Annotated in this window: 58 protein-coding genes, 1 other RNA gene and 1 pseudogene (1 of these 60 only partly in view); 34 read left to right on the forward strand and 26 right to left on the reverse strand. The window is 62.2% G+C overall.

Going from position 1 to position 55,578, the window contains the following annotated elements:
• Together VR74_RS11775 and VR74_RS11780 are read right to left on the reverse strand one after the other, a co-directional pair.
• Positions 1–265 (reverse strand): annotated as a pseudogene (locus VR74_RS11775) (hypothetical protein); the annotation flags it as partial.
• Between the two features lie 26 nt (positions 266–291).
• Positions 292–1,263 carry an oxidoreductase gene (locus VR74_RS11780; RefSeq protein ID WP_045697040.1) on the reverse strand — a complete coding sequence of 324 codons (972 nt, stop codon included), beginning with the start codon at positions 1,261–1,263 and terminating at the stop codon, positions 292–294.
• A 165-nt stretch (positions 1,264–1,428) separates the two neighbouring features.
• Between VR74_RS11780 and VR74_RS11785 the strand changes: the two genes are divergently transcribed.
• Entirely contained in the window at positions 1,429–2,025 is a 597-nt protein-coding gene (locus VR74_RS11785; RefSeq protein ID WP_045697042.1) for a tetratricopeptide repeat protein, read from the forward strand.
• 4 nt (positions 2,026–2,029) lie between these two features.
• Here VR74_RS11785 and VR74_RS20975 read toward each other — a convergent pair whose 3' ends face one another.
• Positions 2,030–2,572 carry a polymer-forming cytoskeletal protein gene (locus VR74_RS20975; protein WP_299950316.1) on the reverse strand — a complete coding sequence of 181 codons (543 nt, stop codon included), beginning with the start codon at positions 2,570–2,572 and terminating at the stop codon, positions 2,030–2,032.
• A 156-nt stretch (positions 2,573–2,728) separates the two neighbouring features.
• Here VR74_RS20975 and VR74_RS11795 point away from each other — a divergent pair, with 156 nt between their 5' ends.
• Complete coding sequence (locus VR74_RS11795; protein ID WP_299950318.1) at positions 2,729–3,385, forward strand: GH25 family lysozyme; 657 nt, start codon at positions 2,729–2,731, stop codon at positions 3,383–3,385.
• An 8-nt stretch (positions 3,386–3,393) separates the two neighbouring features.
• Here the strand turns inward: VR74_RS11795 and VR74_RS11800 are convergent, their stop codons facing one another.
• From VR74_RS11800 to miaA, 7 genes are all read right to left on the reverse strand, one after another.
• Complete coding sequence (locus tag VR74_RS11800; RefSeq protein WP_045697044.1) at positions 3,394–3,960, reverse strand: GNAT family N-acetyltransferase; 567 nt, start codon at positions 3,958–3,960, stop codon at positions 3,394–3,396.
• A 13-nt stretch (positions 3,961–3,973) separates the two neighbouring features.
• On the reverse strand, positions 3,974–4,993 hold the full coding sequence (gene ilvC / locus VR74_RS11805; protein ID WP_045697046.1) for a ketol-acid reductoisomerase: 1,020 nt from the start codon (positions 4,991–4,993) through the stop codon (positions 3,974–3,976).
• Positions 4,994–5,039: 46 nt separating this feature from the next.
• Positions 5,040–5,693, reverse strand: coding sequence for a hypothetical protein (locus VR74_RS11810; protein ID WP_045697048.1), 654 nt, complete (start codon positions 5,691–5,693; stop codon positions 5,040–5,042).
• Entirely contained in the window at positions 5,690–6,259 is a 570-nt protein-coding gene (gene ilvN, locus VR74_RS11815) for an acetolactate synthase small subunit (RefSeq protein WP_045697050.1), read from the reverse strand. The genes VR74_RS11810 and ilvN overlap by 4 nt, the downstream gene beginning before the upstream one ends.
• A complete protein-coding gene (locus tag VR74_RS11820) occupies positions 6,256–6,954 on the reverse strand; it encodes a hypothetical protein (RefSeq protein ID WP_299950320.1) in 699 nt (232 codons plus the stop codon). The genes ilvN and VR74_RS11820 overlap by 4 nt, the downstream gene beginning before the upstream one ends.
• Before the next feature lie 37 nt (positions 6,955–6,991).
• The gene (locus tag VR74_RS11825) at positions 6,992–8,788 is read right to left on the reverse strand and encodes an acetolactate synthase 3 large subunit (RefSeq protein WP_299950322.1); all 1,797 of its coding nucleotides are present in this window, start codon (positions 8,786–8,788) and stop codon (positions 6,992–6,994) included.
• Between the two features lie 172 nt (positions 8,789–8,960).
• The gene (gene miaA / locus VR74_RS11830; RefSeq protein WP_045697054.1) at positions 8,961–9,911 is read right to left on the reverse strand and encodes a tRNA (adenosine(37)-N6)-dimethylallyltransferase MiaA; all 951 of its coding nucleotides are present in this window, start codon (positions 9,909–9,911) and stop codon (positions 8,961–8,963) included.
• A gap of 55 nt (positions 9,912–9,966) precedes the next feature.
• Between miaA and serB the strand changes: the two genes are divergently transcribed.
• A complete protein-coding gene (serB, locus tag VR74_RS11835) occupies positions 9,967–10,890 on the forward strand; it encodes a phosphoserine phosphatase SerB (protein ID WP_299950325.1) in 924 nt (307 codons plus the stop codon).
• Between the two features lie 211 nt (positions 10,891–11,101).
• A complete protein-coding gene (locus VR74_RS11840) occupies positions 11,102–12,274 on the forward strand; it encodes a histidinol-phosphate transaminase (RefSeq protein ID WP_045697056.1) in 1,173 nt (390 codons plus the stop codon).
• A 29-nt stretch (positions 12,275–12,303) separates the two neighbouring features.
• Here the strand turns inward: VR74_RS11840 and VR74_RS11845 are convergent, their stop codons facing one another.
• From VR74_RS11845 to hflK, 4 genes are all read right to left on the reverse strand, one after another.
• Entirely contained in the window at positions 12,304–13,752 is a 1,449-nt protein-coding gene (locus tag VR74_RS11845; protein WP_045697058.1) for a Do family serine endopeptidase, read from the reverse strand.
• A 78-nt stretch (positions 13,753–13,830) separates the two neighbouring features.
• Positions 13,831–14,031 (reverse strand): DUF2065 domain-containing protein, encoded by a 201-nt coding sequence (locus tag VR74_RS11850; RefSeq protein WP_045697060.1) that lies wholly within the window; start codon positions 14,029–14,031, stop codon positions 13,831–13,833.
• A 12-nt stretch (positions 14,032–14,043) separates the two neighbouring features.
• On the reverse strand, positions 14,044–14,940 hold the full coding sequence (locus tag VR74_RS11855) for a protease modulator HflC (RefSeq protein WP_045697062.1): 897 nt from the start codon (positions 14,938–14,940) through the stop codon (positions 14,044–14,046).
• On the reverse strand, positions 14,940–16,061 hold the full coding sequence (gene hflK / locus VR74_RS11860) for an FtsH protease activity modulator HflK (protein ID WP_045697064.1): 1,122 nt from the start codon (positions 16,059–16,061) through the stop codon (positions 14,940–14,942). The genes VR74_RS11855 and hflK overlap by 1 nt, the downstream gene beginning before the upstream one ends.
• A gap of 143 nt (positions 16,062–16,204) precedes the next feature.
• Here hflK and VR74_RS11865 point away from each other — a divergent pair, with 143 nt between their 5' ends.
• On the forward strand, positions 16,205–17,311 hold the full coding sequence (locus VR74_RS11865; protein ID WP_299950327.1) for a P-loop NTPase: 1,107 nt from the start codon (positions 16,205–16,207) through the stop codon (positions 17,309–17,311).
• A 9-nt stretch (positions 17,312–17,320) separates the two neighbouring features.
• On the opposite strand, the gene VR74_RS11870 is transcribed toward VR74_RS11865, so the two are convergent.
• Together VR74_RS11870 and VR74_RS11875 are read right to left on the reverse strand one after the other, a co-directional pair.
• Positions 17,321–18,229: an SMP-30/gluconolactonase/LRE family protein gene (locus VR74_RS11870; RefSeq protein ID WP_045697065.1), complete on the reverse strand. Its 909-nt coding sequence runs from the start codon at positions 18,227–18,229 to the stop codon at positions 17,321–17,323.
• Between the two features lie 109 nt (positions 18,230–18,338).
• Positions 18,339–18,881, reverse strand: coding sequence for a dihydrofolate reductase (locus VR74_RS11875; RefSeq protein WP_045697067.1), 543 nt, complete (start codon positions 18,879–18,881; stop codon positions 18,339–18,341).
• 145 nt (positions 18,882–19,026) lie between these two features.
• On the opposite strand from VR74_RS11875, the gene VR74_RS11880 reads away from it, so the two are divergent.
• On the forward strand, positions 19,027–19,692 hold the full coding sequence (locus tag VR74_RS11880; protein WP_299950329.1) for a hypothetical protein: 666 nt from the start codon (positions 19,027–19,029) through the stop codon (positions 19,690–19,692).
• A 4-nt stretch (positions 19,693–19,696) separates the two neighbouring features.
• On the opposite strand, the gene VR74_RS11885 is transcribed toward VR74_RS11880, so the two are convergent.
• Complete coding sequence (locus VR74_RS11885) at positions 19,697–20,383, reverse strand: aquaporin (RefSeq protein WP_045697068.1); 687 nt, start codon at positions 20,381–20,383, stop codon at positions 19,697–19,699.
• A 135-nt stretch (positions 20,384–20,518) separates the two neighbouring features.
• Positions 20,519–21,313, reverse strand: a complete 795-nt coding sequence (locus VR74_RS11890; RefSeq protein WP_045697070.1) for a thymidylate synthase — start codon at positions 21,311–21,313, stop codon at positions 20,519–20,521.
• 158 nt (positions 21,314–21,471) lie between these two features.
• Here VR74_RS11890 and VR74_RS11895 point away from each other — a divergent pair, with 158 nt between their 5' ends.
• From VR74_RS11895 to VR74_RS11905, 3 genes are all read left to right on the forward strand, one after another.
• Positions 21,472–22,842, forward strand: coding sequence for a pilus assembly protein (locus VR74_RS11895; RefSeq protein WP_045697071.1), 1,371 nt, complete (start codon positions 21,472–21,474; stop codon positions 22,840–22,842).
• Between the two features lie 161 nt (positions 22,843–23,003).
• Positions 23,004–24,545, forward strand: coding sequence for a TadE/TadG family type IV pilus assembly protein (locus VR74_RS11900; RefSeq protein ID WP_045697073.1), 1,542 nt, complete (start codon positions 23,004–23,006; stop codon positions 24,543–24,545).
• A gap of 40 nt (positions 24,546–24,585) precedes the next feature.
• Positions 24,586–26,097, forward strand: coding sequence for a pilus assembly protein (locus VR74_RS11905; RefSeq protein ID WP_045697075.1), 1,512 nt, complete (start codon positions 24,586–24,588; stop codon positions 26,095–26,097).
• On the opposite strand, the gene VR74_RS11910 is transcribed toward VR74_RS11905, so the two are convergent.
• The gene (locus VR74_RS11910; protein ID WP_045697240.1) at positions 26,087–27,043 is read right to left on the reverse strand and encodes a bifunctional helix-turn-helix transcriptional regulator/GNAT family N-acetyltransferase; all 957 of its coding nucleotides are present in this window, start codon (positions 27,041–27,043) and stop codon (positions 26,087–26,089) included. The genes VR74_RS11905 and VR74_RS11910 overlap by 11 nt on opposite strands.
• An 87-nt stretch (positions 27,044–27,130) precedes the next feature.
• Here VR74_RS11910 and ssrA point away from each other — a divergent pair.
• Together ssrA and VR74_RS11915 are read left to right on the forward strand one after the other, a co-directional pair.
• Positions 27,131–27,490, forward strand: a transfer-messenger RNA (tmRNA) gene (ssrA, locus tag VR74_RS20980).
• Positions 27,491–27,673: 183 nt separating this feature from the next.
• A complete protein-coding gene (locus tag VR74_RS11915) occupies positions 27,674–28,432 on the forward strand; it encodes a PepSY-associated TM helix domain-containing protein (protein ID WP_045697077.1) in 759 nt (252 codons plus the stop codon).
• Between the two features lie 14 nt (positions 28,433–28,446).
• Here the strand turns inward: VR74_RS11915 and VR74_RS11920 are convergent, their stop codons facing one another.
• On the reverse strand, positions 28,447–29,874 hold the full coding sequence (locus VR74_RS11920; RefSeq protein WP_045697078.1) for an amidohydrolase: 1,428 nt from the start codon (positions 29,872–29,874) through the stop codon (positions 28,447–28,449).
• Between the two features lie 76 nt (positions 29,875–29,950).
• Complete coding sequence (locus tag VR74_RS11925; RefSeq protein ID WP_045697080.1) at positions 29,951–31,189, reverse strand: aspartate aminotransferase family protein; 1,239 nt, start codon at positions 31,187–31,189, stop codon at positions 29,951–29,953.
• A gap of 150 nt (positions 31,190–31,339) precedes the next feature.
• On the opposite strand from VR74_RS11925, the gene VR74_RS20985 reads away from it, so the two are divergent.
• From VR74_RS20985 to VR74_RS11940, 4 genes are all read left to right on the forward strand, one after another.
• Positions 31,340–31,513 (forward strand): hypothetical protein, encoded by a 174-nt coding sequence (locus tag VR74_RS20985; protein WP_299950331.1) that lies wholly within the window; start codon positions 31,340–31,342, stop codon positions 31,511–31,513.
• A gap of 211 nt (positions 31,514–31,724) precedes the next feature.
• Positions 31,725–32,192 carry a ClpXP protease specificity-enhancing factor SspB gene (locus VR74_RS11930; protein WP_045697081.1) on the forward strand — a complete coding sequence of 156 codons (468 nt, stop codon included), beginning with the start codon at positions 31,725–31,727 and terminating at the stop codon, positions 32,190–32,192.
• 13 nt (positions 32,193–32,205) lie between these two features.
• On the forward strand, positions 32,206–32,667 hold the full coding sequence (locus VR74_RS11935; protein WP_299950333.1) for a PaaI family thioesterase: 462 nt from the start codon (positions 32,206–32,208) through the stop codon (positions 32,665–32,667).
• Between the two features lie 84 nt (positions 32,668–32,751).
• Positions 32,752–33,981, forward strand: coding sequence for a cytochrome P450 (locus tag VR74_RS11940; protein WP_045697083.1), 1,230 nt, complete (start codon positions 32,752–32,754; stop codon positions 33,979–33,981).
• Positions 33,982–33,988: 7 nt separating this feature from the next.
• Here VR74_RS11940 and VR74_RS11945 read toward each other — a convergent pair whose 3' ends face one another.
• Genes VR74_RS11945 through VR74_RS11955 form a run of 3 tightly spaced genes read right to left on the reverse strand, consistent with a single transcriptional unit; the run spans position 33,989 to position 35,241 of the window.
• The gene (locus tag VR74_RS11945; protein WP_045697243.1) at positions 33,989–34,345 is read right to left on the reverse strand and encodes a RusA family crossover junction endodeoxyribonuclease; all 357 of its coding nucleotides are present in this window, start codon (positions 34,343–34,345) and stop codon (positions 33,989–33,991) included.
• Positions 34,345–34,656, reverse strand: a complete 312-nt coding sequence (locus VR74_RS11950) for a ribosomal protein L7/L12 (protein WP_045697085.1) — start codon at positions 34,654–34,656, stop codon at positions 34,345–34,347. Before VR74_RS11950 ends, VR74_RS11945 begins: the two co-directional genes overlap by 1 nt.
• Positions 34,657–34,701: 45 nt before the next feature.
• On the reverse strand, positions 34,702–35,241 hold the full coding sequence (locus VR74_RS11955) for a hypothetical protein (protein ID WP_045697087.1): 540 nt from the start codon (positions 35,239–35,241) through the stop codon (positions 34,702–34,704).
• Positions 35,242–35,495: 254 nt separating this feature from the next.
• On the opposite strand from VR74_RS11955, the gene VR74_RS11960 reads away from it, so the two are divergent.
• The 10 genes from VR74_RS11960 (at position 35,496) to VR74_RS20990 (ending at position 42,240) form a co-directional block, all read left to right on the forward strand.
• Positions 35,496–36,407, forward strand: coding sequence for a tetratricopeptide repeat protein (locus tag VR74_RS11960; RefSeq protein WP_045697088.1), 912 nt, complete (start codon positions 35,496–35,498; stop codon positions 36,405–36,407).
• An 83-nt stretch (positions 36,408–36,490) separates the two neighbouring features.
• Positions 36,491–37,876 (forward strand): class II fumarate hydratase, encoded by a 1,386-nt coding sequence (gene fumC / locus VR74_RS11965; protein WP_045697089.1) that lies wholly within the window; start codon positions 36,491–36,493, stop codon positions 37,874–37,876.
• A gap of 35 nt (positions 37,877–37,911) precedes the next feature.
• Positions 37,912–38,382, forward strand: coding sequence for a helix-turn-helix domain-containing protein (locus VR74_RS11970; protein WP_045697090.1), 471 nt, complete (start codon positions 37,912–37,914; stop codon positions 38,380–38,382).
• Complete coding sequence (locus tag VR74_RS11975; protein WP_045697091.1) at positions 38,379–38,681, forward strand: CcdB family protein; 303 nt, start codon at positions 38,379–38,381, stop codon at positions 38,679–38,681. The genes VR74_RS11970 and VR74_RS11975 overlap by 4 nt, the downstream gene beginning before the upstream one ends.
• 118 nt (positions 38,682–38,799) lie before the next feature.
• Positions 38,800–39,603 carry an SDR family oxidoreductase gene (locus tag VR74_RS11980; protein WP_045697244.1) on the forward strand — a complete coding sequence of 268 codons (804 nt, stop codon included), beginning with the start codon at positions 38,800–38,802 and terminating at the stop codon, positions 39,601–39,603.
• Between the two features lie 87 nt (positions 39,604–39,690).
• Entirely contained in the window at positions 39,691–40,854 is a 1,164-nt protein-coding gene (locus VR74_RS11985) for a hypothetical protein (RefSeq protein WP_045697093.1), read from the forward strand.
• Between the two features lie 97 nt (positions 40,855–40,951).
• A complete protein-coding gene (locus tag VR74_RS11990; protein WP_045697095.1) occupies positions 40,952–41,248 on the forward strand; it encodes a hypothetical protein in 297 nt (98 codons plus the stop codon).
• Positions 41,245–41,835 carry a GNAT family protein gene (locus VR74_RS11995; protein ID WP_045697097.1) on the forward strand — a complete coding sequence of 197 codons (591 nt, stop codon included), beginning with the start codon at positions 41,245–41,247 and terminating at the stop codon, positions 41,833–41,835. Before VR74_RS11990 ends, VR74_RS11995 begins: the two co-directional genes overlap by 4 nt.
• Before the next feature lie 14 nt (positions 41,836–41,849).
• Entirely contained in the window at positions 41,850–42,044 is a 195-nt protein-coding gene (locus tag VR74_RS12000) for a DUF4169 family protein (RefSeq protein ID WP_045697099.1), read from the forward strand.
• 73 nt (positions 42,045–42,117) lie between these two features.
• Positions 42,118–42,240 carry a hypothetical protein gene (locus VR74_RS20990; protein WP_299950339.1) on the forward strand — a complete coding sequence of 41 codons (123 nt, stop codon included), beginning with the start codon at positions 42,118–42,120 and terminating at the stop codon, positions 42,238–42,240.
• Positions 42,241–42,244: 4 nt separating this feature from the next.
• On the opposite strand, the gene VR74_RS12005 is transcribed toward VR74_RS20990, so the two are convergent.
• A complete protein-coding gene (locus tag VR74_RS12005; protein WP_045697101.1) occupies positions 42,245–43,249 on the reverse strand; it encodes a hypothetical protein in 1,005 nt (334 codons plus the stop codon).
• 154 nt (positions 43,250–43,403) lie between these two features.
• On the opposite strand from VR74_RS12005, the gene VR74_RS12010 reads away from it, so the two are divergent.
• Together VR74_RS12010 and VR74_RS12015 are read left to right on the forward strand one after the other, a co-directional pair.
• Positions 43,404–44,510: an NADH:flavin oxidoreductase gene (locus VR74_RS12010; RefSeq protein WP_045697102.1), complete on the forward strand. Its 1,107-nt coding sequence runs from the start codon at positions 43,404–43,406 to the stop codon at positions 44,508–44,510.
• A 133-nt stretch (positions 44,511–44,643) separates the two neighbouring features.
• Complete coding sequence (locus tag VR74_RS12015; protein ID WP_045697104.1) at positions 44,644–45,189, forward strand: DUF3833 domain-containing protein; 546 nt, start codon at positions 44,644–44,646, stop codon at positions 45,187–45,189.
• Here the strand turns inward: VR74_RS12015 and VR74_RS12020 are convergent.
• On the reverse strand, positions 45,186–45,737 hold the full coding sequence (locus VR74_RS12020; protein WP_045697105.1) for a DUF5655 domain-containing protein: 552 nt from the start codon (positions 45,735–45,737) through the stop codon (positions 45,186–45,188). The genes VR74_RS12015 and VR74_RS12020 overlap by 4 nt on opposite strands.
• A 65-nt stretch (positions 45,738–45,802) precedes the next feature.
• On the opposite strand from VR74_RS12020, the gene VR74_RS12025 reads away from it, so the two are divergent.
• From VR74_RS12025 to VR74_RS12055, 7 genes are all read left to right on the forward strand, one after another.
• Complete coding sequence (locus tag VR74_RS12025) at positions 45,803–48,133, forward strand: UvrD-helicase domain-containing protein (protein ID WP_045697106.1); 2,331 nt, start codon at positions 45,803–45,805, stop codon at positions 48,131–48,133.
• A 509-nt stretch (positions 48,134–48,642) separates the two neighbouring features.
• Entirely contained in the window at positions 48,643–49,683 is a 1,041-nt protein-coding gene (locus tag VR74_RS12030) for a rod shape-determining protein (protein WP_045697107.1), read from the forward strand.
• 37 nt (positions 49,684–49,720) lie between these two features.
• A complete protein-coding gene (gene mreC / locus VR74_RS12035; RefSeq protein WP_299950341.1) occupies positions 49,721–50,608 on the forward strand; it encodes a rod shape-determining protein MreC in 888 nt (295 codons plus the stop codon).
• On the forward strand, positions 50,608–51,159 hold the full coding sequence (locus VR74_RS12040) for a hypothetical protein (RefSeq protein WP_045697108.1): 552 nt from the start codon (positions 50,608–50,610) through the stop codon (positions 51,157–51,159). The genes mreC and VR74_RS12040 overlap by 1 nt, the downstream gene beginning before the upstream one ends.
• Complete coding sequence (mrdA, locus tag VR74_RS12045) at positions 51,156–53,087, forward strand: penicillin-binding protein 2 (protein ID WP_045697109.1); 1,932 nt, start codon at positions 51,156–51,158, stop codon at positions 53,085–53,087. The genes VR74_RS12040 and mrdA overlap by 4 nt, the downstream gene beginning before the upstream one ends.
• Positions 53,084–54,289 carry a rod shape-determining protein RodA gene (gene rodA, locus VR74_RS12050; RefSeq protein ID WP_299950343.1) on the forward strand — a complete coding sequence of 402 codons (1,206 nt, stop codon included), beginning with the start codon at positions 53,084–53,086 and terminating at the stop codon, positions 54,287–54,289. Before mrdA ends, rodA begins: the two co-directional genes overlap by 4 nt.
• An 85-nt stretch (positions 54,290–54,374) precedes the next feature.
• On the forward strand, positions 54,375–55,578 hold the 5' portion of the coding sequence (locus VR74_RS12055; RefSeq protein ID WP_045697111.1) for a sodium-dependent transporter. It continues 212 nt past the right edge of the window; the window shows 1,204 of its 1,416 coding nt (coding positions 1–1,204); the start codon lies at positions 54,375–54,377; its stop codon lies beyond the right edge, outside the window.

Below are 55,578 nucleotides of genomic sequence, written 5' to 3' on the forward strand. Positions count from 1 at the left end.
CGCCGGTGAAGGCGAGGACGTCTTTCGACTTGCGGACTTCGTATTGCTCATAGTCCTCAGCCGGACGGTCGTCCTGGGCGAACACGCTGTCATAGTCGAAGCCTTCTGGCGCGGCAGGTTCGGCCGGCGCTGCGGGGGCCGCCGCTGCTGTCGTGGTGGTCTCGATGGGCAGGAGGGCGGCGGGGTCAGACGGGGCAGGGGGCGGGGGCGTGGTGCAGGCGGCCGCGAGGCCACCTGCGATGAGGGCTGTCAGTGCGTATTTCATGCGTGTTTCCTCCTGATTATCCGGGTTCAGGCCTCGGCCAGCATTTTCTCGCTCATCGACCAGAGGCGTTCGGCTTTTTCATCATCGCAGATCCATGGCCGGGCATGCTGCCAGCGCTGGCTGTCGCCGGTTGCGAGCTGGGCGATGTCGCAGTCTTCGCAATAGACGCCGCCGCGGCCGTCAAGCCGGGGCGAGGTGGCGGCCCAGACACTGGTGGCTGCGCCCTGTTCGGGCGTCTTGAACATGGCCTGGACCTGGGGCGGGATGGTGCCGTCTGCGGCCTTCCAGCCGAGGGCGACCATTTCCTCTTCCGAGAGGTGGCGCTGAAGCGGGGTGAAGATGCCGCCGGGATGCACGGAAAAGGCCCTTACGCCGACATCGCGGCCGCGATGGTCAACGCCCAGCGCAAACAGGGCGTTGGCTGACTTGGCCTGTCCGTAGGCTTCCCATTTGTCATAGGGATGCGTGTTGAAGTGCGGGTCGTCCCAGAGAATGTCGGAGCGGACGTGCCCGGTCGAGGACAGGGCGACGACGCGCGCGGATTCGGCCCGCTGCATAGACGGGGCGAGCGCCAGGCTCATCGCCATGTGGCCGAGATGGTTGACGCCGAACTGGCGTTCCCAGCCGGGGCCGACGCGCCCTTCCGGGCAGGCCATGATGCCGGCATTGTTGATGAGGATGTCGAGGCCGCGTTTGGCGTCGTCATAGTCGCGCGTGAATTTCTCGACCGATTTGAGGTCGGCAAGGTCCATCGCGGCAATCTCGATCTCGCCGGCCACGTCGGCCAGGGCATCTTCTGCCACTTCGACGCGGCGGGCGGGAACGGTGACCCGCGCCCCGGCGGCGGCAAGGGCGCGGACGGTCTCGAGGCCGATGCCGGAATATCCGCCCGTGACGATGGCGTTCTTGCCTGTGAGGTCTATGCCTTCAAGCACTTCGCTGGCGGTCGATTTTCCGTGAAAGCCTGATCCGATGGGTAGCTGGTCTTGTGCGGCCATGCGCCTGATGTCTCCCGATTTCAGTGTCTGTTTGCGCGAGTTTGCGCCCTGGCGGCTGCGGCGGCAAGGGTCGGGTCTGGACTTCTTGCGCAGTGCGCCACGTGGACGGTTCCCCGGACGGGGCGTATGATTGGTCTCAACCCAAATCATGCGGAGTGTTCGACCATGCGTCATCTCACAAGCCTGTTACTCGTCGTTGCGGCCAGCCTTTCAGCCGCGCCCGCACTGGCGCAGGGCAACCAGGTGGAGCGCACGCAGGCGGAAATCGCCCTCGAAGAGGCGGCGGAGACGCTGGCGAAGGATCGGGCGGGGCGCGCTGAAGCCATGCGCGAATGCGGGGCAAAGGACTATGCCGCATGCACAAGGCTGGGCGACTATCACCGCAAGGGCCGGGGCGGCATCCAGGATTACGAGGCAGCGGCGGAAGCCTATCGCAAGGCCTGTTCGGGCAAGGACGCAGCCGGGTGCGCGACGCTCGCCTATCTGGCCGCGAAGGGCAGTGGCATGGAGCAGGACCTGCCAGAGGCCCGGCGCCTGTACAAATTATCGTGTGACATGGGCGAAGTCAGCGCCTGCGCCGGATATGGCAACATGCTGTACGCGGGCAAGGGTGGCCCGAAGAATGTCGCCGAAGGCACGCGGCACCTGCAGGCGGCCTGCGATGGCGGGTATGAATGGGCCTGCGACCGGATCACGGGACTGGGCGCCTATGATCCGAATGATGACACCTGGGAACGCCTGAAGGATGGCGCGGGCCGCTGAGGCCCTAATTGCCCGATCCCGACTTGGCGGGCTGGGCGAACATCGTATTCGTGAACGCCGGCATCGGCGCCGGACGGGGCGCTGCAGCGGCTGGCGCTGCGGCCAAAGGCTCAGGCGATGCGGAGGGCGCCGGCAGGGGAGCAGGGGCAGGCGCGGTGGCGGCCTCGCCCTGTGTCAGCCAGCCGGCCGGACGTTCGGGTGAGATGAGGAGATCTGCGAGTATGCTGGCGCCTTCCTCGACCCGCATGCTGGGCGCGTAGGCACGGCCTTCGAGGCGGCATCCGGGCCAGGCTTCGATCACCTCGCTGGCGCTGACGGAGCCCTTGATCCTGCCATGGACGATGATGATGGTGGCCGAAACATTGCCTTCGATGACGGCGCCGGCCTCGACGACCAGAAGGCTGTCAGTGGTGATGTCGCCTTTCACATGGGCAGACAGCATGACCGGCCCGGAAAAGGCGAGTCTGCCTTCGAGCACGGATCCTGCCGAGAGGGAGCTGCCGTCTTGCGAGCGCGGCGGACGCGGCGTGGAGGGTTGATTGGCCAATGGATTCGTCCCCGGGTGACTGAATAATTTGGGAAAAACAAGCAAATCACGTGCCACACGCGAATTTCCGGCACGGCGGACCGCGCAGAGGTTGAGCCGCGCAATGGCTTGGGTTTGGACGCGACGGGGCCATCATTGCATGCCAGACTGGCGGTCATGACAGTCAGATTCGCAGCATTTGCAGCAGTCCTGGCCCTGGCGGCGTGCGCGCCAGCGGGGGAGCCGGGGCCGGATGGCGGCCTGTTGCCGCCCGGCGCGCGCGGCATAGACCTGTCCCATCATAATGGCCGCGTGGACTGGGAGGCGCTGGAGGCGGAGAACCTTGATTTCATCTACCTGAAGGCTACCGAGGGCCGCGACTGGAAGGACACGGCCTTCCAGTCAAACTGGATCGAGGCGACCCGGCGGGGATATCACCTCGGCGCCTATCATTTCTACATCCTGTGCAAGCCGTGGGAGGCGCAGGCTGTGAATTTCATCCAGTCAGTCGAAGTGCGCGGCGGGACACTGCCGCCGGCAGTCGATCTGGAATATGCGCATAATTGCGAGCCCTTCCGGGACGAGGCGGGCACGAAGGCGGACTTGCAGGCCTTCCTCGACCGGCTGGAGGCCGAGTATGGCGCAGCGCCTGTCATCTACACAACACCGGAATTCCACGCCGACTGGATCGCCGGATCGTTTGACCGCTATCCGCTCTGGATACGCAGCGTCGATGGCCCGCCGGGCATGCCCCATGCGATCTGGCAGTATTCGATGCGGGGAAAAGTGGCGGGCATCAAAGGCGACGTGGATCTGAACCGCGCCGCAGAGTGAGGCCGAGCTCAGGCGAGCGTTTTGCCCATGCGCAGAACCGGCACGTCCACGCCATCGGCAGAGGCGCCAATTGTATGTTCGATCAGGCGATAGCCGCAGGCTTCGTACAGGGGAACGCCGGCCAGAGTGGCGCCCATTTCCAGCCGGGTGAATCCTTCGGCGCGGGCAGCATTTTCGCAGAGGGAGAGGATCATCCGGCCGAGGCCGCGGCGGGTGAAATCCGGGTGGGTGTACATCGCGCGGATACGGGCGGCGTCCGTGCCCGGACGCAGCAGGGCGTCATTGCGCTGGGCGGCGGTATGGTCTCCGCCATAGAGCGTTGCGCGGCGGCTCCATCCGCCGGACGCGGCGAGCCTGCCCGTCTCGCCATCATGGATCAGGAAATAGGTTCCGTCGGCGATCAGCGTCCGGTCGAGCCCCATGATGGAACGCGACACGGCGATCTGCTCGGGGCTGAGGAAGTCCTTTTGCAGTTCGCCGATGGCCACGTTCATCAGGGAACTGATCTCCGCCGCGTCATCCGGCGTCGCGATGCGATGCGAGAAACCGGGACGCTGCGGAGATCTGTCAGTCATGTATTGCCAGGCCCTAGTTGCGGGCCTTGTCGACCAGGCGGTCATTCTGGGCCCAGTGCATCATGCCGCGCAGTTTTTCACCGACTTCCTCGATGAGGTGGTCGTTCATGCGGGCACGCTTAGCGTGGAAGCTGGGGGCGCCAGCCTGGTTTTCCAGCACCCAGTTGCGGGCGAATGTGCCATCCTGGATGTCGGTGAGCACGCGCTTCATTTCGGCCTTGGTGTCGGCGTTCACGATGCGCGGACCGGAGACATATTCGCCATACTCGGCCGTGTTCGAGATCGAGTAGTTCATGTTGGCGATGCCGCCTTCATAGATCAGGTCGACGATCAGCTTGGTTTCGTGGAGGCATTCGAAATAGGCCATTTCCGGGGCGTAGCCTGCCTCGACCAGCGTTTCGAAGCCGGCCTTGATCAGCTCGACGATGCCGCCGCAGAGAACGGCCTGTTCGCCGAAGAGGTCGGTTTCGGTCTCTTCACGGAAGGATGTTTCGATGACACCGGCGCGCGTGTTGCCGATGGCTTTCGAATAGGAGAGGGCGACATCCTTGGCGGTGCCGGAGGCATCCTGATGAATGGCGATGAGGCCCGGCAGGCCGAAGCCCATCTGGTATTGCGCGCGCAGCGTATGGCCGGGGCCCTTGGGCGCCGACAGGGAAATGTCGATGCCGGCCTTCGGACGGATCAGGTTGTAATGAATGTTGAAACCGTGGCCGAACATGATGTGCTGGCCTTCGCGCGTGTGCGGCTCGATCTCGTTGGCCCAGACAACGGCCTGCAATTCGTCGGGGATGAGGATCATCACCACGTCAGCCCATTTGGTGGCTTCGGCGGGCGTCATGACCGTCAGGCCTTCGGCCTTGCACTTGGCGCGGCTGGCGGAGCCTTCCTTCAGGCCGACGACGATATCCTTCACGCCGCTGTCGCGCGCGTTCAGCACGTGTGCATGGCCCTGGCTGCCATAGCCGATGACGGCGACCTTCTTCTTCTGGATCAGGGAAAGGTCTGCATCCTGCTCGTAATAAACTTTCATTGGCTTCAAAAAGCTCCGCTTTGGGGTGGGGTTGATGGGGTGTGGTTCAGTTGGCGTCGCAAATCCAGCCGTCGCTGAAATTGGCCACGCCGATGATCATCTGGTTGATCCGGGCAATCTCGTCAGACGCGCGCGCATGGCGTGAGAAATGCCGTGGGCCTTCAGGCGTGACGATCGTGGTGATGATGTCGTGCGTGTCGAGCAGGAGCACAACGCGCCGCGACCCGTCGGGATTGACCGAAACGTCTTCACGCGGACCATAGGCGGGAAGCGCCGATGTGCCGACAGTCTCCAGTGCGGACGCGACCTTGGCCGAGACAATTTCGGACAGGTTCGTGCCAAGCCTGCAGACGGGCACCCTGTTGCGCTCGGATTCGTCTCCCGGCACCGAATGCGCCGACAGCCAGTAGGACGGGCCGGTGCCGATCACGTCATAGATATAGGCCGCGCCGCTGGGGGAGGCGGTATCGACGATGCGGATGACCGGCCGGGACGAGCCTGCGGCCAGACGCTCTGACCGGTTCACGAGCTGTGCTGCGCGGTCGATATCGCACTGCAACTGCGCCGCTTCCGCGTCATCCGCCAGGGCGAGCGCGCTGCCGGCAACTTTCGGACGGCAGCTTTCCGGCGGATCCTCGGCGGCGCTGGCAAGGCCAGCGGCCAGAAAGACGGCGAGTGTTATGGCCTGAAGTCGCATCATCCCTGCTCCTTTCCCCGCTTGATCGACAGGACGCCTGTCCGGCTGACCTCGACCAGTCCGAGCGGACGCATCAGGTCGATGAACTGGCTGATCTTGTCAGATGCGCCCGTCAGCTCAAAGATGAAGCTCGCATTTGTCGTGTCGATGACGCGGGCGCGGAAGATTTCGGCGATGCGGAGGGCCTCGACGCGGACTTCGCCCGTGCCGGCAACCTTGATCAGCGCGAGCTCGCGTTCGATGCCGCGTTTCGACTTGGTGATGTCGATCACTTCGCCGACGGGCACGATGCGCAGGAGCTGGGCCTCGATCTGTTCCAGGATGTGCGGCGTGCCCTGGGTGACGATGGTGATGCGCGAGCGGTGCTGGCTGGCGTCAACCTCGGCGACCGTCAGGCTGTCAATGTTGTAGCCACGCCCGGAAAAGAGGCCGACGACCCGCGCGAGGACGCCGGGTTCGTTGTCGACGAGCACGGCCAGCGTGCGGCGCTCGACGGCTTCGTCCGCGTGAGAGAGAAAGTAGGCCGACTTGGGCGCGCCCGTTGTATTGCCGATTGTTCCGTCGCTCATTGTCGCGTCTCCATAGGGGTGGCGGGCCGCTGCGACGTGTCGAGGACAAGTCCGGGCCTGCGGGATTCAAGGCGTGCTTTCAGCGCATTGGCGCGGTCGATGGCTTCGCGCCGGTTTTCGTGGGTCTGGTCGTCATAGCGCTCGACTATCTTGTCGAGGCGGCGCGGGTCGAGATGGGCCTGCAGTTCCGACACCATCAGACGGCGGCAATCATCGATATAATCTGCGCTATTGTCGCCGGTCGGGCCGCCATCACGTGTCAGGGCATCGAGCTCGAAATAGGCCCACATTATCGCATCGAGGATGGGCGGGCGGTGACCGCGATAGGCGCCGTCCTTGTCCATGCCCTTGTTGTCGGCGTCGAGGTTCGGGAAAAACATGCGGCCGCGTTCGACGAGGGCAGACAGGTTGATCATCAGGCTGTGCTTGCCGGCGGCGAAGGTGCCGTTATTGGCCTGCAGGTGGCGGGTGCGGGCGAACATGGCGGCGCGGCCGAGGGCATCAATCGCGTGATTGCCCCATTCGAGGCTGGCTGCATCAATGCTCTGGCGCAGGCGTTCGGTCTGCAGGCGGCGCTGGCGGCGGGTTTCGGCGCGCGACACGAAGGCGCTGACGAGCGCCACCAGCGCCGAGCCGATCGCGATCACCACATCAAGGTGTTCGCGCAGCAGGGCGAGGATATCGCTCATACTCATCTACACAATACGTCCCAAAACCCATGCCTGTCCGGCGCTAGACCAGCTTCTTCCCGGCGTCACTGACTTCGTTACCAGTTATCTCCCCCAGGATCATCTCATTATGAGCAGACCCCGACGGAATCATCGGCAGGCAATTCTCGGCCTTTTCGACACGGCAATCGAACAGGACCGGGCCGTCATGGTCGATCATTTCCATGATTTTCGCATCGAGTTCAGCCGGATCGTCGCAGCGGATGCCGTGGCCGCCGAGGGCCTCTGCCAGTTTGACGAAATCAGGCAGGCTTTCCGAATAGGAATGGGAATAGCGCTCGCCGTGCAGCAATTCCTGCCACTGGCGCACCATGCCCATCCATTCATTGTTCATGATGAAGACCTTGACCGGCAGCTTGTGCTGCACGGCGGTCGAGAATTCCTGCATCACCATCTGGATCGAGGCTTCGCCGGCAATGTCGATGACCAGCGCGTCGCGATGCGCTGTCTGGATGCCGACGGCTGCGGGCAGGCCGTAACCCATCGTACCGAGGCCGCCGCTGGTCATCCAGCGGTTGGGTTCCTCGAAATGGTAGAACTGGGCCGCCCACATCTGGTGCTGGCCGACTTCGGTGGAGATATAGGTGTCCCGGTCCCTGGTCAGCTCATAGAGGCGCTGGACGGCGTATTGCGGCTTGATGACGGTATCGGAGTTCTGGAAGGCAAAGCAGTCGCGCGCACGCCAGACGGCGATCTGCTTCTTCCAGATCGTCAGGTCGGGCCGTTTGCCCCTGCGGGCGGAGAGCGCCTTGAGGATGGCTTCCAGCGTTTCGGCGCAGTCGCCGATGACGGGCACGTCAACGCGCACGATCTTGTTGATCGAGGAGGCATCGATGTCGATGTGGACCTTCTTGGAATTGGGCGAGAAGGCGTCGATCCGACCCGTGACGCGGTCGTCGAAGCGGGCGCCGACGCAGATCATCAGATCGCAATCATGCATCGCATTGTTCGCTTCGAAACTGCCATGCATGCCGACCATGCCGAGCCAGTCGGGATGGGAGGCCGGGAAGGCGCCGAGGCCCATCAGGGTTGATGTCACGGGGATGCCCGTGAGGGCCTGAAGTTCACGCAGCAGTTCCGACGCACGGGGTCCGGAATTGATCACGCCGCCGCCTGTATAGAAGACAGGGCGCCAGGATGACATGATCAGGTCGACCGTTGCGGTGACCGAGTCCTGATCCGGCGTCGTGCGCGGCTTGTAGGTGGCCTTGTGGACGCCTTCCTTGCCGATATAGGTGCCGGTGGCGAACTGGATGTCCTTGGGAATGTCGATGACGACCGGTCCGGGACGGCCCGATGTGGCGATCAGGAAGGCCTCGTGGATGGCGCGGGCGAGGTCATTGACGTCGGTGACAAGGTAATTGTGCTTGGAACAGGTGCGGGTGATGCCGACCGTGTCGCATTCCTGGAACGCATCGGTGCCGATCAGGTGGGTGGGCACCTGGCCGCAAAGGACCACCATAGGGATGGAATCCATCATGGCGTCGGTGATCGGCGTGACCATGTTGGTGGCACCGGGCCCGGAGGTGACGAGGGCGACGCCGCACTTGCCGGTCGACCGGGCGTAACCTTCGGCCGCATGGCCGGCGCCCTGTTCATGGCGCACCAGGATGTGCTGGATGTCAGGCGCCGAGAACAGCGCATCATAGATCGGCAGAACCGCGCCGCCCGGATAGCCGAAGATCGATTCGACGCCTTGCTCACGCAGGGCCTCGATGACGATTTCGGCTCCGGTCATGATGCGGGGCTCATTCTTCGCCGCGTGGGCGGCGCGCGTCTTGGACTTGGTGGCTGTGGTCATGAGTGTCTCGGGATGGCTGGATCAAAAAGGGTCAGGGCTGAAATGAAAAAGGGCCCCCTGAGGAGACCCTTAAGTGCGCGCATCCGCAATCAACTGAATGGTCAGTCGACTACGGATGCCTAATAACGAGTACCAGTGATGTGCGCACAGTGCGTTTCCTCCAACGTCGGGCTTAGGAATAATCTGCCTCTTTGACGGTGTCAATCTCCCTATAAAGGGCATGAATCACCCTCAGGCGGTTTTCCGGCTCCAGGGAAGGGATGCGCGGCCAGAACGGGAATTGCCTGCCGATCCACGTAAATTGCCTTTTTGCATAGCGCCTTGTATCGCGCTTTGCATTTTCGGCCGCAAGTTCGGCGCTGATCTCGCCGCGCGCGAAGGCGGTAAGCCATGGCATGCCATGCGCTTTCATCGCGGGCAGTTCCGGGTCGAGGTTGCGTTCCATCAGGGCGCGGGCCTCGTCCATTGCGCCCTGCATCAGCATGCCTTCGAACCGGCGGTCGATTTTCTGGTAGAGGCGCGAGCGGGGCGGGGTCAGGGCGAAACCGATCCATTCGCCGTCCTGCAGGACGGGCGGCTGGCGCTCCTCCTGGAACTGGCTGATCGGGCGGCCTGTGGCGAGCCAGACTTCGTAGGCGCGGGCGAGCCGCTGGCGGTCACCCGTGCCGAGCCACTCCGCCGTTTCCGGATCGACAGGTGCCAGCCGGTCGCGCAGGCCAACAGCGCCCTCGGCTTCCGATATGGCGCGGACTTCGGCGCGGATATCCTCGGGAACCGGCGGTATGCTGGACAGGCCCTGGGTCAGCGCCAGCAGGTAGAGACCGGTGCCGCCGACGAGGATGGCGCGCTTGCCTTTCAGCTCGATACGCTTGATCTCGCGCCGGGCTTCTTCCAGCCAGTCACCGGTGGAATAGCGGGTGGCCGCATCGACATGGCCGAACAGGTGGTGGGACACGCCGTTCATTTCCTCGGCGTCGGGGCGCGCGCTTATGACCTGAAGGTCCCTGTAAACCTGCATGGAATCAGCGTTGATGACTTCACCCCCTAGTCGCCGGGCAACGGCGATGGCAAGGGCGGTCTTGCCGCTGGCGGTGGGGCCATGAATGAGGATTGCCGGATGCATGCTCTAGACCTAAGGGCTTGTCGGGCGCGTGGAAAGCCACCAAGAGACTGAAAACATGACCCAGAAGCCGGATAATTCCCGCAAAATCCTTGCTGTCACAGCCGTGGCGGCGCCAGAGCGCACTGAACTTCCTGCAGAATTGGGGGAAATTCTCGCCTCGGCAGGTATCGGCAGCATGCAGCTGCGGGTCCTGTCGGACGGCGCGGTGTGGCAGGCGTGCGAATATGTGTTCGACGGGGGGGATGAGGGGGTGGCAGAGGCGGTACATGCCGCCGTGAAGGGGCTGGAGGCGGATGTCTGCGTGCTGCCTGCGGCGAACCGGCGCAAGCGCCTGCTGATCTCCGACATGGATTCCACCATTATCGGGCAGGAATGCCTTGATGAGCTCGCCGACTTTGCCGGGCTGAAAGCGGAAGTGTCTGCGATCACCGAACGCGCGATGCGCGGCGAACTGGATTTCGAGGGTGCGCTGACCACGCGTGTGGCGATGCTGAAGGGCCTGGAGCTGGCGGCGCTGGAAGCGGCCTATCGCGAGCGGATCACGCTGAACCCCGGCGCGCGGACGCTGACGGCGACGATGAAAGCGCATGGCGCCCATGCCGTGCTGGTTTCGGGCGGCTTCACCTTCTTCACGTCACGCGTTGCAGGCCTTTCCGGTTTCGATGCCCATCGCGGGAACACGCTGATGGATGACGGCGCGGCGCTGACCGGCGATGTTGGCCGGCCGATACTCGGACGCGAAGCGAAACTGTCGGCCCTGGATGAAGCCTCCGCCGCGCATGGCCTTGTCCGCGATGATGCGCTGGCGCTGGGCGACGGGGCGAACGACCTGGACATGATCCGCGCGGCCGGTCTGGGCATTGCCTATCACGCCAAGCCGATTGTCGCCGAGCAGGCGACCGCCGCAATCAGCCATGCGGACCTGACGGCGGCGCTGTTCTTCCAGGGCTATGCCGCCAGCGAGTTCGTTGCGGGCTAGGCTGCGCGGTTTGCAGGCATGGCGGGGCGGATTTCGCTTCACGCGCGGGCCGGCCTGACTGATTGATGGGCATGAGGCGGCGTAAGAGGGCCGAGCGAATGGATTCCCGTTGCGGCGCCGCAGCGGGCGCGGCGTAGTGGTCACCATTCCCGCGGGTGAGTTCAGTAGAGTTTTCGCCAGTTGCCCGCCCCATATTCCACAGGGCCTTCCCATGAAAAATCCTGACTATGACATGCTGATCTCGCCATCGCGGCGCAACCTGATGAAATTTGCCGGCGTTGGCGCACTCGGCGCCGCAGCGGGCCTTGCCGCCTGTACGGAAGGCGCTGGCGCCGCGACGCCGGCATCCGCAGCAACAGCGGCCATCGACCCCGATGCCATCGCCATCCTGTCGTCGAACGAAAACCCGTTCGGTCCCTCTCCGAAAGCCATGGATGCCATGCGGGCGGGTGTGGGCAATATCTATCGCTATGCGCGGCCACAGACGGTTGCTTTTGCCGAGATGATCGCAAAGCGCGAGGGCGTGGCCCCCGAGCAGGTACTGGTGACCAATGGCTCGAGCCCGATCCTCGCCGCCTTTGCGGATTATGTGCATGTGCAGGGCGGGGACCTTGTGACCTCGGCGCTGACCTATGAAGGCGTTCCGCGCGTTGCCGCGAGCATCGGGACCAATGTCATCCAGGTGCCGCTGGCAGCCGACCTCGGCTTCGATATGGAGGCCATCGCCGCAGCGATCGGTCCGAACACATCAGGGGTCTATATCTGCAACCCGAACAACCCGACCGGCAAAGTGGTGCCTCCGGCCGTGCTGAAGGCGTTCGTTGAAGAGGCATCCGCCAAAGTGCCGGTCTTCATCGATGAAGCCTATCTCGACATGTCGGATGATTATCCGGCAGGGGCGATGACCGAGTTCGTCAAGGCCGGACGGCCCGTGATCGTGGCGCGGACCTTCTCGAAGATCTACGCGATGGCGGGCCAACGGCTCGGATACGGCCTGATGCAGCCTGACATGGCGATGACGATCCGCAAGACCGGCCGCCTGTCTGACGTGAACTATCTCGGCCTTGTCGGCGGCATGGCGGCGCTCGAGGACACGGCCTATTATGAAGAGATGCGGATGAAGACGGCGCTTGGCCGCGCCAGGCTGATTGCCATGGCGAAAGACCTTGGCCGCCCGATCGCATCGGATCCTCAGGGCAGCTTCATCTACATGGATGTCGGCATGCCGAATGGCGAGTTCGCAGCGAAGATGCTGGACAAGGGCGTCAGGGTTGTCGGCGCGCGCTGGTCAGAAAAGCCCGAATGGACCCGCATCTGCATCGGACTCGACCACGAGATCGAGAAATGCCACGCTGCTGCCAAGGCGATCCTGACTTCCATCTGAGCGGATTTGGGGCGCCGCCCCGGCGGCGCCTATTTCGTAAGTTCGATCGACAGGAACTGGTCAAACCAGCCGGCATCGCCGCGCCGCTTGACGCGCAACAGGAGCGGCTGTTGCGGCGTGGTCATGGCGGTTTCCACCTTCGCCACCGTATCGGTGACGCTGGAGACCTTGTTGAAGTTCACTTCCACGATGACATCCCCGCGGCTCAGCTTGCCAAATGAGCGTCCGCGCGCGCTGACGCTGGTGACGACAACGCCTTCCACATCCTTCGGAATGCCGAAGCGGCGGCGGATATCATCGTCGATGCCGGAGAGTTCCGCGCCGAGATCATTGCTGCTGGCGGGGCCGTCGAGCATCAGGCTGGCTTCGGCCACTGCGTCATCATCCTCGAGTTCGCCCAGCGTGACCGAAATCGTGCGGGCCTTGCCGCCGCGAATGATCGAGAGTGGCACGGTCTTGCCGATCGGCGCGTCGGATATGAGGCGGGTCATTTCGCGGACGCTGGCAATCGCCTGTCCATCGAAGCTGAGGACCAGGTCGCCGACCTCAAGCTTGGCCTGGTCGGCCGGGCCGCCATCGGTGATGCGCGTGACGATCACGCCGCCCTTGCCCTTGGCCTTGTAGGCCTTGACCAGGGCGGCATCGGCATCCTGCACGTTCACGCCGAGCCAGGAGCGCCGCACCTTGCCGTGGTCGATCAGCTGTTGCGATATGCGCTTGACCATGTTGGAGGGCACCGAGAAACCGATGCCGACCGATCCGCCCGTGGGCGAGATGATGGCCGTGTTCACGCCGACGACTTCGCCGCCGAGATTGAACAGCGGGCCGCCGGAATTGCCCCGGTTGATGGCCGCGTCTGTCTGGATGAAATCGTCAGACCGGCCGGCATTGAGGTCGCGGTTGCGTGCCGAGATGATGCCGGCGGAGACCGAGCCGCCAAAACCGAACGGGTTACCGATGGCGATGACCCAGTCACCCACTTCGGCGCGGTCGCTGTCGGCAAGGTCGACATAGGGCAGCGGGGTGTTGCTGGAGACTTTCAGCACGGCGAGGTCGGTGTCGCGGTCGCGGCCAATCAGCCTGGCGTCCAGCACGCGGCCATCGGAGAAATTGATCTCGATCTCGTCAGCGTTTTCGATCACGTGATTGTTCGTGATGATGATGCCGTCGGGGCTGATCACGAAGCCGGAGCCGAGCGAGCCCTGACGCTCGAAACCGTCCTCATCGCGGCCGAAGAATTCATTGAAGCGTTCCATCGGCGAACCCTCCGGAAAGGTGGGCAATCCGTTCGGTGCGATGGTCTGCTGGGTCGAGATGTTCACAACGGCCGGCATCAGGCGCTTTGACAGGTCGCGGAAGCTTTGCGGCTGCACTTTCTGGTCGACGCCTTCAACGGGGCGCGACAGGCTGCCTTGAGCCGAAACCGGCAGGGCAAGGGCAGCGAAGAAACCGAGGGCGGCGAGTGCCGGAATGCGCATGAGGCGAGGGGCTCCTGAGAGTCGGATGTTGCACGTAGCCTGATCAGTATGGCGCTTTGCGCCCCTGTTGCAACAGGCTCAGGCGGCTCTGACTGCAAACACGAGCAAGGCCGCGCCGATGACAGCTGAGGCGAGGCCCGCAAAGGCGATATCGCGGCTCGGCATCTCGGCGAGGCGCGCGGCCATGCGGCGCATGAAATCGGGGGCGATCGCGTAGATCGCCCCCTCAAGAAAGAACCAGATTCCGGCCGCAGCCAGTATCAGATAGAACGTTGACACGTGACTTCAGCCCTAACGGGCGCCGCCATTGACGCGGGCGCTCTCGATGAACTCGTCGCAGATGCCAAGGCTTTTCGGACTAACAATCACCTGCGTGCCTTCCTGAATGGCCTTGTCACAGGCGATCAGGGCGCGCTGGAAGCGGAAGAATTCCGGATCCTTGTTGTAGGCATTGGCATAGACCTGGGTCGACTTGGCGTCGCCTTCACCGCGGATGATCTGGCCCTGCTCGCGGGCCTGGGCCTCGATGACCGTTCTCTCACGGCTGGCCTGGGCGCGGATCAGGCGGGACTTTTCCTCGCCCTCGGCACGGATGCGCTGGGCTTCCTGAAGACGGGCCGACTGCATCCGGCTGTACACGCCCTGCGCCACTTCCTGCGGAAGGTCGGCCTGGCGGATGCGGACGTCGATGATGTCGATACCGTCATCGGTCAGCTGATCATTCACCTTGGTGCGAATCCGGTCCATCAGCTGTGACCGCTGGCCGGAAATGATTTCCGGGACCGGCACATCGCCCAGGGCTTCGCGGATGTTCGAGTTGGTGATCTGATTGAGCTGTCTGGCAGCGGCGGTCTCATTGCGGAAACGCTGGTAGAATTTCAGCGGATCCTTGATGCGCCAGCGGACAAAGGCATCGACGGTGAGACGGCGCTGGTCGGACGCGAGCACTTCGATGTTCTCGATATCAAGGCCGATATTCTTCTTGTCGAGCTTTTCGATCTGCTGGAACATAGGGATCTTGAAATAGAGGCCGGCCTGGTCCTGCCCGGCCGCGTTATAAACCTGTTTCGGTTCGCCGACCTGCAGCATGAGGGCCTGTTCGTCCTGACGGACGACGAAGAATGAATTCATGAGCACCAGAACTACGGCGCCGACGACAATGATGGTTAGCCATCCAAAAGCACGCATTATTGCTGCCCTCCGCTTGGTTTCTGCTGGGTACGTTCCAGCGGCAGGTAGGGAACGGCGCCGGAGTCCTGATCCATGATCAGCTTGTCGGAGCGCTCCAGCACTTTTTCCATGGTTTCCAGGTACATGCGCTCACGCGTCACGCGCGGCGCCTTGCGGTATTCCTCATAGATCTGTTCGAAGCGCGAGGCTTCACCCTGGGCATCGGCGAGGACCTGGTCGCGATAGGCTTCAGCTTCCTGCAGCAGGCGCTGGGCCGTACCGCGGGCCTGAGGCACCACTTCGTTGGCGAACTGGGTCGCCTGGTTGATATTCGTCTCGGCATCCTGTTCGGCCACGTTCACATCGTTGAACGCCTCGATCACCTGCTGGGGCGGATCCGACCGGTCGATCGTGACGGCCAGAATCTGGATACCGGCACGATAGTCATTGAGCAGGGCCTGGATCTGTTTGGCCACTTCCGTCTGCACGACATCGCGCTCGGTCGTAATAACGCCTTGCAGGCGCGTCTTGCCGACGACTTCACGCATCACCGATTCGGCGACCTGTTCGACGGCTTCCGACGGGTTCTTCACGTTCAGGATGAAGTTCTCGGGGTTCTGGGAATCCACCTTCCAGAAGACGGAGAACTGGATATCGACGATATTCTCGTCCTGCGTCAGCATCAGGCTCTCTTCGAGCGTGTTGCCGATCCGGGTTTCCTTGCGGTTTTCCACTTCGACAAGCACGTGTTGCTCGAACGGGGCAGGCAGGTGGAAATGCAGGCCGGGGCCGAAATTGGTTTGCCATTTGCCAAAGCGGAAGACGGCCGCCTGCTGGGTCGGGTCGACCATGACGACGCTTGTGGACAGCCAGCCGAGCAGGCCAATGCCGATGAGCACAATGAAGCCGAGCGGGCCAAAATTCGGGCCCGTGCCGCCGCCGCGGCGTCCACCGCCTCCGCCGCCACCGCCGGAGCGCTTGCGAAACCGCTCCTGCATGCGTTTCATCTGCTGTTCGAGATCGCCGTTTCCGGAACCGCCAGCCGGGCGCGTCCAGGGCGAGCCGCCATCCTTGCCGGGTTCATCATCAGATCCGCCGCCCCACGGGCCGCTGGATTTCGTCTTGTCGTCCCAGGGCATAGCCCCTCCTGTTATTGCTTTTGCAGGCTTCTATATAGGTGTTTCGGTGATAAGTGCATGCCTCAATCTGAGCTTCAAGGACGCAGGGGTTATATTACGTGTTTGGTTCGAAGCAAAAATCACGTCGGAAACTGGCTGCGCAGGTGCGTGACGCACTGGGTGCGCCTGACTGGCTCGAGTCGGTCGATGTGGACGATTCCGGGCGCGCTATCCTTGTCCTGCTGGCCGATCCAGCCGATACGCAAGCAGCCGAGGCGCGCCGGATCGAGGCGGAAGGCCGGGCTGAACTGGTGGCGGGGGTGAAGTCCGTGACCAGTATCCTGACGGCTGAGAAACCGGCTGCGCAGGCGCCGCAGGTCAGGCTGGAACCGTCTCCAAGGCGGGTATCGAAGGGCGCGCGGCTGTCCGACGAGGCGATGCAGCAGGGCGCTCCACCAGAAGCGGCGGGCATTCCGAAGATTAAAGGTATCGACCGGATTCTCGTTGTGGCGAGCGCCAAGGGCGGCGTCGGCAAGTCGACCGTGGCGGTGAACCTGGCGGCGGCGATGGCGAAAACGGGCATGAAGGTGGGCCTGCTGGACGCCGATGTGTATGGCCCGTCGATTCCCACCATGCTGGGCATGCAGGATGCGCACCCGGAAACGGCCGCATCGAAAAAGCTGGTTCCGGTTGAGGCGCATGGCCTGAAAACCCTGTCGATCGGCTACCTGTCTGATCCGGACTCGCCGATGATCTGGCGCGGGCCAATTGTCATGTCGGCGATTGCGCAAATGCTGAATGATGCCGAGTGGGGCGCGCTTGACGTGCTGGTCATCGACACGCCGCCGGGCACGGGCGACGCGCAGCTGGCGATTGCGCAGCGCGTGCCGGTAACCGCTGCCATCATTGTCACCACGCCGCAGGAAGTGGCGCTGGCGGATGTCCGGCGCGGTGTCGCCATGTTCACAAAGACCGCCGTGCCGGTGCTCGGCATTGTCGAGACGATGAGCTGGTTCGAGGACCCGGCCGGCAACCGCCACTACCTGATGGGCGAAGGCGGCGGCGCCGACATGGCGCAGACGCTTGGCCTGCCCCTGCTGGCGCAGATCCCGATGCTGCAGGCGATCCGCGAAGGGGGCGACAGCGGCCAGCCTGCGGCGCTGGCGGCCGGCGAACCGGCCCGGATTTTCCACGAATTGGCGCGCACCGTGGCCGTGGGCCTCGATACGCTGGAGACCAAACCGGCGCCGGAGATCGTTTTCGAGGGCTGACGCGGCGCCTCAGGCGTTGAAGTTGAGGACGAGACCCGGTTCCGGCCAGCGGCACTTGATGAGCTTGCCCGTGCTCGACAGGGTCAGCCAGGCATCCATCATGTCGTCGCCGCCAAAGGCGATATTGGTGACCAGCATGTCCGGGAAGGCTGCGTGGCTGAACTCACCCTTCGGTGTGATCGTGGTGATGCCGCCATTCAGGATGGTTGCGACGCAGACATTGCCGGCGGCCGTCATGGCGAGGCTGTCGAAATATTGCAGGCCCGGCATGGTGGCGACGACGCGGCCGCCATTGAACGGGCTGGCAGGCCTGATCTCGCCGGGGGCGACCAGGTCGAAGGCCCACATGCGGCCGGTCATCGTATCGGCCATGAAGACCGTCTGTTCGTCAGGCGAAAGGCCGACGCCATTAGGCGAGGAATAGTGGAAATCGAGTTCGGCCGCCTCGGAGGCGCCATGGGCCAGGAAGAACAGGCCGCCGAAATCGCGGTGCCGGGAATAGGTTTTCCCGTGATCGGTAAAATAGAGATTGCCAGCCTTGTCGAACACCAGGTCGTTCGGGCCCTTCAGGGGGTTGCCGCCGACCGTGTCGAGAACACGCTCGACCTTGCCGGTTGAAAGGTCGATCCGCTCGATCCGGCCGCCGGAATAATCATCCGGGCAGTTGCCGGGAATGAGCAGCCCGCCGACATCATGGTATTGGAAGCCGCCATTGTTGCAGCACCAGAGGGCGCCGTCCGGGCCGATGGCGAGGCCGTTGGGGCCGCCGCCGGGCGTGGCGATCACTTCCGACTTGCCGGCGCCCCAGTGTCGCGAGATCTGGCCCTTCTGGATTTCGACAATGATGACGCTGCCATCCGCCATGATGACGGGGCCTTCGGGAAAGCCGAGGCCTTCGGCCACGAGTTCGAAATCCATGCGCATTCCTCCTTGTTATGGAGGCATACTAGGGCTGGCGCACGGCGCTCACAACGGGTACCGCCGGGGGAGCAGGCGGTGGGGCCGAGGCGGGCGTGAGGGGGCGGACTTAGGCGTCGGTGCGGGCGTCGGCCGTTATGCGCTCTAGCTTGCGGATGGTGAATGCGTGGTCGTCGCCGTCGCTGACCTCGAAACGTGCGGCAGAGGCTTCATGCCATTCGTGATCGGGCAGGGCAGGGAAGAAGGCATCACCCTCAGGCGCGGCATCGACGTCGGTCAGGTAGATTCGGTCAGCCAGGGGCAGGGCCCGCTTGTAAATGGCCTCTCCCCCGATCACGAAGACTTCGGTCTTGCCGTCGCGCGCGGCGATGGCCTTGGCGGCGTTTATGGCAGGCGAGAAGCTGGAATAGACCCGTGCGCCGGGCGCGTCATAGGTCCAGTCGCGGGTCATCACGATGTTCTCGCGATCCGGCAGCGGGCGCCTTGGCAGGCTTTCCCATGTCTTGCGGCCCATGATGATCGGATTGCCCAGCGTCACCTTCTTGAAGAACATCAGGTCGCTCTTCAGGCGCCAGGGCAACTGCCCGGCAGCGCCGATCACATTGTTCAGACCGCGGGCCACGATAAGGCTGAGTTTGACGTCACTGTGCATTACGGCAGTACAAGTCCTTCAGGTTATTTGTGGTTACGGGGCAATTTTCCCCTCGCTTTGTTAAGCATGTGGAACACATCGTTTTGTGGTCGAAGCAACCTGATTTGTCAGCTATCAGAGACCAATTGCAGTTCGGGGGGCAAGTGTGTTCAGCTCAATCATCTCTATTATCACCAATGGGAACCCCAGTCAGGCCGTTCAGGTTGTCGGCGCGCTGACTCTCACCTTTACGGCGATTTACCTGCTCAAAGGGCGCGGTTGGGCCCTGATGTATGTCGCTTTGATACCTTTTCTCAACTGGTCTTTCGGCGTGATCCCCGAATTCCAGATTGCCGGCAAAAGCGAGACCTGGACACAGGGGATTTCGCTCCACCCGATGACGCTGGTCACCGGCATGGTGTTCGTGATCCGCGACTTCGTCCAGCGGGAAATGGGCCACCGGGTGCTGGCCGTGATGGCGATGGCTGTGGCCTGGTCCTTCTATTATGCGTGGCCGGTGATCGCGCTGGCGAGCGGCATCGCCTTTGCGGTATCGGAGGGCGTCGACTGGCTGATGTTCACCTTCACCAAGTATCGCCTGTCGACACGGATCCTGTTGTCGAGCGCCCTGGCGGCGCCGGTCGACACAACCGTCTTCCTTTACGGCGCTGACCTCGCCAAGCAGATGGAATTCGGGGCCGAGCCCGGCAATTCGCTGCATGTCGCCAACTGGGTCGTTTTCGTGATCGGGAAAATGGTGGGCGCCGTCATTGTTTCGCGGGTCATACGGCGCCGGGAAGACCTCGGCCTGACGAATCCGGCCGAGGCCTGAACCGCTAGGCGGCGTCCTTGTCGAGCAACCCCGTGCGGCCTGCCATGCCCGCAAGTCCTGCACCAACGAGGGGCGCGACGAGGAACAGCCAGAGCTGCGAGATCGCCTCGCCGCCGGCAAACAGCGCCGGGCCGAAGCTGCGCGCCGGATTGACCGAAACGCCCGTGACCTGGATGCCGACAATGTGGATCGCGGTCAGCGTCAGGCCGATCGACAGGCCGGCCATGGCGGTTGGCGCGGCAACATGGGTCGAGCCCAGGATGACGACGAGGAAGATGAAGGTGGCGACGATCTCGAACACGATGGCTGCGGCCAGCGTGTATTCACCGAGATAGCCCTCTCCCCAGCCATTCTGGCCGAGTCCTTTGACCGCGACATCATAGCCCGCCTTGCCGGTTGCGATCAGGTAGAGGATGCCCGCCCCGATCGTGGCGCCGATGAATTGCGCCACCCAATAGGTCAGCATGGTTCTGGCATCCATGCGTCCGGCGACGAATGCGCCGAAACTGACAGCCGGATTGACATGGCAGCCCGAGACCGGGCCGATGCCATAGGCCATGGCGACAATGGCCAGGCCGAAGGCCAACGCGATGCCGAGTTGTCCGACATGCTCGCCTGCAAGGACGGCGGCGCCGCATCCGAACAGGACCAGCGTGAGTGTGCCGAGAAGCTCGGCGGCGAATATTTTCATGGTGGTTCCCTCCCAGGAAAAGACGGCTGAGCACCGTCGGGGACGGAATTTGCTTGAATTCGCCGGTTTGGGCAATCGGTACCCGCAAATCACGGCTGGGAACGGCAGGATATTGTCCTGCCGGAGGGGAGGGGGTCAGACCGCGACAGGTGCCTTGATATGGGCGTGGGGCGTGTAGTTCTCGACCCTGAAGTCCTCATATTCCCAGCCGAACAGGTCGGTCTTGCTGGGATTGAGGGTGATGGTCGGCAGGGCGCGCGGCTCACGCGAAAGCTGGAGCTGCGCCTGCTCGATATGGTTCAGGTAGAGGTGGGCATCACCAAACGTGTGGACGAATTCGCCAGCCTGCAGGCCTGTCGCACGGGCCATCATCAGCGTCAGCAGGGCGTAGGACGCGATATTGAACGGCACGCCGAGGAAAATGTCGGCCGAGCGCTGGTAGAGCTGGCAGTTCAGCTTGCCGTCCATGACATTGAACTGGAACAGGCAGTGGCATGGCGGCAGGGCCATGTCGTTCACATCCGCCGGGTTCCAGGCCGAAACAATCAGGCGCCTGGAATTCGGGTTGGTGCGGATTTCATCCAGAACCCACTGGATCTGGTCGATCACGCGGCCATCGGGGGCGGCCCAGCTGCGCCATTGTTTACCATAGACGGGTCCGAGGTCGCCATTCTCGTCGGCCCAGTCGTCCCAGATGGAAACGCCATTGTCCTTGAGATAGCGGATATTGGTGTCGCCCTTCAGGAACCAGAGCAGTTCGATAATGATCGAACGCAGGTGCAGCTTCTTGGTCGTGACCATCGGGAAACCGTCAGCCAAATCAAAGCGCATCTGGCGCCCGAACACGGCCCTTGTGCCGGTTCCCGTGCGATCTGCGCGTTCGAAGCCGTGTTCGAGAATGTCTGACAAGAGGTCGAGATACTGTCTCATGCGGGGACTCTCTGGTGCGATTCGCTGGCCAAAACCATTAACACAAACTTGCCCGATGTTCCCGAAATTCTCAGCCGCTACACACCATATTGAATGAATCTTGTGGGATATTTGCGGCTGTATCCAATACGAAACCTGAGCGGGGGAGGTACAGCACGATGAAAAAAACTGTCAATGACCTGGCCAAGAGCTGGCGCGCCGACGCGCGCGGCAACACGGCCATCATCTTCGCCTTGTCCATCATTCCGATCCTGTCGATCGTGGGTGTGGCGATCGACACGCAAATGACCGTGACCCAGAAAAACAAGGTCCAGGCCGTCGTCGACAGCGCCGTGATCTTCGGCTCCCGCTCCATGCAGGCCGGCGCCTCGCGGACGGACGTAACGAAGGAAGTAACGTCCTATGTTGCCGCCCTGCTGAAACAGCAAAGCAACTCGCTCGACTGTGCCCCGGTTGCGCTCGAATATGCAGACGACGCTGAAGACATCAATGCGTCGATCTTCTGCTCGCAGCCGACAACCCTGTCGAACCTGTTCGGCCAGAGCAAGATGAACTTCAGGGTCCGCGCCGGTTCGACCTATGGCATCGGCAAGGTCGAGGTTGCGTTCGTGTTCGACGTGTCGGGCTCGATGGGCAGCAAGGGCAAGATGGGCGACCTGAAGGCTGCGGCCCTCGATGCCGTCACCATGCTGTTGCCGGAGACCTATGATGCGTCGAAGTCGGACGATGTGCGTCTCGCCATGACCAGCTATGACACGATGGTCAATGCGGGCAGCTATTTCAAGGCGGTCACCAACGAGAACCCGACGCGCACCTATACGGCGACCTATGAAAAAGAAGAAAAGGTCTGCACAAAGACCAACAAAAAGGGCAAGTGCACGAAAACCAAAAAGGTCAAGACACCTGCGGAGACGTCCAAGACGATCACCAATACGTGCGTCAAGGAACGTGTGGGATCGGACGCCTTTACGGATGAGGATCCGGGCCCGGGCGCATGGCTGGAAGCGGCCGAAGCCAAGTATAATGCGTATAAAAACAGCTGGTCTGTCGAGACCTGCAACAGCATTGGTCCGCTTCCGCTGACAGACAACCGGTCAGCCCTGAACGCCTATGTCAACAACCTCGATGATTTCAGCATGACGGCCGGTCACATGGGCGTTGCCTGGGGCTGGTATCTGATCGATCCGAAATGGGATTCGGTCTGGCCGTCGGCGTCGAAGCCGCTGCCCTATGACGAGCCGGATGCAACCAAGGCCATCATCATGATGACCGATGGCGAGTTCAACTCCTATTTTTCGAGCGGCCAGGGCAATTCCTTCGACCAGGCGAAGGCGCTGTGCGACGCTGCTAAGGAAGAGCATATCGTGATTTATACAGTCGCGTTCCAGGCACCGCCCAAGGGCCAGGAAATTTTGGAATATTGCGCCTCCAGCGCCGACCATGCCTTCAGCCCCGAAGACGGCCAGCAGCTGAAGGACGCCTACAGCATGATTGCGCAATCCATCTCCGATCTGCGGATCACCTACTAGGATTTCGGACTTACCCGGCCGGCGGCAGGACGTGAAACATGGTTTACCGCGTCTTGCCGCAACCGCGTGAAACACGCTGACAATTCTAACTTAGAAACAAACACTTCAAGGCAATCTGACGCGTGGTTGCGGCCAGGAAGGCCGTGGATGAGGCGGGGAAAATGTACAGGCTCCAGAATCATGTTCGTGTCTGTCACTATGCAGCCGACAGGCGAGGCAATCTCACGGTCATCGCCGCGATCGCGATTGTGCCGATCCTCTGCATCGCAGGGATCGCGATTGACGTGCAGATGGTGGTTACGCAGAAAACCAAGGTGCAGGCGGTGATCGATAGTGCGGTCATTGCGGGATCGAAAGCCATGCAGGCGGGCAAGACCCAGGCGGAAATCAGCACGCTGGTGTCGAACTATGTCGACGCCCTGATCGGGACGCAGGGCGAGGGTCTGTCATGTGGAGATCCTGCCGTCGTTTTCGAGGATGGCACACAGAACATCGTGGCCGCCATCCGGTGTTCCCAGAAGACGACGCTGACGCAACTGCTGCAGCGAGATGAGCTGTACTTCTCCGTCACGTCCGGCACGACCTATGGCATCGGAAATGTCGATGTCGCATTCATTTTCGATGTATCCGGATCGATGAACTCCAACAGCCGGCTCGACAATCTGAAGGCATCGGCAAAGGTTGCCTTTGATGAATTGCTGCCCGATGACCGGGAACTGGATGGCACGGTCCGCATCGCACTGACGACGTACAATGCCAACGTCAATGCCGGCGAGTTTTTCGACGATGTGACGCGCAAGATCACGCTGGGAACCGACGCTGCATCCGGAAGCGATTCGGCCCAGTCGCGCTACAACGCCTACAATAACCGCGTGCTGATCGACCAGTCGACCGGCAAGCGGTTTTTCTATTATGAGAAGGCCAGCTGCAGCAGCAGCTGCAGCTATAGCAGCAACTGGACAATCACGCCCAAGCGGCGCTGGTTTGAAACCGACATCGGCGACAACACATGCGTGTCGGAACGTGTTGGCATCAATGCCTTTACCGATGCAGCTGGCGGAACCAGCGCGACCAATGCGATGATCGCCGGCAATCCGCTATGGAACTGGGGCACCAGCAATTACAACAAGCGCAACGGCTCCAACGAGATCGAATATGGCGGGGCCAATTCCTCCTCGGGCGCGTTCAATGTGACGCCGACTTCGTGTGAAAATTCTTCGCCGCTGCCACTCACCGAGAACAAGGCAACCTTGAAATCCTATGTCGATAACCTGCATGCGGGCGGCGGCACGGCTGGCCATCTCGGCATCGCCTGGGGCTGGTACCTGATCTCGCCGAGCTGGAATGCGCTGTGGCCGACGCCTTCGCATCCCTGGGCGTGGGACGAGCCGGACACGGCCAAGGCCATCATTCTGATGACGGATGGTGAGTTCAACCAGACGCACCCCTCTGTTTCAGCCAGCTCGATCGAACTGGCCATGGAATTCTGCGATGCGATGAAGGAGGAGCCGTACAATGTGCAGATCTACACGGTCGGCTTTCAGGTGCCCTCGAATGTGGCAACCACGCCGGGCGGAAAATCCATTCTGGACTATTGTGCAACCGATGCCGGTCATGCGTTCGAACCCAGCAATGGCGAGGAGCTGACCGACGCGTACCGCGAGATCGCACAATCCATTTCTGACCTGCGGATCACCCGCTAGGCAGGCCCGCCCGCGGGCGCTTCACGCAAGGCTAAGTTCGATGGCAATGGGCAAGGCATTCAGGAAGTGGCGGACCGGCCGGGGTGGCAACATCTCCGTCATGGGCGCGCTGTTCATTCCGGGGGTTCTGGCGCTTGGCGGCGTGGCAGTCGATTTCCAGTTCACCATCCGCCAGAAGAACAAGGTTCAGTTTGCGCTTGATTCGGCGGTTCTGGCCGGCGCACTGTCACGCCAGGGCGGCGCAAGCGAAGAGGCCGTGGCGGCAGACGTCAAACGCTATACGGCCGCGCTTGTCGCAGAGCAGGGCGGCGATATTGCCTGCGCGCCGGTCAACGTGACATTCTATACCGACAACAAGGACATTCGCGGCACGATACGGTGTGACCAGCCGACCTTCATTTCAAACCTCATGGGCTGGGAAAAGCTGAGTTTCCGGGCGGCCTCGACATCGACCTATGCCGTGGGCAATGCCGATGTTGCCTTCGTGTTCGACGTGTCCGGATCGATGAACAGCTATAACCGGCTCAGCCTGCTGAAATCGGCAGCCGAGGCCGCCTTCGATGAATTGCTGCCAGATGACGGACCGAATGACGGCAAGGTGCGCCTGGCCATTACCACCTACAATAATGCGGTGAATGCCGGCGCCTATTTCGACAGCGTGACACGCAGCGTGCAATTATCGGCCGACGGCTCGAACGCGGACGCGCGCAGCAATTATGATACGCACAATGATGCGCGCATGATTGATGCGGCCACGGGCAAGCGGTTCTTCTATTACGAGCAGGAAGATTGCCCGGGCGGATACTGTACCGGCAACTGGGATGCCGCGCGCAGGCCGTTCGAAGACGCGGGCCTGATCGACACATGCGTGTACGAGCGCACGGGCGGCGACGCGGCTTCGGATGCCGCGCCCGGTTCGCTGCGCTGGATCGGTGCAGGCAATCCGCGCTGGAACTGGAATGACAGCAATTCGCGCAAGCGCAATGGCCAGTGGGAAATCGAAAGCGGTGGCGGTAATTCTTCGAGTGGTGCCTATAATGCATCCTATGCGAGGTGCCGCGCCTCGGGGCCTGTTCCGCTGACGGATGACAAGGCGGCCCTGAAGGCGCACGTCCAGTCGCTGACGGCCAATGGCGGGACGGCGGGCCATATCGGCCTGGCGTGGGGCTGGTACATGCTGTCACCCAACTGGGCGTCGGTCTGGCCGGAAGCGTCCGAACCGCTTGCCTACAATACAAAGCAGAACATGAAGGCGGTGATCCTGATGACGGATGGTGACTTCAATACCAATCACCCGTCTGCCGCGAAAAGTTCGTTCCGGCAGGCGCAGGACCTGTGCGACACGATGAAGGCGGCGCCTTCGAAGATACAGGTCTACACGGTCGGCTTCCAGGTGCCCACAAGCGTCCAGAAGACGGCCGATGGCCGCACCATCCTCGAATATTGCGCGACGAGCCCGGCCTATGCCTTCAACGCATCGAATGGCGAAGAGCTGATAGCGGCCTACCGGTCAATCGCACGGTCAATCTCGGAATTGCGGATCAAGCAATAGGCCGTTCCCGCGGATAGGACATTGCGACGTCGCAGCGGTCATAGCGCTTGCCGTGGGACTCCAGGATGCCTGCATCGTGCCGGAAGCCGAGCTTTTCATAGAGATGGATCGCCGCTGCGCATTTGCGGTTGGTGAGCAGGTAAAGGCTTTCCATGTCCATCTGGCGTGCGCGGTCCAGTGCGGCCGCCAGCAGGAACTCGCCTGACTTTCGCCCGCGCGCCGATTTCAGCACGCCCATCTTGGTCAGTTCGAACCGTCCGTTGCCCATCGGCATCAGGGCGCAGGTGCCGACAATGCCGAGCCCCCCGGTTGAGACGAACAGGACCGCGCCGCCCTTGTCGACAATCAGTTCGCGCGGATTGGACAGGATCTCGCGGTCGGTATCCTCCAGCGTGAACATCTCGCTGATCCATTCTTCGTTGATCGCATGGAACATCCCGGCAAGGTCGTCTGAAAATTCCACGATGGCGTGGCCGTCCGTGGCGCGCTGCGACAGGGACTTCTCGTCGAATGCCGCTTCGATTCGCGCGATCTGGTCCAGCAGGCCGGCATCGGGGCCGGCGGCGAGTTCTTCGGCGGCGCGGGCGACATGGGGCCAGACGTCCCGCTTCATGCGGGCAACCGCCGCAGCGCCTTCCGGTGTCAGCGAAATGGATTTCTGGCGGCGGTCGGTATCGGACACAGTCGTCTCTGCCAGCCCCATGTCGACGAGCCCGACCAGGCTGCGCGTTACGGCCGGCTGGCTGACACCCAGGGCCGCGACGGCTTCGGTCACAGTCAATGGGCCGTAACGGTCGAGCGCCGCCAGCAGGGGGAAATGGCTGGGCTGGGTGATGAAACAGTTCTGTTCGAAAATCTGCGCCGCATCGGCCTGCATCCGTTCGGCAAGGCGTTTCAGGCGGCTGCCCAGGGCAAGGAATCCAAGGTCTTTGAGAATGTCAGGCATGACGCGCTCCACAATATACATAACACGTTATTCAAATTGCGATTCCTGTCAATATGGCGTGGGGGAATTTACGCCGGACGGCGTAAAGGCCTTTCATCCGGGCGCCAGGTCACCTATATAGAAATTGTCTTCGGACTATGGCGATAAACGTACGTGTAATAAGCGGTTCGGACCCGGGGGCGGTACCCGGCGGCTCCACCAAAAGCAGGCTCAGGCTCTCACCGGCCTGTTTCTGACGGGGCCGAAATAGGATCGACGGACGTCTAAAGACGATACTTTCGCCCGTATGAGCCCCGTTAGAAGCTCACATCAACATAGTTGCAAATGACAACTTTGCTGAAGGTGAACTGCTCGCAGCGTAGTCTGTGCGTAGTATACCGAATTAACTCCTAAGGATTCAGCTCCTTAGGCGGGGCCCGGAGGCGCCTGGCAACAGAAGCCTCCACTTTTCCCTTATTTTGAACATGGCCTGCGACGCGATGAACCGCGCCGGGCCGGCCTATTGGCATTCTCCTCGTCCTGCGACGCAAATGCCCGACAGGGCCGTCCGGCATACGTAGTGTGCCGCATCGTGCGGCACGCCCTTTTATGTTTGACCGGACCCGATGAGCGGACGAGGAGCCACCGAGCTTGACTGACAACATTGATACACAAGACCGTGCGGCCCTTGATCTGAAGCGGAGCGGCGGGTCCAGGCCAAAGCTGAAGCGTGAACCCTTCATGCCCTTCCTGCCGAAATTCATGAGCGGGACCAAGGCCCTGCGCTGGCTGAAGCGCGTCCATGCATGGACGGGATTTTGGGGAGCGCTGATATTCCTGATGATGGGAACCAGCGGATTTCTCCTGAACCACCGGACGACAGCCAAGATCGACACGGGCGCCCCCAGAGAAGTCTCGTCGGTCGTTCTGGAAGTCGATCCGGCCGAGATCGGCTCGCAGGAAGAACTCGGCACATGGGCCCAGGCCAGGTTTGGCACAGACCTGACCCCCCGTCCGCCGCGCGCCCAGGGCCCGGCAGGTGCGCAGGCAGGCCGGGAATCAGGCGCGGTGTTCATGAATCAGGACGTGACACCTGTCGAAGTCTGGAAGCAGGCCTTCACCGGCCCGAATGGTGCCCTGGTCGTGGAGTATGCGCGCGGGGCGTCGATGGTGAAGGCCACAAGGACAGCCGAAAATGTATGGGGGCTGATCAAGAACCTGCACAAGGGCAGCGGGCTGAGCATCCTCTGGGTTCTGTTCATCGACCTCACGGCTGGCGCCCTGATCACCATGAGCCTGACAGGCGCATTGCTCTGGAGCCGCCTGCACGGACCCCGGCTTGCAGCCATAGGGATCGTGCTTGCGAGCCTTTCCCTTGGCCTGATCGCCGCGCTTCCCGGATTGATTTAGGGAGAACGCTTCCCCTATTTGCGATAATCGAGCGGCGGGTCGCGGTCGCCCAGCAGCGACGTGTATTCATAGTCCTCGCCGCGCGCGGCATCGAATTCTGCGCGGGCGGCTGTGCGCAGTTCCGGGTTCTCGTAAAGTTCGATGGCGGCGAGTGTCAGCGTCTTGGCGGCAACCTGGGCGCCCTTGTAGCCGATCGACATGCCGCTGGCGGCAACAGCCTGCCAGCTGTGGGCAGCCGTGCCGGGCACCCATGTCGCTGCACGCAGGCCGACGGTCGGCACCGCGAAGGAAACATCACCGACATCGGTCGAGCCATAGCCAAGGGAGACTTCGAAGGGCTGCACCTCCTTCTCGCTGCCGAGCGGCAGCTCGGGCTTGGCAAAGCTCGTGTAGATTTCCTCGGCGAAGGCGGCTTCTTCTTCATTGTAATCCACGCCGCCGACCTGGCGCAGCTTGGTGTCCATCATCCTTGCCAGGGTTTCGTTGACCAGCAGCGGATTGTTGCCGTGGATGACTTCCCACTCGACACGCGTGCCGGTGCCCATGGCCGCGCCGCGGGCCGCGTCTTCCATGCGCGCCCAGATTTCCTTCACGCCCTCGGCGCTGGGGTGGCGGGCATAATAGAAGACTTCAGCAAAGTCCGGCACCACGTTGGGCGCAACGCCGCCCGATGTGATGACATAGTGGATGCGTGCATCCTGCGGGATGTGTTCGTGCATCATGTTGACCATGTAATTGAACGATTCCACGCCATCGAGGGCCGAACGGCCGCGCTCAGGTGCGCCGGCGGCATGGGCGGAGACGCCATGAAAGCGGAACTTGGCCGAGCGATTGGCGAGCGTGGTCTGCGCCGCTGCGGAGTTCTGGTCGTCACCATGCCAGTGCAGGGCAATGTCGACATCGTCGAACAGGCCCTCGCGCACCATGTAGACCTTGCCGCTGCCGCCCTCTTCGGCGGGTGTGCCATAGAGGCGGACGGTTCCGGGCGTACCGGTCTGTTCCAGCCAGTCACGGATCGCGAGCGCGGCGCCGACCGAGCCGGCGCCGAACAGGTTGTGCCCGCAGGCATGGCCGGCATGCTTGCCTTCAATCGGGGCGCGGCTGGCGCTGGCATCCTGGTTGATGCCAGGCAGGGCATCGAACTCAGCGAGGATGGCAATGACCGGGCCGCCCGTGCCGTAACTGGCGATAAAGGCGGTCGGAATGCCCGCAACACCGGCTTCAACCGTAAACCCGGCCTCGTTCAGTTTCGATTGCAGCAGGCCGGATGATTTTTCTTCCTGATAGCCGACTTCCGCCCAGTCCCAGATCTGCCGGGCCATTTCGGCCGTCTCGTCATAGCGCGCATCGATACTGTCGAGCACGGCCTTGTCGCCGGGTATCTGCGCATGGACGCAGGCGGTGAGGGCGAGGGCGGCAAGGCTGGTCGCGATGAGGCGCATGAAGGGTCTCCGGTTCGGTTGGTGCTGGCTGGAGACTGCATCAAGGTGCCGTCAGGAACAAGGCATGCCGCAGGCGTCAGCTGTAGCGCGCGTCGACTTTGGGCCCGTCAACGCCGCCAGCGACGGCGGCGACGCTGGCTTCGAGATCAGCCAGATAGGCGTCCACGACTTCCGCATGCTTGGGCGACAGCATCAGGTGAAGGCTTGGCGGCTCCTTGGTGACGGACGTGAACCAGCCGCGCCTGTACATCTCGCCATAGAGGGCAAAGGCGTGGTGATCCGGATGCCGGAATGCGACGAGGCCGAGCATCGGGTTGCCGAGCACGTCGAAGCCTAGCCGCTTCACCCCCTCCTCGATCCGCTGGCGTGTCTCGCAGACAAGGCCCTGTTTCTCGCGGTAGCCGTCAACGCCCAGCGTGTTCATCACCGCCCAGGCGGCAGAGATGGCGCCGCCGGGGCGTGTGCCTGCGAGCGTGGGTGTCTTCATCGGCGCGCCTGACCAGCCCGCCATGTCGAAGGGCATGTACTGGTAGAGGTCTTCGGAGCGGAAGAGCACGGTCGATGCGCCCTTGGCGCAATAGCCGTACTTGTGCAGGTCGGCGCTCATCGAGTGGACCTGGGGCACTTCGAAATCGAAGGGCGGCACGGGCACACCGTTCATGCGGGCGAAGGGCGCGAAATAGCCGCCGACGCAGGCATCGACATGCAGCCACACATTCTTCCTGGCGGCGACCTCGCCCAGCGCCTCAATCGGGTCGATGATGCCGTGCGGGAAGTTCGGCGCGGAACCGACCATCATGATCGTGGCGGCATCGACAGCTTCGCCCATCGCGGCCGGGTCGGCCTCATAGGAGCCGTCTGTCTTCAGCGCCACCCGGCGCACCTCGATATCCATCAGATGGGCCGCCTTGTCGAAGGCGAGATGCGCCGACTGGGGCAGCACGATGTTCGTGCCGTCGCGCGGGCGGCCATGGGCGCGGGCAAAATCACGCGCCGTCTTGATCGCCATGGTGATCGAATCGGTGCCGCCGGACGTCATCGTGCCGGTGGCGCCGTCCGGGCCGTGGAGCAGGTCCAGCCCCATCGCGATGACGTCTTTCTCCATCTGCGCCAGGCTGGGGAAGGCGAGGGGGCCGAGGCCGTTCTCGGCCATGTAGAGCCCATAGGCTTCGTGCTGGATGCGCGAGATATCCTCGCCGGCATTGAAGACATAGACGGCCGTGCGGCCATCGCGCCATGCGGCGTCGCCGCCGCCGCGTGCGATCATGTCAGCCCTGACCTCGTCCCAGGCGCGCCCGTGCTGCGGCATCTTCATGGATCGTGCTCCCCTCCGGGTTTTTGTTCTGGGCTGCAAGCCTATGCGCCGCTACCGGCCTTGGCCAGAGGCGAAAGGGCAGCGCGTTCCGTTGCAACCTTGACCGCCACGGCGCGTTGATTTGGACTTAACCATGAATGGAGACGCATCATGTCAGGCAAGCCACCCGAAAAAAAACAAGACGACAAGGACGTGAATGAAGATATGCGGGACATCCGCCCTTCAGGTCCGGAGAACATGGAAAACCCGCCGAAGAAATGGGACGAGGTTGATGAGGAGAGCGACGAATCCTTTCCGGCCAGCGACCCGCCGGGCAATTACTGAGACTGCAGGGCGGCGCGGCGTGTTTTTTGATGCGCCGCGCCCCTTGCTGTTGGCAGCATTACGCGTTCAGGGATTCCGCTCCCCGCCGGGGCGACTGCGCGAGTGCTGTTTTTTTCCTCGCCTGCCGTGCGAAGCCCGTTGCGGGGGAATGGGACCGGGCATAGTGTACGAAAAATAAACAACATCAGGATCGAGGGTCAGTAGGGCGAACATGACGGATTATATCGGATATGATGCGCTCACCCAGGCGGCCATGCGCGGCGTCGTTCGCGAAGCATTGAAGCGCGCGCTCGCAAATGGCGGCCTGCCGGGCGAACACCATTTCTACATCACGTTCCGCACGAAGGCGCCGGGTGTCAAAGTTGCCGATTACCTGACCGAACGCTTTCCCGAAGACATGACCATCGTCGTGCAGCACCAGTTCTGGGACCTTGAAGTTGGCGATGGCCATTTCGAGATCATCCTGAAATTCTCGGGCGTGCCGCAGCACCTGTTCGTGCCCTATGCCGCGATCACGCGCTTCGTCGATCCATCGGTGAATTTCGGCCTGACCTTCGAGAACACGAACAAGGATCAGGCGGTGATCGCCCCTGCCACCGCGTTTGAACCAGCGCAGCAGAACGTGGCGCCCGTCGAAGCTGGCACGGTCGTGAATCTCGACGCATTCCGCCGCAAATAGGGTCGCCGGAATATTGGCAGATACAGACAAGCCCCGGCTCAGCGATGCGGACATGCTGGCCCGCTTCAAGAATTCGAAGAAGCGTCCCCCCTGTTCCGATACGCTGGGCATGACGCTGGCCGAAGTCGAGCAGGATGCCATGCGCATCCGCATGGATTTCGACGTGCCGGAGATGTTTTCCAATCCCACGGGCGCCGTGCAGGGCGGGTTCATTTCGGCCATGCTGGACGAGGCGATGAGCACATGCGTCATCATTGCGTCGAACGTGACCATGACGGCGCCGACGCTTGAAATGAAGACCAGCTTCCTGCGCCGCCTGATGCCCGGCCCGGCAAGTGTCGAGGCGCGCATCCTGAAACTGGGCAAGTCCGCCGCCTTCATGGAAGCCGAGTGTTTCGGCCCGGACGGCGCACTGGTCGCCAAGGCGACGGCGACCGCGATACCGATGCCGTTCAAGCGACTCGATGGAAAATGACCGCGCGCTGACGCAGCGGAAATGGCTCCCGCATTTCACAATCGTGCTATCCTCCCTCAAAACAGGCACTGCGGGAGGCAGGCAATGGCAAATGAAACCAGCACGATCAAAGTGCCCCAAAGCATTATCGAGATATCGGCCTTCGTGCCCGAGGCGCGCAATGATCCGCACACGCCGCTGAAGGCCTTGCGCGGCGCCTGTCCGGTCATGCGGGACGAAATGGCAAAGACATGGCTGTTGACGCGCTATGATGACGTGCGCGGCCTGGTGAATGACCGCGGCCATGTGCGCCTGCCCAGCAAGGCAGAGGAGGGTTCATTGCCGCGCCGACTCGTCGATGACGAGAATGACCACTCCCGTACAAGCATTCTGTTCCTGGACGAGCCCGATCATGCCCGCATCCGCCAGCCCTTGGCCAAGGCATTCTACGCCCGGATCAACAGGATGAAGCCCGACATCGAGGCGATCATTGATGGCACGATTGCAGCGGCGCCGGACACGGGCAGTTTTGACCTGATGGAGGCGGTGGCCGTGCCGATCCCGGTGCTGGTGATTGCGCGCATCCTGGGCGTGGACGAGCGCATGCTGGCCGATTTCCGGCAATGGTCCGAAGATGTGATCCTCGGCCTCAATCCTGTGCGGACCGAGGAAGAGACAGCGCGGCTGGCCAGCGGGGCGCAGGCGCTGGATGCGTATTTCACCGAGCTGATGAGTGCGCGGCGGATACAGCCGCGCGATGACCTGATCTCCGATATGGTGACGCTGCAGGCGAGCGGCGAAGCGGATATCACGGATGATGAGCTGATACTGAACCTGCAGGCCCTGCTGGTTGGCGGCAACCTGACCACGACGGACCTGATCGGCAATGGCGTCTGGCTGTTCCTGACGCATCCTGACCAGCTGGCGGCGCTGAAGGACAATCCGGGCCTTGGCGCGCAGGCCGTGGAAGAAGTGCTGCGCTATGAGGCGCCAGTCTCGGCCACCTCGCGCATTCTCGCCGAAGACCAGTCCGTCGCCGGTTGCCCGATGAAGGCGCACCAGGCCGTGTTCTGCTCGCTCGCCTCGGCCAATCGTGATGAAGGCACGTTTGATGCTGCCGACCGGTTCGACATCACCGTCAAGCGGGCGAGCCATGTCGCTTTCGGTGGGGGCCCCCACATCTGCATCGGGGCGCCGCTGGCGCGCATCGAAGCGCGGCGTGTCTACCAGAAACTGTTCGAGCGCTATCCGGACATGCGTCTGGTGGAGCAGGAGATTGTCTGGCGGGCGCTGCCGTTTTTCAGGGGGATCGAGCAGCTGGATGTGGCGGTGTGACTTCAGGTCATTCCATCGCTTCGGCGCTGAGCCAGATGCCTTCACGCTCGCCGACGCGGCGCTCGACCAGAAGGCGGGCAACCTGATGGTCGTCCTCGAACACGTTCCCGGTGAGACTGTCGAGCAGGGCCTTCGCCAGATTGTCGAGGTCCATCCACGGCGCCTCGCCGGTATATTCCATGACGATATGTACGCTGTAATCGCCAAAGCCCGGCCGCAGGGGCGGGAAGTCCTTGCGAAAGAATTCCTTGAGCAGGCCTTTGTAGTATTTGGCCTGTGTGGTGAGGCCGTGACAGCGCACTTCCAGCGCGCCCTTATCGGTGATACGCGCGCGCACCTTGCCTGACTGGACCCAGTCGTCGATCAATGCCGGGTCATCCCGCGTGACGCCATGCGGGCCTCGATGGCTTCCTTGGAGTCCTTGAGGCCAAGGCCTGTGGCCTGGCGGAGCAGCTTGATGGCGGCGATCTTGCGCCTGGCGTCAATTTCGGCGTCAATTTCGATCCAGCGCGAAATGGTAACACGGCCTACGGCTTCGGCCACATCTTCCTTCGTCATAGGCGTAGGCGACAGGGCACTTCGTCCACTGCCCCGTACCATGAAGCCGAGGACGAATGCGAGCACGAGCGCGAAGAGGACGGCTGGGTCGGACAGCTTGTCAATCATGGCGGGCATTTTATGCCGCCCTCGCCGTATTGCCAGACATTTCCGGGCCAATGATCATATTTGCGCGGAGAGATGGGAGGGGGCGACACGCTTGATGACCTCCACGACGTGCTGGAAGCGGGCGCTGATCGTGCCCCTGGTGATGGTGATTTCCATCTGGCCTTCCAGCGCGTCCGCGCCCTGACCGTGGATGATTTCGGGGGCGGGGATGACATGAAGCGAGCGGCGGCCCCGCGCCGTGTCCAAGCGCAGGCCGATGATATCCGTCCAGGCCAGCATGCGCTCCTGGCCGCCGATGCGCAGGTGGATGCCTTGTGTGTCGATCACCATTTCCGGGATCGCCGAGAGGATGCTTCGCAGGCGCCAGTATGCCAGCAGGAGCAGCCCGACCAGTCCCATCGCGAGCAGTGTTTTCAACAGGCCGCCGACAAGGCCGGCCCCTTCAGGATCCTGCGCGCCAACCAACAGGCTGCCGAACGTGGCGGAAGGCACGCGGACCATCACGACAATGCCCACGGCCATGGCCAGGCCGAGCCCGAACAGCATCACGCCGTCGCTGTAGCGCTTCCTGTGGATTTCAAGACGTTCGCCCATTCATATCGCAACCTTGCCGCTCTGGATGCAGGCTAAACTGCGCCCGGCAACAATCCAGCGAAATTCGAGAACCCGGAACCGTCTTCGGCGCAGTCATTCTGTCGTGAAGACTTATTGAGCGCCGCTCTTTACAGGCATGGAATTTTCCTGATTTTTGACACGTACCATGTGACTGGAAGGCTTGGGCAATGCGCTTTTTATTGGGACGATCCTTTATCGCGGCATTGCTTGCAGTATGCGCGTGGCCCTTGGACATGTCTGCTCAATCGGCCGAAGACTATTACTCTCTGGCGATGGATTCAGAGAGACAGAAGCAATTCGAAACGGCGTTCAGCCATTATGAAAAGTCCTGTTCAGGCGGGCATTCACCTGGCTGCATGGGCGCGGCCCGCATGCTCGCAGACGGTGAGGGTGTAGCCAGGAACCAGTCCCGCGGCCGTGCCTATTTCGAAACAGCCTGTTCGCTGGGCAACAGTGTCGGATGCAACTGGGCGGGCGACATGATGCTCAAGGGGGAAGGCGGGCCAATCGACGTGGCGCGCGCCCGGACCTTTTACCTGAGTGGTTGTGACCGGGGACAGGCGGCGTCCTGTGTGGAGGCAGGAGAGCTCATGGAACTAGGCAAGGGTGGCCCCAAGGATATTTCGCAGGCGTTGATGCTGTACCAGAAAGGCTGCGCAGACGGCTACGCGAGGGGCTGCAACCTTGCGGGCGTCGTGGTTAAAAGCGAAGAGGGAGGCAAGGATGAGGTTGCCGCCCGGCGCTATTTTGATCAGGCGTGTCTTGGTGGATACCACAATGGATGTGCCAATTTCGGCCAATATCTGGAAAAGGGAATCGGCGGCGGGAAGGATGCTGCCCGCGCCCGCCAAATTTATCAGAGCGGATGTTCCGGGTTCATCATGAACACCCTGTCCTGTTATCGGCTGGGAGCGATCCTGCTGACTGAGGACGGCGGCCCCCGGGATGCCTACGAAGGCGCTGTGGCGCTGGAGCGCGTATGTACCTCTGAGGCGAGCGGAGATGAGCGCCTCAAGGCAAATGCCTGCTTCACGTTGGGAAAATTGTTTTCGGTCGAGTTCACGGAGGCTGACCCGACGCTGGCCCCGCACTTTTTCTCCAAGGCATGTGACCATGGTTACCAGGGCGAAGCCTGCGGCGATTAAGGTCGTCCCCACGACCATGCCTTGTCTTGCGCGCCTAGTTGGATAAACCGATGCCATCAAGCCCAGTACGAGGACGAGACCCGATGACCACCCGCACCGAATCCGACACGATGGGCCCTGTTGAGGTCGCAACCGACCGCTATTGGGGCGCGCAGGCCGAGCGCAGCCTCGGAAACTTCAAGATCGGTTGGGAGAAACAGCCGGATCCGATCATTCGTGCGCTCGGCATTGTCAAGAAAGCCGCCGCCGAGGCCAATATGGCGCTTGGCAAGATGGATCCGGGTCTCGGCAAGGTGATCATCCAGGCCGCTGATGAAGTGATTGCGGGCAAGCTCAACGATCACTTCCCGCTGGTCGTCTGGCAGACCGGATCGGGCACGCAGTCGAACATGAACGCGAACGAGGTCATCTCGAACCGCGCCATCGAAATCCTTGGTGGTGAAATGGGCTCGAAGAAACCGGTCCACCCGAACGATCATGTGAACATGAGCCAGTCCTCGAACGATACGTTCCCGACCGCCATGCACATTGCCTGCGCCGAAGAGGTCAGCCATCGCCTCATCCCCGCGCTGAAGCATCTCCATGCTGCGCTTGATGTCAAGGCCAAGGCCTGGGCTGACATCATCAAGATCGGCCGCACCCACACGCAGGACGCAACGCCCGTCACGCTTGGCCAGGAATTCTCCGGCTACGCGCAGCAGGTCGCCAATGGCATCGCGCGCATCGAGATGACGCTGCCCATGCTGATGCAACTCGCGCAGGGCGGCACGGCCGTTGGCACTGGTCTCGCCTCGCCGGTCGGTTTCGCCGAAGCCGTGGCGGACAGGATCGCTGCGATCACGGGGCTGAAATTCACCTCGGCGCCGAACAAGTTCGAGGCCCTTGCTGCACATGACGCCATGGTGTTCACGCATGGCGCGATCAACACGGTGGCGATGAGCTGTTTCAAGATCGCCAATGATATCCGCTTCCTCGGCTCGGGCCCGCGTTCCGGCCTTGGCGAGCTGGCCCTGCCGGAGAATGAGCCTGGTTCGTCCATCATGCCCGGCAAGGTGAACCCGACACAGTGCGAGGCGCTGACACAGGTTTGCGCGCATATCCATGGCAACAATGCCGCCATCGGTTTTGCGGGAAGCCAGGGCCATTTCGAACTCAACGTGTTCAACCCGATGATGGCCTACAATTTCCTCCAGTCGACGCGCCTGCTCGCGGACGCTGCCGTGAGCTTTACCGACAACTGCGTGGTCGGCATCGAACCGCGCCTCGACAATATCAAGCGGGGGCTCGACAATTCGCTGATGCTGGTGACGCCGCTGAAGGAAAAATACGGCTATGACCGCGCCGCCAAGATCGCCAAGACTGCCCACAAGAACGGCACCACGCTGCGCGAGGAAGCCATCAAGGACGGTATCCCGGGCGAGGATTTCGATCATATCGTCGACCCGAGCAAGATGATCTCTCCGGGGTGATTGAAAGGCGTAAAGCAATTTGCTAGCTTAGCAAAATGCAACTAAGTGATTGGCGTAAATCTCGAGGTATTAGCCAAAGTGAGCTCGGCGAGGCTGCGGGCCTTGCTGGACCATATATTTCGCAGATTGAAAGCGGTGCGCGGCGACCGAGCCCGGATGCTGCCAAGCGGATCGAAGCGGCCACAAGCGGCGAAGTGACCGCAGCAGAACTGCTCGGCCTCGAAACCGGCGTGTCCAAGCGCACAAAGAGCATGGCTGAAGATGCGGTTTCTTTCGAAGGAAACACCGCAGTGAGCATTCCCGTGCCACCGGCACTCCTTGAACAGGCCCGCGCACAGGGACTCGAAGTCGAGGCCTTGGTCGCAGAAGGTGGAATCGTCGCCCTTCGCGAAGCGTCCAAAAAGGCATGGTACGAAGAGAACCGCGATGTCATCGAAGCCAACCGTGCGCACATTGAAAAGTATGGCACATTTGGACAACGTCACGGCGTGTTCCGCCCCCGATGAAGCAGTTTGACGTATTTGACGTCGACGATCCCGGCGGCGCTGTGGCCGTTGTCCTTCTTCAGGGAGCACTCTATCTGGACCTGCCATCGGTCCTGGTCGCGCCGTTGTATCCTGCGGGGTCGGCGTTGCAATATCCCGTCATCAATCCCGAAATCCGGATTGGGCAGGGATCGGTTATCGTGAAGCTTGAACAGACCACCTCCGTTTCGCCCTTGCTGCTGGATCGGTACGCGGGGACGGCAGAAGACAGCGCCCAGATTATCAAGGATGCTCTCGACCGCCTGATCTGTGGATACTGAAGCGCAGTGATACGGCGCATGACGCAGTCTCCCAATCCAGACCCGCGCCGCTGCTCTTGTCTTGTACGCGCCTGTCGGTCAAAGACTTTGAGGAAATGAGAGGAAGATCAGGATGAGCATGGATTTCAGCAATCTTTTTTCAGTCGCGGGCAAGACTGTGGTTATCACCGGCGGGTCGCGTGGTATTGGCGAGATGCTCGCCGCCGGCTATCTGGCGAATGGCGCGAAAGTCATCATCTCGTCGCGCAAGGCGAAGGCCTGCGAGGAGACGGTCGCGCGGCTGCAGGACCAGTATGGCGGCGAAATCTATGCCATCCCGTCCGATGTGGGCAACATGGACGGCATCAACCATCTCGCTGGCGAGATCGCCAGACGCGAGGACAAGGTCGATGTGCTCATCAACAATGCCGGCGTGGCGTGGGGCGCGACGCTGGAAGACTTCCCCGAAGCGGGCTGGGACAAGGTGATGGACGTCAACGTCAAGGGCATCTTCTTCCTGACGCAGAAACTGATGCCGCTGCTGCGCAAGTCAGCCAGCGCCGATGAACCGGCCCGGGTCATCAACATCGCGTCGATTGACGGCATGCACACAAGCCCGATGAGCGGTTTTGCCTATGGCACGTCAAAGGCCGCCGTGATCCATCTCACACAGTTCATGGGTGCGCATCTTGCCGGCGAGCATATCCTGGTCAATGGCATCGCGCCGGGGCCATTCCCGACCTGGATGCTGTCGACCGGCGTCGGTTTTGAAGGCAAGACCGAAGGCGTCGACTGGCAATCCATTGGCGACCGCAACCCGTCGGGCCGTGTCGGTGCACCGAGCGATATTGCGGGCCTTGCGATCTTCCTTTCATCGAAGGCGTCCGCCTATATCACCGGCCACACCATTCCGTGCGACGGCGGTATCGTCTCGGCGAGCTAGGGAAACCTGGGTCAGTCTCCTGCCAGCGAAAAATAGATAGAGATCGAAAAAATTCCCACTAAGGTAGGGTAGGCGACTTTGGGGGGCATGGCGTTGGAGCAGATCGAATCGTACGCTGGTACGGCGGCGCGTCTTGTTCAGGACAACAGTGCGTTCATTCTGAATGTGCTCGCGATCATCGTCGGTATTTTCTCGGGAATACTATTGTCGCGGTGGGGTCTGGCGGGATTTCGGGAACGCAACCGCGTAAAGCAGATTGGCCAGCTGACGCGGCAGATCAAGGACAAGGAGCGTGTTTTCAACACGCCAAATCTTCATGCCACCCTGATGGACAGGCAGAGTGTGATCTTTTCCTTTTTCACGCTTGTGTCCGCAATGATGGCCTACTTGCGCGAGATTGACTCCTTCAACGATGATCGCCTGCTCGGTACGCCGCTGCTCGACTATTTCACGTGGGTCGCGTTCGCGACCGGCGCTATCGCCATGGCTGTGCTCCTGAACAAGTGGGTCTGGTCGAATGTGTTCGTCAATTACGATCAGTGGATCCGGACGCGACGGGACCGGATTGATGTGCTCCAGAAGAAGGGGCTGAGCCGACGCGCGTCGCTTGAAACGACCGAGACCGAACTGGTCGAAATCGAAAACAGCGAACCCGCCGCGCTGGCAGACCGCAATGACCGGCTCGTTGAGAAGGAGACGGGCCGACCGTCCGGCGATCAGTTCGGGCCGTTCCTGCGAAGCCGGGTCAATATGCGGTTTGTACTGTCGAAATCGATCGACGACGAGATGGGCGACAGACCCTGGCGGATGGGCATCGTGAAGAATGGCGGAGCGGGCGGCTTTGGATTCATTGCTGAGCGCATCGTGCTGCCGGGATCCGGCAACATGAGCCAGATCGGGCCCGAATACTATTTTTCCTATTCCAATGTCTGCAATACCGAGCTGCCCGAACTTGGGGACGAGGTGTTCTTCATCTCAAGCATAAAGGGGTCAAAGGCGCACAAGCACCCGCCAGCCTACCTCGTTTGCCTGCGGGGCAAAACGTGTCGCGGCCTCGTCCGCCAACTGTGGAGCCGGGTCAAGTGCTTTGTCGAAATCGTGGATGGCTCGGAAAACTACACCTCAGTATTCGCGCAGGCCGAGAACATCGGAACTGACACAGCCATAAAGTTCGAGGTCGGCCAAAGCGTCGAGGGCATCGTCAGCCATAACCACCGTGGCGTGATCCTGCGGGACCTCAAGCGAGTATAATTGCGTCTGAGCAAAATGTTTCTACGGACTGACAGCGTCTGCACGGCGTCGTATCCTCGAACAAGAGAATCACTTCCGCCCAGAAAGGCAGATACACATGGCCAAATCCCCCGTCGGTTCAAAGGACAACCCGTCCCAGTTTGACGTGATCGGCAAGCTCGCGGACGATGAGCCCTATTTCGTCATCCGCGCGCATGATCCGCTGTCGTCGGCACTGGTCGAGCTGCACGCCTATATCGGTGCAGGCCAGTCGGGTGCCGCCCACAACAAGCTGGCCGAGATCATGGCGATGACGGCGGCGCGCGCGCCGCGCCCGGCCTCCAGCCCGAAATACCGTGAGACCTTCGCGATCTCTCTGGCGATGGAACAATGGCGGGACAATCACAAGGAATGAACCTGTCGACGGTCACGCTGGCGGACGAACATGTCCGGCTTGAGCCGTTCGAGGTCTCCCGTCACGGGGCTGACCTGCGGGCCATGGCCGAAGGCGCACCGGACCTGTTCCTGCTCTGGTCCCATCGCGGCCCCGGTGACTGGATTGGCCGCTGGCTCGACACGATTGCGGGGCGCTCGGCGGCGGGGACGATGCTCGCGTTTGCGGTGCTCCCGCCGGATGGCAGAGGCTTTCTCGGCATCACCAGCTATCTTGATCCAAGCGCAGTCAATCGCAGCGTCGAGATCGGCATGACGGTCTACGCGCCGCAGGCCGTCGGTACGGCGGTCAATCCGGCGGCCAAGCGCCTGCTCCTGGCTCACGCCTTTGGCCAGGGCGCGGTTCGTGTCCAGTTCCAGGTGGATGACCGGAACAAGCGCTCGCAGGCCGCTGTGCTGAAACTGGGTGCCAGGCAGGAAGGCGTGCTGCGCCATCACCGCATCCTGCAGGATGGATTCATTCGCGACACCGCCTTCTTTTCCATTCTCGACAGCGAGTGGCCGGAGGTAAAAGCCCGCCTTGACGCTCGACTGGCCGCCTCTGGCTGAGTAGTCTTCGCGCCATGACGACCCCGATAAACCTCAACAAGGCCCGCAAGGCCCGTGCGCGTGACGCCAAGGCGCAGGCGGCCGAAGAGAACCGCGCAAAGTTCGGCCGCACCAAGGCCGAACGCACAGCGGAGAAGATGCGCGCCGAGCAACTGGCCAGGCTGTCGGACGGGCATCGCCTTGACAGGGAGCCGGACGAACAGGGTTAACACAAGCTTTCAGGACGGCCCCCGGATTGCACCCTGACACAGCAGAGTGTTCCAAACCGGGAGAAACCGTCAGATGAAGAATGTCCTGATCAAGTTTGTCGTTTGCACAATCGCCTTTTCAGGCGGAATCGCCTGGGGCATCGCGGCTGAAGCCGGCGAAACCGGCGTGACACTGGCCACCATGTTTGGCGGCTAGTGCCTCAGCTGCCGGATCTGGGCAAGGTGCCATCCAGCAGCATGTCATCGTAACGCCGGCCTGACACGCGCTCCAGCGCCTCGAAAATCAGCCGCGCCTTCTTGTCCTTCAGCAGGGGAATGCCGCTCGCCAGCTCGGCCGCGCGCGCATAGCGCAGCTGCGCGGTTTCCATGTCGCCCCGCGCCTCGGCGCAGGCGCCCTGATTGTGCAGCACGGCGGGCGCCCGGGGATAGGCGCGGGCCAGTTCATCCCACTGCGCGCAGGCACCCAGGAAATTGCCCCCCTTGGTGGCATCGACCGCCAGGCCAAACCGGGTGTCATTCTGCTCTTCCGGGATCAGCCCTTCGGTCATGATCTCGGCGCGCAGTGTCTTGTTGTAGGGTGCGATATCATAGCGGAAGCGCCGCACCGCCTCGACCACGGCGTCCTCCACCATGCCGATCGGTGCGTTGTATGGATTATAGTTTGACTGGCGCGGATCGCGATAGACACCTTCAGGGCGGCCATCATCTGGATATTCTGCAATGTCGATGCAGGTTTCCCGGGCCGATCCGCCCGGCTGGGCGGCGGTGAACACGGTGCGATTGTCGGCAAGATCGACCAGCGTTGCCGTCACGGCCACGGCGACCGACCCGGTGGTGCATTCGGTTTCCACCATGGCGTGCCGCTTGCAGTCGAACAGGCCATCATGTTTCACGCAGCGGCGTTCGCGCTCGTAGCGGACTTCCTCATCCCATGCCTCGATATCCACGCGGCCTTCATAGAGGCTGTCGGGTCGCCCTTGCGTTGGCATGAACCAGGACATGCCGTCGAGGCGGATATCGGCGATCATCGCTTCCAGCTCGCCTTCGGCAACATCGCCCGCAGGGCCCCGGAACCTTCCGACTTCTGGGGCGCGGTAATCAGCGGCCTGAGGGAAGTTCGGCGCGATCCGGGCTTCATAATCATAGCCGGGTGTCTGGCAGGCGGCGAGCAGGGCCGTTGCGGCCAGGAAGAAGAAAAATCGCATTGAACTGTCCCCGTATTCGATCTTCTCGGCTTCACTCTGGTGAACAGCGCTGAACCCCTCATGAACCGGTGCCTTGAACCCACCCCAGCGTCAATGGTTGACGCGGGCAGGGGGCGTCGCCACTTCTGACGCTGTTTGAATGGAGCCTTCAAGAATGACCAGCCCGCTTTTCACGCCAATCAAGATCAAGTCCATGAACATCCCCAACCGGATCGTCATGGCTCCGATGACCCGCAGCAAATCACCGGGCGGCGTGCCGGGCGAGGATGTGGCCGATTATTATGCGCGCCGTGCCGCAGCAGATGTGGGCCTGATCGTTACCGAAGGCACAACCGTGGAACGGGGCGGCTCGTCGAACGACCCGAACGTGCCAAATTTCTACCGTCCCGATTCGCTGGCCGGCTGGAAGCGCGTTGTCGAGAAAGTGCACGGCGTGAACGGCCTGATCGCGCCGCAACTCTGGCATCAGGGCATGATGCGCAAGCCGGGCACCGGCCCCAACCCCGACGCGCCGACTGACAGCCCGTCGGGCATCACCCATTCCGGCAAGCAGGTTTTCGACCCGCCATCGAGCGCGGAAGTCGATGACATGGTCATGGCCTATGCCAATGCGGCCGGTGAAGCAGTCCGTCTCGGCTTTGACGCGATCGAGATCCACGGCGCCCACGGCTACCTGATCGACGAATTCTTCTGGGACGTGATGAACAAGCGCGAAGACCGTTTCGGCGGCAGCCTGCCGGAGCGCGCAACTTTCGCGGCCGACATTATCAGGGAAACCCGCAAGCAGGTCGGGCCCGACACCGCGATCATCCTGCGCTTTTCGCAGTGGAAGCAACAGGACTATACCGCCCGTCTCGCGCAGACACCGGCCGAGTTCGAGGCCTTCCTGAAAGTCTTCGTGGATGCAGGCGTCGATGTGCTGCACGCCTCGCAGCGCCGTTACTGGGAACCGGAATTCCCGGACGTTGACGGTGAAAACGGCCTTAACACGGCCGCCTGGGCGAAAAAGCTGACAGGCCTGCCAAGCATCACAGTCGGTTCAGTCGGCCTGACCGGCGACTTCCAGAATGCCTTCCGCGGCGAAGGGGCCACGGTGCGCAAGCTGGATGACCTGGAAGCCCGCCTCGACAAGGGCGAGTTCGACATGGTCGCAGTGGGCCGCGCCCTGCTGCAGGATCCGGACTGGGCCACCAAGGTGCGCGAAGGCCGCAGCGGCGAGCTGAAAGACTATGACGCGAAATCCCTCGCGGTGCTCTACTAGGACCTGCGCCAGCTAATCCCCGCCCGGGCGCAGTGTCATCCCGCTGCATCCGGGCAGGGTATTTTCATCCGATACCGGCGCGATTGCGTAGAAGGTGCCAGGAGACATGCTCCTGCAACCTGAAAGGTTCGGAATGCACATTTCAAAAGCCCTTGCGTCCGCCCTGCTGGTGGCCTCGTCGGTCACCACGGCCTGTGCCAGCCAGCAGGTCAGCCAGTTTGCCGACAGCCCCCGCCAGCTCGTTCTGGAAGACTACTTCCTGGGAGAAACCGCCGCCTATGGCGTGTTTGAAGACCGTTTCGGCAAGGTGCGCCGCCAGTTCAAGGTCGACATTACCGGAACGCTGGATGGCGACCGGCTGACCCTGACGGAAAAATTCAAGTATGATGATGGCGAGCGCGACACCCGCATCTGGGAGATCGACGTGCTGGGCGGCGGCGCCTATCGCGGCACAGCCGGTGACGTTCCGGGCCTTGCCGAGGGGCAGGTGTCGGGCAATGCGTTCAACTGGAAATACAAGGTCGATCTCAAGGTCGGCGACTCGATCTGGAATGTCGGCTTTGACGACTGGATGTACCTGATGGACGACGATGTCCTGATCAACCGGGCCTATGTCACGCGCTATGGCATCGAGATTGGCCAGGTAACGATTGCCTTCCGCAAGCCCGCCGGGCGCTAGGCGCGGCCATAGGCATCCTTCAGCCAGGATTTCAGTTCGGCATCGATATCGGCCATCGATTCCAGCCGCACCTTGTGGGTGCACATGGAGCCTGGTTTTTCTTCCAGAAGGCGGCCCGTGCCGGTCATGCCCTTCAGGTTGAGGCCAAGATCGATGCGTGACTTCGTGGCCGGGGTGACGACCGCGAAATTCTTCGATCGGCGGAAAACGACACTGGTCTTCTTGGGCGAGATTTCAACGTCCTTGCCCAGAGTGCGCGCGAACGCTTCCAGCGCATCATAGACGGGGCGCAGGCCCTCCTTGCCCGTGTACTGGCCAGCCAGCATGTCATTGGGATCTTCATCGAACCGGCCCTTGGCCGTCTGGCAGATCATGTTGGCGTGCCCATGGCCGACACCATGATCCGTCTTGAGGAGTTTCATCTGCTCGCCATGCGTCCCGAGACCGCTTGCCTGGACAATTTTCACCCAGTCTTCCAGCGACTTGCCGGTCTTTGCCTTGAGACCGGCCTTCATGCTTGCCATCATTTCGTCTGCGGTCTTTGCCATCGGTTCGTCCCTCCAAAGTGCCGACGCAGACTAACACATGTCTCAATCCCTGCTATACGTTCCCGATGAGTTCCAATCCGAATCGCCTCTCTATCAGCCAGATGGCTGCCGCGCGTCCGCCAGAAGCGGCGGGCGAAGCGGCCTATCTTGCAGGCCTCAACCCGGAACAGCGCGAAGCCGTGCTGCACACCGATGGCCCGCTGCTGGTCCTCGCCGGTGCCGGCACCGGCAAGACGCGCGTGCTGACCACGCGCCTTGCCCATATCATCGCCACGAAAAAGGCCTGGCCGAGCCAGACGCTGACCGTCACCTTCACCAACAAGGCCGCACGCGAAATGCGTGAGCGCGCGCTGAAGCTGATCGGCCCGGACGGCGAGGGCCTGCGCTGGCTTGGCACGTTCCACGCGATCAGCGCGCAGATATTGCGGGCCCATGCCGAGCTCGTGGGCCTGAAATCCAGCTTCACCATCCTCGATACCGACGATCAGGTGCGCCTCTGCAAGCAGGTCATCCAGGCCGAAAACATTGACCCCAAGCGCTGGACACCGCGCTTCCTCGCCAGCCTGATCGATGGCTGGAAGAACCGCGCGCTGACACCAGACCGCGTGCCATCGGAAGACGCCCACCTCTTTGCCGATGGCAAGGGCATCAAATGTTACGAGATCTACCAGAACCGGCTGAAGGTGCTGAACGCCTGCGATTTCGGCGATCTGCTGGTGCACAATATCACCCTGTTCCGCGACAACCCGGATGTCCTGAAGGATTATCACGCCCGCTTCAAATACATCCTCGTGGACGAGTACCAGGATACCAACGTCGCCCAATACCTGTGGCTGCGCATGCTGGCGCAGGGCAGCCACAATATCTGCTGCGTGGGCGATGACGACCAGTCAATCTATGGCTGGCGCGGCGCGGAAGTGGACAATATCCTGCGTTTCGAGAAGGATTTCGCGGGCGCGAAGGTGATCCGGCTGGAACGCAACTATCGCTCGACCCGGCACATCCTTGCGGCTGCCTCCAGCGTGATCAGCCACAATCGCGGGCGTCTGGGCAAGACGCTCTTCGTGGGCGATGACAGCCCGTCCGACAGCGTTGACGCGGAAAAGGTCAAGGTGCGCGGCCTGTGGGATGGCGAGGCGGAAAGCCGCCTGATCGCCGACGATATCGAAAGCTGGGTGCGTGGCGGCGGCAAGCATGACGACTGCGCCGTTCTGGTGCGCGCCTCCTGGCAGATGCGGGCCTTCGAGGAGCGCTTCATCATGCTGGGCATTCCCTACCGCGTGATCGGCGGCCCGCGCTTCTTCGAGCGGGCCGAGATCCGCGATGCCATGGCCTATCTGCGCCTGATCCGCTCGCCCGACGACGACCTCGCCTTCGAGCGGGTGGTCAACGAGCCGAAACGCGGTGTCGGCAACACCACTTTGGCCAAGCTGCAGGCCTATGCGCGGGCCGACGGACGCAGCCTGTACACGCTGACGCCGATGGTCCTGCAGACAGACGAGATCAAGGGCGGGGCCAAACGCGGCCTCACGCAGTTCATCGACCATATCAGCATGTGGCGCGACAAGTATGCGAACGGGCTGCCGCATACCGAGCTGGCCGAAATGATTCTTGAGGAGTCCGGCTATACCGATATGCTGCAGAAGGATCGCAGCCCGCAGGCCCAGACCCGGCTCGACAACCTGAAGGAACTCGTCCGGTCGATGGGGGAATTCGATACGCTGGCGGGCTTTCTCGAACATGTTGAGCTGGTGATGGATGCGTCCAGCGGCGGGGCAGGGGAGGACCAGGTCCAGATTCTCACCCTGCACGGCGCCAAGGGGCTCGAATGGCCGATGGTCTTCCTGCCGGGCTGGGAGGAGGAAGTCTTCCCGTCGCGCCGCAGCCTCGATGAAAGTGGCCTGAAGGGCCTCGAGGAAGAGCGCCGGCTCGCCTATGTCGGCATCACACGGGCGCGTGCCCGCGCCTATATCTCCTTCGTCGCCAATCGCCAGATCTATGGCCGCTGGCAAAGCGTCATGCCGAGCCGTTTCGTTGACGAACTGCCCCACGACCATGTCGATGCCATGAGCGAGACCGGCTTTTCCGGCCTGCCGGGCGGCGAAGAGGCCTTTTCGGGAACGATGGAAGATCTGGGTGCCCGCTCGTCCTATGACAGCCCCGGCTGGAAACGCCTGCAGGAGAACGCCTCGCGCACCCCCTCACGGCCCCCTTCCGACGCCGGTCCCCTCACCGCCACAGCCGGGGGTGCCAGCACGTTCACGGCCGGGTCGCGCGTCTTTCACGACAAGTTCGGCTACGGCAAAGTGGTGTTTTCGGAAGGCAACAAGCTCACGGTCGACTTTGACAAGACCGGCCGCAAGAAGGTCATCTCCACCTTCGTGACAGCTGCCTGAAAAAAGAGCAGCACCGGCAGGAGGCTTGCCAGGGGTGCGACCAAGCCAAAGGCGCCAGTGATGGGCTGGAGCGCGCCTTTTCCAGGGCCAGGCCGATGCTGCGCCTCCTGTATGAACGGCCCCATCCGAACCGCTTCCGAACGGCGCATTCATCTGGCGCTCATCGGGAACCGGGTGCACAAAAACCTGAACTTCTCGGATTTCATGCAGAATCGGAACCGGGCGTACCGGGTCTGAAATCAGCCAAAGTGTTAACAAACACCGCGCCAGCGTTTACGATTGGTGAACGGATCGTTCCGTTAAACTCCCGTGTTCACTGCAGGTTCCGTGGTAAATGCCAATGAATACCGTTGGTTTTCAATGGGTGTACGCATGGTTCCGTTTATCTGCCGCGCGTGCCTTGCATTAAATGGGCGTTAACGGCACATGAGGTATGGGGCTGTGTATAGAATTGCACAATAGTGGCGGATCACCGGTTCGCCACGCATCAGAAAGAGCGCGTAGACGTCATGATTGGTAGCCTTCTCGGCATGTTGTCCACGGACATGGCCATCGACCTCGGCACGGCGAACACACTCGTTTATGTGAAGGGTCAGGGCGTCAAGCTCGATGAGCCCTCGGTCGTCGCCTACATGACCCAGGGCGGCCGCAAGATCGTCTATGCAGTCGGCGAGCAGGCCAAGAACATGCTCGGCAAGACGCCGGTGAACATGGAAGCCATCCGCCCGATGCGCGATGGCGTCATCGCCGATTTCGAAGTCGCCGAGGAAATGATCAAGCACTTCATCCGCAAAGTGCACAATCGGCGCGCCTTCGTGTCCCCCCTCATCATCATTTGCGTGCCCAGCTCCGCCACCAGCGTCGAGCGCCGCGCCATCCATCAGTCCGCTCTCGCGGCCGGTGCCCGCCAGGTCGAGCTGATTGAAGAGCCCATGGCCGCTGCCATCGGCGCCGGACTGCCCATCGACGAGCCAGCCGGCTCCATGGTCGTCGATATTGGTGGCGGCACGTCGGAAGTGGCTGTCCTGTCGCTTGGCGGCATCGTCTATTCGCGCTCCGTGCGCGTCGGCGGAGACAAGATGGATCAGGCGATCGTCAATTACCTTCGCCGCGAACAGAAAATCCTGATCGGCGAAATGTCAGCCGAGCGGATCAAGAAAGAGATCGGCACCGCGATGCCGCCTGAGAATGGCGAAGGCATGGCCCTCACGGTTCGCGGACGGGGCACGCTGGACGGCGTTCCCAAGGAAACCGAGATCACCGAGGCCATGATCGCCGAGGCCCTGCGCGAGCCGGTCACCGATATTATCGATGCCGTGAAGATCGCGCTTGAAGCGATGCCACCCGAACTTGCCGCCGACATTGTCGATCGCGGCATCGTGCTGACGGGGGGCGGCGCACTGCTTCGCAATCTCGACACGGTGATACGCGAGCAGGCACAATTACCAGTGATGATTGCAGATGATCCGCTGAAATGCGTCGTGAATGGCTGCGGTTATGTGCTAGAAAACTACTCGAAAATGAAAACGGTACTGTCTCCGGAAGTCTAGGAAAAGCAGGCCGAAAAACGGCAAGGAAACAAGGCGAATGGCGCGCCTCAGCCGCTCAGGTCAGAAACCCGGCAAGCGCTCAGCAAAGCGTCTGATTCTCTTTGTCTTCATTTTCGGCGCCGCAGCGCTCGTCGTGGCCCAGTCCGCCCCGCAAATCCGCCATTTCTTCGATCCGGTCCGCACGGTTGCGGGTGACCGGCTCGGCGGCAATGACAGTGTCACTCTGTGGGCCCGGGTAACCGGACAGGTCGCACGCGAACGCCGCATCAAGGATCTCGAAGCCGAAGTGCGCGAACTGTCGCGCTACAAAGCCGCCGCCATTTCCATGGCCGAGCGCCTCGAAGCGTATGAGAATATCCTGAACCTGATGGGCGAGCCGCCGGTTCGCGGCGTCACGGCGCGGGTCACCGCCGAAAGCGACGGTCCGTTCGCGCAGACGCTGCTCGCCAATGCGGGCCGTGCCCAGGGCGTCGAGCCAGGCGCGATCGCTGTCAACGAAGGCGGCCTCGTCGGCCGCGTGATTCAACTGGGCGAACTTTCGTCCCGCATCCTGCTGATCACTGATTTCAACAGCCGCGTGCCCGTCATGGGCGAGGTCAGCGGTGTGCGCGCGATCCTGTACGGTGGCCGTGACGGGCTTGGCAGCCTGACCGACCTGCCTGAACGCAGCGGGTTCATCGAAGGCGAGCGTATCCTCACCTCGGCGGAAGGCGGCGCGTTCCCGCGCGGCCTGGTCGTTGGTGAAGCCCGGCTTCTGAGCGGCGAATGGCGTGTCAAATATGGCATGGCAAAGCGCTCGGGCGGGTATGTCCAGATGGTGCCGCCGCCGATGATCGAGGCGCCGGAACCGGTCGCAACCCTTCCTCAGGCAGAAGAGACCGATGCCCCGGCGCAGGCCAGCGCGGCACAGGGGGTGCGCCAGTAATGGCCAAACGCACCTCCGGTCGCCAGCGCAAGAGCCTCTGGTCGCAATCGGGCCCGACACCCCGCCTCCTGTTTGGCGCCTTTGCCATTGCCGCCGTCGGTTTGCTCGGATTGACGCCCAAGACCCTGTTCGGTCTGTCCATCGCCTGGCCCTATGCGGCCCTCTGGGGCGCCGTGGGCTGGGGCCGTGTCGGCCTCTCGCTCCGCCCGATGCTTCTCCTGATCGTCTTCGGCCTGATCCAGGATATCAGTTTCAATGCGCCGTTCGGCTGTTTCGTGATCGTCAACCTGGTCGTTTACGGATTCAGCGCCTGGATCGCCAGCATGTTCGACGTGATGAACGAGCCTCTGGTAGCGGTCGTAGCGCCCGTATTGCAGTTCATCTCGGGATTCCTCGTGCTCTGGCTACTCGCGAGCGCGCTTGAAGACCATGCCGTGCGCGCCACGCCATTGCTGGCAGCGTTGCTGACCACCGGTGTGATCTATGCGATGAGCCACAGGCTTTTCGACCTGGGCCGCACCCCCGGGCAGCAGGTGGGGCAGGCGACATGAGTCACAAGCCCAGCATCGAGGATGATTTCAGCCGCCGCATGATCCTTGCGGCCGGGGCCGGCGGCGTGGTCTGGGCCGGTCTGATTGCGCGCCTGTTCCAGCTGCAGGTCCTGGAAAGCGAGAAATACCAGGCGGCCGCGGAAGACAACCATATCAAGCTGGCCCTGGCGCCGCCCCAGCGCGGCCGTATCCTTGACCGTTTCGGCAAGCCGCTGGCCTCCCACCGCCGCGCCGGACGCGTGTCGATCGTTCCGGAACAGACGAGGGATCCGGCCGCCACGCTCGCAAAGATTGCCGCGCTCATCGAGCTGCCTGATGAGCGTGTCGAAAAGCTGATCAAGGAGATCGCCACCAGCCGGCGCCGCAATGCGGGCTTCGTTCCGGTCATCGTGGCCAATGAACTGACCTATGAGGACTTTGCCAGCATGAACGTGCATGCGGCGGAAATCCCCGGCGTGCAGGTCGAGATGGCGCTGACCCGCTCCTATCCGCGCGGCCGCGACCTTGCCCACGTGCTCGGCTATGTTGCGCGTGCCAGCCAGGATGATCTCGACCGCCTCTCGGTCGGCATGGTCGACGATGAAGCCAAGCGGCTGGAAAAGCTGTTCCGCCATCCTGACATGCGCACGGGGCGTCAGGGCATGGAGCGCTTTGCCGAGGAATGGCTGCGCGGCAAGCCCGGCTTCCGCAAGCAGGTCACCAATGCCCATGGCCGCGTGATCGAGGAGATCCCGGACGAGAAGTTCGCGCCTGTGGCCGGCAAGGACCTCTACATCACCATCGATTCCGAACTCCAGCGCGCCGCGATCGAACGCTTTGGCGAAGAGAGTGGCGCGGCAGTCGTACTCGATGTGGAAACCGGCGATGTGCTGGCCATGGTCTCGACGCCGGCCTTCGACCCGAACGATTTCGTCAACGGCATTTCCGGCTCGGCCTATGCCGCGCTGCGCGACAATCCGCGCTCGCCGCTTTATCCGCGCGCCCATGGCGGCGTCTATCCGCCCGGCTCCACGTTCAAGATGGTGGTCGCAACGGCTGCGCTGGAATCCGGCGCCGTCAAGCCGACGGACCGCGTGCATTGCAACCGCTACTACCATTTCGGCAACCGCACCTGGCACTGCTGGAAAAAGGGCGGTCACGGTTCGGTCGACATGCACAGCGCCATCAAGGGCTCGTGCGACGTCTACTTCTACGAGATTGCCCGGCGAACCGGCGTTGATGCCATCGCCGCGACGGCGCGCAAGTTCGGCTTCGGCGAAGCCTGGACGCTCGGCATGACCGGCGCGCGGGGCGGCCTGGTGCCGGATCCTGAATGGAAACAGAAGGCGCTCGGCGAGCAATGGTATGAAGGCGAGACGCTGAACTTCGGCATCGGTCAGGGACAGCTTGGCGTGACTCCGCTCCAGCTCGCGCTGATGACGGCCCGCATCGCCAGCGAGGGACACAGTCTTAAGCCGAAACTCGTCGGCCTTGGACCGAAGACCGAACAGGATGGCATTCTCGATGCGCCGCTTGACGGCGACATCATGCGCCGCATGAAGGCTGGCATGTTTGGCGTGACGTCCGAAGGCGGCGGTACGGCCTACCGTTCCGGCGATCTTGGCCTTGGCGGGCCGCGCCTCGCTGGCAAGACGGGCACGGCGCAGGTGCGCCGCATCACTCAGGCCGAGCGTGACAAGGGCATCCGCAAGGGGGACGAAATCGAGCGCGAACTGCGCGATCATGCCCTGTTCGTGGCATATGCCCCGGCGGATGATCCGAAATATGCGATTGCCGTCGTGGTCGAGCATGGTGAAGGCGGCTCGTCCACGGCCGCGCCGCTCGCGCGCGACATTCTCCATTTCGCCCTCAAGAATGACAGCCGCCGCAAGCCCGCCTACGGGCAGACGGCCTCTGTCAATACGCCCGGACAAGGCGAACCGACATGAGCCGCGACGGCTATACCGGGTTCAGCCGCGGCGAGGCGCGCACGCGTACGGCCCGCTCGCTCTCGTTCGAGAATGTCGGGCCGCTCGGCAAACTGGCCAAACTGCCCTGGGGTTTCATCCTCCTGATTGTCGCGATGGCACTGACCGGCATCGCGATGCTGTATTCGTCAACGCACACCAATTCGAGCGAAGCCAACCTCTGGCACCTCCAACTGTCTCGCTTCGGGATGAGCTTCGTCGTGATGATTGGCCTGGCCCTGTTGCCATTGTCGCTCTGGCGCACGCTGGCGCTCCCGGCCTATGCGTTCACCATCGTGTTGCTCATCCTCGTCGAAGTAATGGGCGTGACGGGCGGCGGCGCGCAACGCTGGCTGCAGATCGGCCCGGTTGCGGTGCAGCCGTCCGAATTCGCCAAGCTGGCCACCACGATGGCGCTTGCCTGGTATTATGACCGCGTCATCACGCCGACCTCCGGGCGCATCCTCATCCATGTTGGCGCGCTGGTTATCATGCTCATTCCCGCCGCGCTGATCTTCAAGCAGCCGGACTTCGGCACGACGCTCGCACTGGTGGCTTCCGGCGGCGTCATCGTCTTCCTGGCGGGCCTGTCCATGCGGGTCATCCTCGCGGGGATCGCTGCAGGCATCGCGGCCATTCCCGGGGTCTATTTCATACTTGCCGATTACCAGCGCGAGCGGGTCGACACGTTCCTGTCGCAACTGACGGGGGAATCGACCAATGCGCTGGGTGAGAGCTACCAGATCGAGCAGGGCCTGATCGCCATTGGCGGCGGCGGTGTCAACGGCAAGGGTTGGCTGCAGGGCATCCAGTCACAGCAGGATTACGTGCCCGAGCAGCATACAGATTTCATCCTGACAGTGATTGGCGAGGAATTCGGTTTCATCGGCACCGCAACCCTTCTGCTCGGTTTTGCCGTCATTCTCGGCTGGGCCTTCTATTCGGCTTTCCAGTCGCAAAGCTGGTTCGGGCGGCTCGCCTCGGCAGGTGCGGCGGCCACGGTGGCGTTCTATATCGTGTTCAATGTCGGCATGGTCATAGGCCTGCTCCCTGTGGTCGGCATGCCCTTGCCCCTCATATCCTATGGCGGCACAGCCCTGCTCACGACCATGGCCTGCTTCGGCCTGATCCTGGCGGCGCACATGCACAGGGACGAAAAACTGTCCTCGACGGGGCTCATCTGACCCGGTAGCAGAGCCCTGAATTGATTTTTATGCCGCGAACGCTAGGGTCGCGCGAAATCATTTACCCCCGGGGAGAGGGCATCATATGGCAGGCGTCGGTCGCAAGACAGATACGTGGAGTTCGCGTTTCGGATTCATCATGGCGGCGGTCGGGTCCTCCGTCGGTCTCGGAAATTTCTGGCGGTTTCCCTATACCGCCGGCGAAGAGGGCGGCGGCGCGTTCATCGCAATCTACCTCGCCTGCGTCCTGTTGATCGGCCTGCCGCTCCTGATGGCGGAATATGCCATGGGCCGCAAATCCGGCATGTCGGCCATTGAAGGCATCCAGTCGCTCGCCCGCGCCGAGAGCCGGAGCCAGAACTGGGGCATCGCAACCTGGATCGGCACGCTGACAGCCTTTTTCATCAGCACGTTCTATGTCGTGATTTCAGCCTGGCTGGTGGCATTCTTCATCCAGTCATTCGGCGGCTTTTCCGGTATGGACGCAGCAGCGTCCGGCCAGAACTTTGTCGACACGATCGGGCAGGGCGAACATCCGCTGCGCTCGAAATGGTATATTCTGTTCCTGCTGGCCTGTTTCATCGGCGCCAATGTCATCATCGTCGGGCGCGGCGTGAAAGGCGGCATTGAGCGAGCGTCAACCATCCTGATGCCGGCCTTCTTTGTCATGCTGATCGTCGTGGTGATATTCTCGATGACCAATGGTGACACCGCGCGGGCAGCGTCCTTCATCCTCGAGCCCAAATGGGAAGATGTCGGCTTCAAGACCTTCCTGGCTGCCATCGGCCAGGCCTTCTTTTCCATCGGCGTTGGCGTTGGCCTGATGGTGACCTATGGCGCCTATCTGTCGAAAGATACCGACATTCCGCGCTCATCCCTTATCGTCGTGGGGTCTGACACACTGGTGGCGCTGGTCGCAGGCTTCGCCATCTTCCCGATCGTCTTCGCAGCCGGTCTTGACCCGGCCGGTGGCCCCAGCCTGTTCTTCGTCTCCATGCCCGTCGCCTTCGGCGCAATTCCGGGCGGGGCGATCTTTGCATCAGTCTTCTTCGCGCTGGCCCTTTTTGCGGCCTTCACGTCGTCGATTTCGCTCATGGAAGTCAGTGTGTCCTGGCTTGAGGAACGCCAGGGCGTCACGCGTCTGGGCGCATCAGTCGGCATCGGCTTCTCGATGTTCATGATCGGGGCGGCTTACGTGTTCTCGCTCGAATATCTCGACTTCATGGACTTCATGACCGAGGGCCTGCTGCTGCCATTGGGCGGCCTGCTGACAGCGACATTCGCGGGCT

Origin of the sequence: Hyphomonas sp. BRH_c22 (assembly GCF_000961795.1) — a bacterium.
Lineage (GTDB): Bacteria > Pseudomonadota > Alphaproteobacteria > Caulobacterales > Hyphomonadaceae > Hyphomonas.

Coding starts and splice junctions, on each gene's coding strand:
- hflK (WP_045697064.1), bottom strand. CDS start 16,061: ATGCCCTGGGACGACAAGACGAAATCCAGCGGCCCGTGGGGCGGCGGA.
- VR74_RS11800 (WP_045697044.1), bottom strand. CDS start 3,960: ATGACTGACAGATCTCCGCAGCGTCCCGGTTTCTCGCATCGCATCGCG.
- VR74_RS12015 (WP_045697104.1), top strand. CDS start 44,644: ATGCACATTTCAAAAGCCCTTGCGTCCGCCCTGCTGGTGGCCTCGTCG.
- VR74_RS12000 (WP_045697099.1), top strand. CDS start 41,850: ATGACGACCCCGATAAACCTCAACAAGGCCCGCAAGGCCCGTGCGCGT.
- ilvN (WP_045697050.1), bottom strand. CDS start 6,259: ATGAGCGACGGAACAATCGGCAATACAACGGGCGCGCCCAAGTCGGCC.
- VR74_RS12025 (WP_045697106.1), top strand. CDS start 45,803: ATGAGTTCCAATCCGAATCGCCTCTCTATCAGCCAGATGGCTGCCGCG.
- VR74_RS11900 (WP_045697073.1), top strand. CDS start 23,004: ATGTACAGGCTCCAGAATCATGTTCGTGTCTGTCACTATGCAGCCGAC.
- VR74_RS11980 (WP_045697244.1), top strand. CDS start 38,800: ATGGATTTCAGCAATCTTTTTTCAGTCGCGGGCAAGACTGTGGTTATC.
- VR74_RS11890 (WP_045697070.1), bottom strand. CDS start 21,313: ATGAGACAGTATCTCGACCTCTTGTCAGACATTCTCGAACACGGCTTC.
- VR74_RS11875 (WP_045697067.1), bottom strand. CDS start 18,881: ATGCACAGTGACGTCAAACTCAGCCTTATCGTGGCCCGCGGTCTGAAC.
- VR74_RS11950 (WP_045697085.1), bottom strand. CDS start 34,656: ATGCCCGCCATGATTGACAAGCTGTCCGACCCAGCCGTCCTCTTCGCG.
- VR74_RS11810 (WP_045697048.1), bottom strand. CDS start 5,693: ATGATGCGACTTCAGGCCATAACACTCGCCGTCTTTCTGGCCGCTGGC.
- serB (WP_299950325.1), top strand. CDS start 9,967: ATGACCCAGAAGCCGGATAATTCCCGCAAAATCCTTGCTGTCACAGCC.
- VR74_RS11920 (WP_045697078.1), bottom strand. CDS start 29,874: ATGCGCCTCATCGCGACCAGCCTTGCCGCCCTCGCCCTCACCGCCTGC.
- VR74_RS11825 (WP_299950322.1), bottom strand. CDS start 8,788: ATGACCACAGCCACCAAGTCCAAGACGCGCGCCGCCCACGCGGCGAAG.
- VR74_RS20985 (WP_299950331.1), top strand. CDS start 31,340: ATGTCAGGCAAGCCACCCGAAAAAAAACAAGACGACAAGGACGTGAAT.
- VR74_RS11925 (WP_045697080.1), bottom strand. CDS start 31,189: ATGAAGATGCCGCAGCACGGGCGCGCCTGGGACGAGGTCAGGGCTGAC.
- VR74_RS11870 (WP_045697065.1), bottom strand. CDS start 18,229: ATGGATTTCGAACTCGTGGCCGAAGGCCTCGGCTTTCCCGAAGGCCCC.
- VR74_RS11840 (WP_045697056.1), top strand. CDS start 11,102: ATGAAAAATCCTGACTATGACATGCTGATCTCGCCATCGCGGCGCAAC.
- VR74_RS11885 (WP_045697068.1), bottom strand. CDS start 20,383: ATGAAAATATTCGCCGCCGAGCTTCTCGGCACACTCACGCTGGTCCTG.
- VR74_RS11960 (WP_045697088.1), top strand. CDS start 35,496: ATGTCTGCTCAATCGGCCGAAGACTATTACTCTCTGGCGATGGATTCA.
- VR74_RS11855 (WP_045697062.1), bottom strand. CDS start 14,940: ATGCGTGCTTTTGGATGGCTAACCATCATTGTCGTCGGCGCCGTAGTT.
- VR74_RS12040 (WP_045697108.1), top strand. CDS start 50,608: ATGGCCAAACGCACCTCCGGTCGCCAGCGCAAGAGCCTCTGGTCGCAA.
- VR74_RS11785 (WP_045697042.1), top strand. CDS start 1,429: ATGCGTCATCTCACAAGCCTGTTACTCGTCGTTGCGGCCAGCCTTTCA.
- mreC (WP_299950341.1), top strand. CDS start 49,721: ATGGCGCGCCTCAGCCGCTCAGGTCAGAAACCCGGCAAGCGCTCAGCA.
- fumC (WP_045697089.1), top strand. CDS start 36,491: ATGACCACCCGCACCGAATCCGACACGATGGGCCCTGTTGAGGTCGCA.
- VR74_RS11895 (WP_045697071.1), top strand. CDS start 21,472: ATGAAAAAAACTGTCAATGACCTGGCCAAGAGCTGGCGCGCCGACGCG.
- VR74_RS11990 (WP_045697095.1), top strand. CDS start 40,952: ATGGCCAAATCCCCCGTCGGTTCAAAGGACAACCCGTCCCAGTTTGAC.
- VR74_RS11940 (WP_045697083.1), top strand. CDS start 32,752: ATGGCAAATGAAACCAGCACGATCAAAGTGCCCCAAAGCATTATCGAG.
- VR74_RS11955 (WP_045697087.1), bottom strand. CDS start 35,241: ATGGGCGAACGTCTTGAAATCCACAGGAAGCGCTACAGCGACGGCGTG.
- VR74_RS12005 (WP_045697101.1), bottom strand. CDS start 43,249: ATGCGATTTTTCTTCTTCCTGGCCGCAACGGCCCTGCTCGCCGCCTGC.
- VR74_RS20990 (WP_299950339.1), top strand. CDS start 42,118: ATGAAGAATGTCCTGATCAAGTTTGTCGTTTGCACAATCGCCTTTTCA.
- VR74_RS11910 (WP_045697240.1), bottom strand. CDS start 27,043: ATGCCTGACATTCTCAAAGACCTTGGATTCCTTGCCCTGGGCAGCCGC.
- VR74_RS12020 (WP_045697105.1), bottom strand. CDS start 45,737: ATGGCAAAGACCGCAGACGAAATGATGGCAAGCATGAAGGCCGGTCTC.
- rodA (WP_299950343.1), top strand. CDS start 53,084: ATGAGCCGCGACGGCTATACCGGGTTCAGCCGCGGCGAGGCGCGCACG.
- VR74_RS12010 (WP_045697102.1), top strand. CDS start 43,404: ATGACCAGCCCGCTTTTCACGCCAATCAAGATCAAGTCCATGAACATC.
- VR74_RS11995 (WP_045697097.1), top strand. CDS start 41,245: ATGAACCTGTCGACGGTCACGCTGGCGGACGAACATGTCCGGCTTGAG.
- miaA (WP_045697054.1), bottom strand. CDS start 9,911: ATGCATCCGGCAATCCTCATTCATGGCCCCACCGCCAGCGGCAAGACC.
- VR74_RS11795 (WP_299950318.1), top strand. CDS start 2,729: ATGACAGTCAGATTCGCAGCATTTGCAGCAGTCCTGGCCCTGGCGGCG.
- VR74_RS11780 (WP_045697040.1), bottom strand. CDS start 1,263: ATGGCCGCACAAGACCAGCTACCCATCGGATCAGGCTTTCACGGAAAA.
- mrdA (WP_045697109.1), top strand. CDS start 51,156: ATGAGTCACAAGCCCAGCATCGAGGATGATTTCAGCCGCCGCATGATC.
- VR74_RS11975 (WP_045697091.1), top strand. CDS start 38,379: ATGAAGCAGTTTGACGTATTTGACGTCGACGATCCCGGCGGCGCTGTG.
- VR74_RS12030 (WP_045697107.1), top strand. CDS start 48,643: ATGATTGGTAGCCTTCTCGGCATGTTGTCCACGGACATGGCCATCGAC.
- VR74_RS11985 (WP_045697093.1), top strand. CDS start 39,691: ATGGCGTTGGAGCAGATCGAATCGTACGCTGGTACGGCGGCGCGTCTT.
- VR74_RS11905 (WP_045697075.1), top strand. CDS start 24,586: ATGGCAATGGGCAAGGCATTCAGGAAGTGGCGGACCGGCCGGGGTGGC.
- VR74_RS11930 (WP_045697081.1), top strand. CDS start 31,725: ATGACGGATTATATCGGATATGATGCGCTCACCCAGGCGGCCATGCGC.
- VR74_RS11970 (WP_045697090.1), top strand. CDS start 37,912: ATGCAACTAAGTGATTGGCGTAAATCTCGAGGTATTAGCCAAAGTGAG.
- VR74_RS11845 (WP_045697058.1), bottom strand. CDS start 13,752: ATGCGCATTCCGGCACTCGCCGCCCTCGGTTTCTTCGCTGCCCTTGCC.
- VR74_RS11820 (WP_299950320.1), bottom strand. CDS start 6,954: ATGAGTATGAGCGATATCCTCGCCCTGCTGCGCGAACACCTTGATGTG.
- ilvC (WP_045697046.1), bottom strand. CDS start 4,993: ATGAAAGTTTATTACGAGCAGGATGCAGACCTTTCCCTGATCCAGAAG.